This window comes from Pseudomonas sp. LBUM1661 (assembly GCF_059695925.1).
This window is the reverse complement of record NZ_CP166794.1, coordinates 6157764-6213461: the sequence shown is the minus strand read 5'-3', so window position 1 is coordinate 6213461 and position 55698 is coordinate 6157764. Positions and strand designations below refer to the sequence as shown.

General features: G+C 56.1%; 58 protein-coding genes, 6 tRNA genes and 3 rRNA genes (2 of these 67 running past the window's edge). 57 read left to right on the top strand and 10 right to left on the bottom strand.

Annotated elements, in window-relative coordinates; genetic code table 11:
• From rpe to trpE, 3 genes are all read left to right on the top strand, one after another.
• Positions 1-429: the 3' portion of a ribulose-phosphate 3-epimerase gene (rpe, locus tag ACA057_RS28635; protein ID WP_008035979.1), read on the top strand. The gene continues 246 nt to the left of window position 1, outside the view; only the last 429 of its 675 coding nucleotides appear in the window; the start codon falls outside the window, past its left edge; the stop codon is at positions 427-429.
• Entirely contained in the window at positions 426-1244 is an 819-nt protein-coding gene (locus ACA057_RS28630) for a phosphoglycolate phosphatase (protein ID WP_497344152.1), read from the top strand. The genes rpe and ACA057_RS28630 overlap by 4 nt, the downstream gene beginning before the upstream one ends.
• Before the next feature lie 71 nt (positions 1245-1315).
• The gene (trpE, locus tag ACA057_RS28625; RefSeq protein ID WP_401363567.1) at positions 1316-2797 is read left to right on the top strand and encodes an anthranilate synthase component I; all 1482 of its coding nucleotides are present in this window, start codon (positions 1316-1318) and stop codon (positions 2795-2797) included.
• A gap of 183 nt (positions 2798-2980) precedes the next feature.
• Here the strand turns inward: trpE and estP are convergent, their stop codons facing one another.
• Positions 2981-4888 carry an esterase EstP gene (gene estP, locus ACA057_RS28620; RefSeq protein WP_497344149.1) on the bottom strand — a complete coding sequence of 636 codons (1908 nt, stop codon included), beginning with the start codon at positions 4886-4888 and terminating at the stop codon, positions 2981-2983.
• Between the two features lie 406 nt (positions 4889-5294).
• Between estP and ACA057_RS28615 the strand changes: the two genes are divergently transcribed.
• The 4 genes from ACA057_RS28615 to ACA057_RS28600 all read left to right on the top strand — a co-directional run bounded on the left by ACA057_RS28615 (position 5295) and on the right by ACA057_RS28600 (position 8634).
• On the top strand, positions 5295-5888 hold the full coding sequence (locus ACA057_RS28615) for an aminodeoxychorismate/anthranilate synthase component II (protein WP_033056198.1): 594 nt from the start codon (positions 5295-5297) through the stop codon (positions 5886-5888).
• 9 nt (positions 5889-5897) lie between these two features.
• On the top strand, positions 5898-6947 hold the full coding sequence (trpD, locus tag ACA057_RS28610; protein WP_059407367.1) for an anthranilate phosphoribosyltransferase: 1050 nt from the start codon (positions 5898-5900) through the stop codon (positions 6945-6947).
• Complete coding sequence (gene trpC, locus ACA057_RS28605) at positions 6944-7780, top strand: indole-3-glycerol phosphate synthase TrpC (RefSeq protein WP_401363577.1); 837 nt, start codon at positions 6944-6946, stop codon at positions 7778-7780. The genes trpD and trpC overlap by 4 nt, the downstream gene beginning before the upstream one ends.
• A 155-nt stretch (positions 7781-7935) precedes the next feature.
• Complete coding sequence (locus tag ACA057_RS28600; protein WP_497344146.1) at positions 7936-8634, top strand: lipoate--protein ligase family protein; 699 nt, start codon at positions 7936-7938, stop codon at positions 8632-8634.
• Between the two features lie 10 nt (positions 8635-8644).
• On the opposite strand, the gene crp is transcribed toward ACA057_RS28600, so the two are convergent.
• Positions 8645-9289 (bottom strand): cAMP-activated global transcriptional regulator CRP, encoded by a 645-nt coding sequence (gene crp, locus ACA057_RS28595; protein ID WP_401363582.1) that lies wholly within the window; start codon positions 9287-9289, stop codon positions 8645-8647.
• Between the two features lie 246 nt (positions 9290-9535).
• Between crp and ACA057_RS28590 the strand changes: the two genes are divergently transcribed.
• A complete protein-coding gene (locus ACA057_RS28590) occupies positions 9536-9958 on the top strand; it encodes an OsmC family protein (protein ID WP_497344145.1) in 423 nt (140 codons plus the stop codon).
• A 93-nt stretch (positions 9959-10051) separates the two neighbouring features.
• On the opposite strand, the gene coq7 is transcribed toward ACA057_RS28590, so the two are convergent.
• From coq7 to hemJ, 6 genes are all read right to left on the bottom strand, one after another.
• Complete coding sequence (gene coq7 / locus ACA057_RS28585; RefSeq protein ID WP_497344143.1) at positions 10052-10699, bottom strand: 2-polyprenyl-3-methyl-6-methoxy-1,4-benzoquinone monooxygenase; 648 nt, start codon at positions 10697-10699, stop codon at positions 10052-10054.
• Positions 10700-10890: 191 nt separating this feature from the next.
• On the bottom strand, positions 10891-11229 hold the full coding sequence (locus ACA057_RS28580) for a histidine triad nucleotide-binding protein (protein WP_497344141.1): 339 nt from the start codon (positions 11227-11229) through the stop codon (positions 10891-10893).
• 81 nt (positions 11230-11310) lie between these two features.
• A complete protein-coding gene (locus ACA057_RS28575; RefSeq protein ID WP_497344139.1) occupies positions 11311-12099 on the bottom strand; it encodes an SDR family NAD(P)-dependent oxidoreductase in 789 nt (262 codons plus the stop codon).
• Between the two features lie 62 nt (positions 12100-12161).
• The gene (locus ACA057_RS28570) at positions 12162-13136 is read right to left on the bottom strand and encodes a DUF805 domain-containing protein (RefSeq protein WP_497350046.1); all 975 of its coding nucleotides are present in this window, start codon (positions 13134-13136) and stop codon (positions 12162-12164) included.
• Between the two features lie 90 nt (positions 13137-13226).
• Complete coding sequence (locus ACA057_RS28565; RefSeq protein WP_497344137.1) at positions 13227-14195, bottom strand: NAD(P)H-dependent flavin oxidoreductase; 969 nt, start codon at positions 14193-14195, stop codon at positions 13227-13229.
• 33 nt (positions 14196-14228) lie between these two features.
• On the bottom strand, positions 14229-14657 hold the full coding sequence (gene hemJ, locus ACA057_RS28560) for a protoporphyrinogen oxidase HemJ (protein WP_403025846.1): 429 nt from the start codon (positions 14655-14657) through the stop codon (positions 14229-14231).
• 135 nt (positions 14658-14792) lie between these two features.
• Here hemJ and argC point away from each other — a divergent pair, with 135 nt between their 5' ends.
• Positions 14793-15827: an N-acetyl-gamma-glutamyl-phosphate reductase gene (gene argC, locus ACA057_RS28555; RefSeq protein WP_497344135.1), complete on the top strand. Its 1035-nt coding sequence runs from the start codon at positions 14793-14795 to the stop codon at positions 15825-15827.
• Positions 15828-15995: 168 nt separating this feature from the next.
• The gene (gene erpA, locus ACA057_RS28550) at positions 15996-16346 is read left to right on the top strand and encodes an iron-sulfur cluster insertion protein ErpA (RefSeq protein WP_007947969.1); all 351 of its coding nucleotides are present in this window, start codon (positions 15996-15998) and stop codon (positions 16344-16346) included.
• Between the two features lie 73 nt (positions 16347-16419).
• Here erpA and ACA057_RS28545 read toward each other — a convergent pair whose 3' ends face one another.
• Both ACA057_RS28545 and ACA057_RS28540 read right to left on the bottom strand, forming a co-directional pair.
• Positions 16420-17511, bottom strand: a complete 1092-nt coding sequence (locus tag ACA057_RS28545; protein WP_497344133.1) for an anhydro-N-acetylmuramic acid kinase — start codon at positions 17509-17511, stop codon at positions 16420-16422.
• 3 nt (positions 17512-17514) lie between these two features.
• Complete coding sequence (locus tag ACA057_RS28540; RefSeq protein WP_497344131.1) at positions 17515-18951, bottom strand: peptidoglycan DD-metalloendopeptidase family protein; 1437 nt, start codon at positions 18949-18951, stop codon at positions 17515-17517.
• A 212-nt stretch (positions 18952-19163) separates the two neighbouring features.
• Between ACA057_RS28540 and tyrS the strand changes: the two genes are divergently transcribed.
• The 47 genes from tyrS to rplO form a co-directional block, all read left to right on the top strand.
• The gene (tyrS, locus tag ACA057_RS28535; RefSeq protein ID WP_497350044.1) at positions 19164-20363 is read left to right on the top strand and encodes a tyrosine--tRNA ligase; all 1200 of its coding nucleotides are present in this window, start codon (positions 19164-19166) and stop codon (positions 20361-20363) included.
• A gap of 550 nt (positions 20364-20913) precedes the next feature.
• Positions 20914-22450 (top strand): 16S ribosomal RNA (locus ACA057_RS28530).
• An 83-nt stretch (positions 22451-22533) separates the two neighbouring features.
• Positions 22534-22610: transfer RNA gene (locus tag ACA057_RS28525), tRNA-Ile, on the top strand.
• Between the two features lie 29 nt (positions 22611-22639).
• A tRNA-Ala gene (locus ACA057_RS28520) sits at positions 22640-22715 on the top strand.
• Between the two features lie 249 nt (positions 22716-22964).
• Positions 22965-25856 (top strand): 23S ribosomal RNA (locus ACA057_RS28515).
• Positions 25857-26028: 172 nt separating this feature from the next.
• A 5S ribosomal RNA gene (rrf, locus tag ACA057_RS28510) occupies positions 26029-26144 on the top strand.
• Together the 16S, 23S and 5S rRNA genes with 2 tRNA genes alongside form the textbook arrangement of a ribosomal RNA operon.
• 134 nt (positions 26145-26278) lie before the next feature.
• Positions 26279-27238 (top strand): bifunctional biotin--[acetyl-CoA-carboxylase] ligase/biotin operon repressor BirA, encoded by a 960-nt coding sequence (gene birA, locus ACA057_RS28505; protein WP_497344129.1) that lies wholly within the window; start codon positions 26279-26281, stop codon positions 27236-27238.
• Positions 27228-27977, top strand: coding sequence for a pantothenate kinase (locus tag ACA057_RS28500; protein ID WP_497344127.1), 750 nt, complete (start codon positions 27228-27230; stop codon positions 27975-27977). The genes birA and ACA057_RS28500 overlap by 11 nt, the downstream gene beginning before the upstream one ends.
• A gap of 7 nt (positions 27978-27984) precedes the next feature.
• The gene (locus tag ACA057_RS28495; protein WP_497344125.1) at positions 27985-28425 is read left to right on the top strand and encodes a hypothetical protein; all 441 of its coding nucleotides are present in this window, start codon (positions 27985-27987) and stop codon (positions 28423-28425) included.
• A gap of 142 nt (positions 28426-28567) precedes the next feature.
• Positions 28568-28652 (top strand) — tRNA-Tyr (locus ACA057_RS28490).
• Positions 28653-28675: 23 nt separating this feature from the next.
• Positions 28676-28749, top strand: a tRNA-Gly gene (locus tag ACA057_RS28485).
• A 26-nt stretch (positions 28750-28775) separates the two neighbouring features.
• A tRNA-Thr gene (locus ACA057_RS28480) sits at positions 28776-28851 on the top strand.
• 84 nt (positions 28852-28935) lie between these two features.
• Positions 28936-30129: an elongation factor Tu gene (gene tuf, locus ACA057_RS28475; RefSeq protein WP_007896619.1), complete on the top strand. Its 1194-nt coding sequence runs from the start codon at positions 28936-28938 to the stop codon at positions 30127-30129.
• A 53-nt stretch (positions 30130-30182) separates the two neighbouring features.
• Positions 30183-30258: transfer RNA gene (locus ACA057_RS28470), tRNA-Trp, on the top strand.
• 45 nt (positions 30259-30303) lie between these two features.
• Entirely contained in the window at positions 30304-30672 is a 369-nt protein-coding gene (gene secE / locus ACA057_RS28465; RefSeq protein ID WP_008145488.1) for a preprotein translocase subunit SecE, read from the top strand.
• A gap of 9 nt (positions 30673-30681) precedes the next feature.
• Positions 30682-31215, top strand: a complete 534-nt coding sequence (gene nusG, locus ACA057_RS28460) for a transcription termination/antitermination protein NusG (protein ID WP_007896622.1) — start codon at positions 30682-30684, stop codon at positions 31213-31215.
• Positions 31216-31332: 117 nt separating this feature from the next.
• Positions 31333-31764: a 50S ribosomal protein L11 gene (rplK, locus tag ACA057_RS28455; RefSeq protein ID WP_003210097.1), complete on the top strand. Its 432-nt coding sequence runs from the start codon at positions 31333-31335 to the stop codon at positions 31762-31764.
• A complete protein-coding gene (rplA, locus tag ACA057_RS28450) occupies positions 31764-32459 on the top strand; it encodes a 50S ribosomal protein L1 (RefSeq protein ID WP_007896626.1) in 696 nt (231 codons plus the stop codon). The genes rplK and rplA overlap by 1 nt, the downstream gene beginning before the upstream one ends.
• 198 nt (positions 32460-32657) lie before the next feature.
• Positions 32658-33158 carry a 50S ribosomal protein L10 gene (gene rplJ, locus ACA057_RS28445; protein WP_028621539.1) on the top strand — a complete coding sequence of 167 codons (501 nt, stop codon included), beginning with the start codon at positions 32658-32660 and terminating at the stop codon, positions 33156-33158.
• An 80-nt stretch (positions 33159-33238) separates the two neighbouring features.
• Complete coding sequence (gene rplL / locus ACA057_RS28440) at positions 33239-33604, top strand: 50S ribosomal protein L7/L12 (protein ID WP_010467258.1); 366 nt, start codon at positions 33239-33241, stop codon at positions 33602-33604.
• A gap of 220 nt (positions 33605-33824) precedes the next feature.
• Positions 33825-37898 carry a DNA-directed RNA polymerase subunit beta gene (gene rpoB, locus ACA057_RS28435; protein WP_219097508.1) on the top strand — a complete coding sequence of 1358 codons (4074 nt, stop codon included), beginning with the start codon at positions 33825-33827 and terminating at the stop codon, positions 37896-37898.
• A 64-nt stretch (positions 37899-37962) separates the two neighbouring features.
• Positions 37963-42162 (top strand): DNA-directed RNA polymerase subunit beta', encoded by a 4200-nt coding sequence (gene rpoC / locus ACA057_RS28430; RefSeq protein ID WP_007896632.1) that lies wholly within the window; start codon positions 37963-37965, stop codon positions 42160-42162.
• Between the two features lie 216 nt (positions 42163-42378).
• Positions 42379-42750: a 30S ribosomal protein S12 gene (gene rpsL / locus ACA057_RS28425; protein ID WP_002555494.1), complete on the top strand. Its 372-nt coding sequence runs from the start codon at positions 42379-42381 to the stop codon at positions 42748-42750.
• A 117-nt stretch (positions 42751-42867) separates the two neighbouring features.
• Entirely contained in the window at positions 42868-43338 is a 471-nt protein-coding gene (gene rpsG, locus ACA057_RS28420; protein ID WP_002555493.1) for a 30S ribosomal protein S7, read from the top strand.
• Between the two features lie 30 nt (positions 43339-43368).
• Entirely contained in the window at positions 43369-45474 is a 2106-nt protein-coding gene (fusA, locus tag ACA057_RS28415; protein ID WP_497344122.1) for an elongation factor G, read from the top strand.
• A 31-nt stretch (positions 45475-45505) separates the two neighbouring features.
• On the top strand, positions 45506-46699 hold the full coding sequence (gene tuf, locus ACA057_RS28410) for an elongation factor Tu (RefSeq protein WP_007896660.1): 1194 nt from the start codon (positions 45506-45508) through the stop codon (positions 46697-46699).
• Positions 46700-46856: 157 nt separating this feature from the next.
• Positions 46857-47168: a 30S ribosomal protein S10 gene (gene rpsJ, locus ACA057_RS28405; RefSeq protein ID WP_003186070.1), complete on the top strand. Its 312-nt coding sequence runs from the start codon at positions 46857-46859 to the stop codon at positions 47166-47168.
• An 80-nt stretch (positions 47169-47248) separates the two neighbouring features.
• Positions 47249-47884 (top strand): 50S ribosomal protein L3, encoded by a 636-nt coding sequence (rplC, locus tag ACA057_RS28400; RefSeq protein ID WP_003186059.1) that lies wholly within the window; start codon positions 47249-47251, stop codon positions 47882-47884.
• 12 nt (positions 47885-47896) lie between these two features.
• Positions 47897-48499 carry a 50S ribosomal protein L4 gene (gene rplD / locus ACA057_RS28395; protein WP_007896707.1) on the top strand — a complete coding sequence of 201 codons (603 nt, stop codon included), beginning with the start codon at positions 47897-47899 and terminating at the stop codon, positions 48497-48499.
• A complete protein-coding gene (gene rplW, locus ACA057_RS28390) occupies positions 48496-48795 on the top strand; it encodes a 50S ribosomal protein L23 (protein ID WP_002555488.1) in 300 nt (99 codons plus the stop codon). The genes rplD and rplW overlap by 4 nt, the downstream gene beginning before the upstream one ends.
• 14 nt (positions 48796-48809) lie before the next feature.
• On the top strand, positions 48810-49634 hold the full coding sequence (rplB, locus tag ACA057_RS28385) for a 50S ribosomal protein L2 (RefSeq protein ID WP_003176423.1): 825 nt from the start codon (positions 48810-48812) through the stop codon (positions 49632-49634).
• Positions 49635-49650: 16 nt separating this feature from the next.
• Positions 49651-49926: a 30S ribosomal protein S19 gene (rpsS, locus tag ACA057_RS28380; RefSeq protein ID WP_002555486.1), complete on the top strand. Its 276-nt coding sequence runs from the start codon at positions 49651-49653 to the stop codon at positions 49924-49926.
• Positions 49927-49939: 13 nt separating this feature from the next.
• Positions 49940-50272: a 50S ribosomal protein L22 gene (gene rplV / locus ACA057_RS28375; RefSeq protein WP_003103908.1), complete on the top strand. Its 333-nt coding sequence runs from the start codon at positions 49940-49942 to the stop codon at positions 50270-50272.
• A 13-nt stretch (positions 50273-50285) separates the two neighbouring features.
• A complete protein-coding gene (rpsC, locus tag ACA057_RS28370) occupies positions 50286-50972 on the top strand; it encodes a 30S ribosomal protein S3 (protein WP_003176422.1) in 687 nt (228 codons plus the stop codon).
• 12 nt (positions 50973-50984) lie between these two features.
• Positions 50985-51398: a 50S ribosomal protein L16 gene (gene rplP / locus ACA057_RS28365; RefSeq protein WP_008145497.1), complete on the top strand. Its 414-nt coding sequence runs from the start codon at positions 50985-50987 to the stop codon at positions 51396-51398.
• Complete coding sequence (rpmC, locus tag ACA057_RS28360; RefSeq protein WP_008030901.1) at positions 51398-51589, top strand: 50S ribosomal protein L29; 192 nt, start codon at positions 51398-51400, stop codon at positions 51587-51589. The genes rplP and rpmC overlap by 1 nt, the downstream gene beginning before the upstream one ends.
• A 2-nt stretch (positions 51590-51591) precedes the next feature.
• Entirely contained in the window at positions 51592-51858 is a 267-nt protein-coding gene (gene rpsQ, locus ACA057_RS28355) for a 30S ribosomal protein S17 (RefSeq protein ID WP_003176419.1), read from the top strand.
• A gap of 22 nt (positions 51859-51880) precedes the next feature.
• On the top strand, positions 51881-52249 hold the full coding sequence (rplN, locus tag ACA057_RS28350; RefSeq protein ID WP_002555479.1) for a 50S ribosomal protein L14: 369 nt from the start codon (positions 51881-51883) through the stop codon (positions 52247-52249).
• Positions 52250-52260: 11 nt separating this feature from the next.
• Entirely contained in the window at positions 52261-52575 is a 315-nt protein-coding gene (gene rplX / locus ACA057_RS28345; RefSeq protein WP_059402168.1) for a 50S ribosomal protein L24, read from the top strand.
• Between the two features lie 20 nt (positions 52576-52595).
• Complete coding sequence (rplE, locus tag ACA057_RS28340) at positions 52596-53135, top strand: 50S ribosomal protein L5 (RefSeq protein WP_003176415.1); 540 nt, start codon at positions 52596-52598, stop codon at positions 53133-53135.
• 13 nt (positions 53136-53148) lie between these two features.
• Entirely contained in the window at positions 53149-53454 is a 306-nt protein-coding gene (gene rpsN, locus ACA057_RS28335; RefSeq protein WP_003176414.1) for a 30S ribosomal protein S14, read from the top strand.
• 209 nt (positions 53455-53663) lie between these two features.
• Positions 53664-54056, top strand: coding sequence for a 30S ribosomal protein S8 (gene rpsH / locus ACA057_RS28330; RefSeq protein ID WP_003186040.1), 393 nt, complete (start codon positions 53664-53666; stop codon positions 54054-54056).
• Between the two features lie 12 nt (positions 54057-54068).
• The gene (gene rplF / locus ACA057_RS28325) at positions 54069-54602 is read left to right on the top strand and encodes a 50S ribosomal protein L6 (RefSeq protein ID WP_007896774.1); all 534 of its coding nucleotides are present in this window, start codon (positions 54069-54071) and stop codon (positions 54600-54602) included.
• 10 nt (positions 54603-54612) lie between these two features.
• Positions 54613-54963, top strand: coding sequence for a 50S ribosomal protein L18 (rplR, locus tag ACA057_RS28320; protein WP_003186037.1), 351 nt, complete (start codon positions 54613-54615; stop codon positions 54961-54963).
• 3 nt (positions 54964-54966) lie between these two features.
• Positions 54967-55467 (top strand): 30S ribosomal protein S5, encoded by a 501-nt coding sequence (gene rpsE, locus ACA057_RS28315; RefSeq protein ID WP_007943782.1) that lies wholly within the window; start codon positions 54967-54969, stop codon positions 55465-55467.
• Positions 55468-55469: 2 nt separating this feature from the next.
• The gene (rpmD, locus tag ACA057_RS28310) at positions 55470-55646 is read left to right on the top strand and encodes a 50S ribosomal protein L30 (protein ID WP_003186033.1); all 177 of its coding nucleotides are present in this window, start codon (positions 55470-55472) and stop codon (positions 55644-55646) included.
• Positions 55647-55649: 3 nt separating this feature from the next.
• A protein-coding gene (gene rplO, locus ACA057_RS28305) for a 50S ribosomal protein L15 (protein WP_007896782.1) crosses the window boundary here: on the top strand, positions 55650-55698 show its beginning. The gene runs 389 nt beyond the window's last position; only the first 49 of its 438 coding nucleotides appear in the window; it begins with the start codon at positions 55650-55652; its stop codon lies off the right edge, out of view.

Genomic DNA, 55698 nt, shown 5'->3' with positions numbered 1-55698 from the left:
GAAGCCGGCGCGACCTACATCACCTTCCACCCGGAAGCCACGCAACACGTCGATCGTTCCCTGCAACTGATCCGCGAAGGCGGCTGCAAGTCGGGCCTGGTGTTCAACCCGGCGACCCCGCTGGACGTGCTCAAGTACGTAATGGACAAGGTCGACATGATCCTGCTGATGAGCGTCAATCCGGGCTTCGGCGGGCAGAAGTTCATTCCCGGCACCCTCGATAAGCTGCGCGAAGCGCGAGCGCTGATCGATGCTTCCGGCCGTGACATTCGTCTGGAAATCGACGGCGGCGTGAACGTGAACAACATTCGCGAAATCGCGGCCGCTGGCGCCGACACGTTCGTCGCCGGCTCGGCGATCTTCAATGCACCGAACTACCAAGAGGTGATTGAAAAGATGCGTTCCGAACTGGCGTTGGCTCGTCCATGAGTGGCTTTGAGCAACTGTTCCCGGGGCGTCTGCCGCGGCTGGTGATGTTCGATCTGGATGGCACTCTGGTCGATTCGGTCCCCGACCTCGCGGCGGCTGTGGATAACATGCTGCTCAAACTCGGCCGCAAGCCTGCCGGCATCGAATCGGTGCGCGATTGGGTCGGTAATGGCGTGCAGATGCTGGTGCGCCGGGCGCTGGCCAACCATATCGACGCCAAGGATGTCGATGATGTCGAGGCCGAGTATGCCCTGGAATTGTTCAACGGCTTTTATGAGGATGGGCACGAACTGACCGTGGTCTATCCCGGCGTGCGTGACACCCTGAAATGGCTGCACAAACAGGGCGTCGAGATGGCGCTGATCACCAACAAGCCGGAACGCTTCGTCGCGCCGCTGCTGGATCAGATGAAGATCGGCCGTTACTTCAAATGGATCATCGGCGGCGACACCCTGCCACAGAAGAAACCGGACCCGGCCGCGCTGTTTTTCGTGATGAAAATGGCCAACATTCCGGCCTCGCAATCGTTGTTCGTCGGTGACTCGCGCAGCGATGTGCTGGCGGCGAAAGCGGCGGGGGTCAAGTGCGTGGCGCTCAGCTACGGCTATAACCACGGCCGACCGATTGCCGAAGAGTCGCCGGCGCTGGTGATCGACGATCTGCGCAAGCTAATTCGCGGTTGCCTGGATCCGGCCGCTGAGATAACGTTGGCCGACGCTGTTCAACCCCCTTCTGGAAACGCCATCGTGGTGGTCACTCGCAAACTCTGGATGAAAGTCATCAAGGCCCTGGCCCGTTGGCGTTGGCGCGCCTGACTTGTTCCTGGCCGGCGTACCGGCGCGTTTGCATACCTGACTGATAGACCCTCAAGCCACGAGGCTACCCCATGATCCGCGAAGAATTCCTGCGTTTGGCCGCTGCCGGCTACAACCGCATCCCGCTTGCCTGCGAAACCCTGGCCGACTTCGACACGCCGCTGTCGATCTACCTGAAACTGGCCGACGAGCCCAACTCCTACCTGCTGGAATCGGTGCAGGGCGGCGAGAAATGGGGCCGTTACTCGATCATCGGCCTGCCGTGCCGCACCGTGTTGCGCGTGCATGATCACCAGGTGAGCGTGACCCACGACGGCATCGAGATTGAAAGCCACGAAGCCGAAGATCCACTGGCCTTCGTCGAAGCATTCAAAGCCCGCTACAACGTGCCGACGATCCCCGGCCTGCCGCGTTTCAACGGTGGTCTGGTGGGTTACTTCGGTTACGACTGCGTGCGCTATGTGGAAAAACGCCTGGGCAAGTGCCCGAATCCCGATCCGCTGGGCGTGCCGGACATTCTGCTGATGGTTTCCGACGCGGTGGTGGTGTTCGACAACCTCGCTGGCAAGATGCACGCGATTGTCCTGGCTGATCCCTCGCAGGCCGATGCGTTCGAGCAAGGTCAGGCACGGCTGGAAGAGCTGCTGGAGAAACTCCGCCAGCCGATCACCCCGCGCCGTGGCCTGGACTTCAGCAAGCAGCAATCCGCTGATCCGGTGTTCCGCTCCAGTTTCACCCAGGGCGATTACGAAAAAGCCGTCGACACCATCAAGGAATACATCCTGGCCGGTGACTGCATGCAGGTCGTCCCGTCCCAGCGCATGTCGATCGACTTCAAGGCGGCACCGATCGATCTGTACCGGGCGCTGCGCTGCTTCAATCCGACGCCTTACATGTACTTCTTCAACTTCGGCGACTTCCATGTCGTCGGCAGTTCGCCGGAAGTGCTGGTGCGGGTCGAAGACAACTTGATCACCGTGCGCCCGATTGCCGGTACTCGCCCACGCGGGGCCAACGAAGAAGCTGACCTGGCACTGGAAAAAGACCTGCTGTCCGACGACAAGGAAATCGCCGAGCACTTGATGCTGATTGACCTGGGTCGTAACGACACGGGGCGTGTTTCGGAAATCGGTTCGGTAAAACTCACCGAGAAGATGGTCATCGAGCGTTATTCCAACGTGATGCACATCGTGTCCAACGTGACCGGCCAATTGAAAGCCGGGCTGACGGCGATGGACGCTCTGCGGGCGATCCTGCCGGCGGGCACCTTGTCGGGCGCACCGAAGATCCGCGCGATGGAAATCATCGACGAACTGGAGCCGGTCAAGCGGGGCGTCTACGGCGGCGCGGTCGGTTACTTCGCCTGGAACGGCAACATGGACACTGCCATCGCGATCCGCACCGCAGTGATCAAGAACGGCGAACTGCATGTGCAGGCCGGTGGCGGCATCGTTGCCGACTCGGTGCCGGCGCTGGAATGGGAAGAAACCCTGAACAAGCGCCGCGCCATGTTCCGCGCCGTAGCCCTGGCCGAACAAACCCCGGAAAGCTGAGTTCACCGCATCGCTTTTTGTAGGAGCAAGGCTTGCCCGCGAAGAGGCCGGTACAGCCAACATTGATGTTGTCTGATCCACCGCTTTCGCGAGCAGGCTCGCTCCCACAAGGATCTCACCAGCATAAAAAAAACGCGGCGCCGGTGAGGGCTCCGCGTTTTTTTGTGCCTGTGTTTTGCCGAATCAGAAGTCCAACGCAACCCCAACCGTCACCCCTTGCTGGGTAAAGTCATCGTCTTTACGAAACGTGTACCCGCCACGCAGCGCCAGGTCGGCCGTCAATTTGTGGCTGACCCCCAGGCTCACGCGATTCAGGTGGCTTTGCGGTGTATACCCATCAAGCGTGAAGTCGAGGGACGGCAGACTATTGAGGGCAATGTTCACCTTCTGCACGTCATCTTCATACTCACGCTCGTAGGCATATTCGCCAAACACTTGAGTCTGCGGGGTGATCTGGAATTTACCCTGGAGCCCGACCCCAAGACGTTTTGAATCGCGCTTCTGATCATCAAAAGTCAAGGCCGTGGAACGGTTGTCGTTTTCCGAGTAACCATCGACTTCCACCTTCGCGTAATCAGCACTGATGAACGGCGACAGGTGCCACTCGCTGCCCGGCTGCGCAATGTCGTAGCCGACCCGTGTGCTGAAGGCCCAGAGATAGCCATCGGTATCACCTTTTTCCGCACCTTCGCTGGCACCCAGGTCGAATTTGCGTTTGAGGTTGTCATAGTCCAGCTTGCCACCGGTCAACGCGGCATCAGCCCAAAAGCGGTTCTGCTGGAACTGGGCAAAGAGAGTCGCCAGGTAGCTGTTGAGTTTGTAGTCCGAATCGTTACTGCCGGCCTCTAGATTCTGACGATAGAAGCCTGCCGCCACACCGACACGCCAGGCCTCATTGAGGCGATAGCTGCCACCGATATTCAGGTTGTAGCCGCTGCCATCAGCGCTGGCGCCGCTGCTTTGGCTATCGACATCGAGGTGCTGACCGCCGCCGGCGACAATCGCGCGCCATTGGCCGACCGCTTGCCAGTTCTCCCAGTCCGATTGCCATTGGCTGCGCAATTCATCCTGATGCGCGCGTAACGTGGCGTGGGCCATTTCCGGCAACAACGTCAGTTCCCAAGGCGCCGCCAGCAGGGAATAGGCGTAGTCGGAAATCAGCTTTTGCCCGGTTTCCGTCGGGTGAACGCCATCGTTATAGATCAGCTTGGTCGGATCTGGAGTCGCACTGTTGATGCCATAAGTGGCGTTCTCGTTGCAGCCGTTACCGCTGAAGCACGTCGCGGTCAGATTCTGGCCGATGCCCAAGCCGAATCGCGCCGGGTCGGCGAAGGTTTCCTGCAACAGCAAAGGAATGTTCAGCGGGATGATTTCGGCTTCGATCCCTGCGAGACGGGTCACCAATTGCCGGTTGAACGCGCTGCTCAGTTGTGAGGTGGCATTTTGCAGGGGAGTGCCATTGATGGCCGGCGTCAGGCCCAGGTCGGGCAGCAGCCACACCATGATGTACCGGGCACCGGCGGTCTGCAGGACCTGGACGCTGTCCGCCAGGCGGTCCGCAGCGGCATTTGCCTGGGCACCACTTTGCACACGTCCCTGAAGAAAGTCGTTGCCGCCCCCGGAGAGGTAATACAGCGCGTTCGGGTCGGCACTGAAGTTGTTTGTCGGCAGATAACCCGCGCGTATACGTTCACCCGTGGCGGACACGGTGGTGATCGACGTGAGGATCTGGTCGGTGCGATAGCCGCCAACCGCCCAATTGTTGCCGTCCGGCAGGCCTTGGCCGGCGCGCGCTGCCGAGGTCGACGCGGCTGTCTCGTCCGCTGAAAATCCGAGTCGCCCGCCCAGCAATTGTGTCGAGTTGGCGGAATAGACTTCGCCGCTGCCATCCTGGTAAACAGGCCCGGTCCGGTTGGTGAAACGCAACGTCGACCCGGGCGGGCCGCCCGTATCGGTAAACTGCCCGGCATCGTTGAGGCTGTCGCCGAAGACAATGAAGTTCGAGTAGGGATTGGGCGCCGCGATCGCCTGGGCGCAGGCCATGGCGAGCAAGCAGCCGGCAAGCGGTACATACAACGTCTGTTTGATCATGAGCAAGTCCGTTTGATTATTGTTTTAGTGAACGAAACGACGGTGCCAGAAAATATAGAGCCAGTTGCCGTTCGGCGCGAACTTGTCGATTGTTTCACGCGCTTGTATCGCGCCATATTGCACGCCCTGCCCAGCTAAGCTACTGTGCCAAGACGTTTAAATGAGACCTTCCCCGTGTTGATCGTCAGCAAACTTCTGGATCAAGTCATCAAGGCACACGCCCGTTGGCGTTGGCGCGCCTGAATCCTTCTGCCGGCCCGGCCGGATCTTTACCGCTTTGCCTTCTTTACCCGTAATACCCACCGCTTTGCTGCGCGATCCCTGCGACTGACAAAGCGCAGGACGCTGCGGGTAAATCATTCGAAGGCTGTCTTAAAGTCAGTGAATTCAAGAGGTTCATAACGCCATGTTGCTGATGATCGATAACTACGACTCTTTTACCTACAACGTTGTGCAGTACCTGGGTGAGCTAGGCTCCCAGGTCAAAGTCGTGCGCAACGATGAACTCACCATTGCCGAAATCGAAGCCCTCAATCCTGAGCGCATCGTCGTTTCCCCGGGTCCTTGCACCCCGAATGAAGCCGGCGTCTCGATTGACGTGATCAAGCACTTTGGCGGCAAGCTGCCGATCCTGGGTGTCTGCCTAGGTCACCAGTCCATCGGCCAGGCCTTTGGCGGCGATGTGGTTCGCGCCCGTCAGGTCATGCATGGCAAGACCAGCCCGGTGTTCCACGAAGACAAGGGCGTTTTCGAAGGCTTGAATCATCCGCTCACGGTTACGCGCTACCACTCTTTGATCGTCAAGCGCGAAACTCTGCCCGACTGCCTGGAGCTGACCGCCTGGACCCAGCTCGAAGACGGCTCGGTCGACGAGATCATGGGCCTGCGCCACAAGACATTGAACATCGAGGGCGTACAGTTTCACCCTGAGTCGATCCTGACCGAACAGGGCCACGAACTGTTTGCCAACTTCCTCAAACAAACCGGCGGCACGCGCTAAGGACTTATCATGAACATCAAGACAGCCCTGAGCCGTATCGTCGACCACCTTGACCTCAGCACCGAAGAAATGCGCGATGTGATGCGCGAAATCATGACCGGGCAATGCACGGATGCGCAGATCGGCGCGTTCATGATGGCCATGCGCATGAAGAGCGAAAGCATCGACGAGATCGTCGGCGCCGTGTCGGTCATGCGCGAGCTGGCGGACAAGGTCGAACTCAAGACCCTCGACGGCGTTGTCGACGTGGTCGGCACCGGTGGTGACGGTGCCAATATCTTCAACGTGTCGACCGCTTCCTCGTTCGTGGTCGCAGCAGCGGGATGCACCGTCGCCAAGCACGGTAACCGTGCGGTCTCGGGCAAAAGCGGCAGCGCCGACTTGCTGGAGGCGGCGGGTATCTACCTGAACCTGACCCCGGTTCAAGTGGCTCGCTGCATCGACAATGTCGGCATTGGTTTCATGTTCGCCCAGACCCACCACAGTGCGATGAAGCATGCCGCCGGCCCGCGCAAGGAGCTTGGCCTGCGCACCTTGTTCAACATGCTCGGCCCGCTTACGAATCCGGCCGGTGTGAAGCATCAGGTGGTGGGTGTGTTCAGCCAGGCGTTGTGCCGGCCATTGGCCGAAGTCTTGCAGCGTCTGGGCAGCAAACACGTGCTGGTGGTGCATTCGAAGGATGGCCTGGACGAGTTCAGCCTGGCGGCACCGACCTTTGTCGCGGAACTGAAGAACGATCAGGTCACCGAGTATTGGGTCGAGCCGGAAGACCTGGGCATGAAGAGCCAGAGCCTGCACGGTCTGGCAGTGGACAGCCCGGCGGCCTCCCTTGAGCTGATCCGCGATGCCCTGGGCAAGCGCAAGACCGAGAACGGCCAGAAAGCTGCAGAAATGATCATGCTCAATGCCGGTGCCGCACTGTATGCCGCTGACCATGCAACAAGTTTGAAAGAGGGCGTTGCCCTGGCGCACGACGCGCTGCACACCGGCCTCGCTCGGGAGAAACTCGAGGAGCTGGGTGCATTTACCGCGGTATTTCGAGTGGAGAATGAGGGATGAGTGTACCGACGGTTCTGGAAAACATTCTGGCCCGCAAAGTCCAGGAAGTTGCCGAGCGCAGTGCTCGTGTGAGCCTCGCCGAGCTGGAAAGTCTGGCCAAGGCGGCCGATGCACCCCGTGGATTTGCCCAGGCACTGATCGCTCAGGCCAAGTTGAAGCAGCCGGCGGTCATTGCTGAAATCAAGAAAGCTTCGCCGAGCAAAGGCGTGATTCGCGAGAACTTCGTGCCGGCGGATATTGCCAGGAGTTACGAGAAGGGCGGTGCGACCTGCCTCTCGGTGCTCACCGATATCGATTACTTCCAGGGCGCCGATGCATATCTGCAGCAGGCTCGTGCGGCGTGCAACCTGCCGGTGATCCGCAAGGACTTCATGATCGATCCGTACCAGATCGTCGAAGCCCGCGCGTTGGGCGCCGATTGCGTGCTGTTGATCGTCTCCGCACTGGACGACGTGAAAATGGCCGAGCTGGCGGCCGTGGCCAAAAGCGTTGGTCTCGATGTGCTGGTGGAAGTCCACGACGGTGACGAACTGGAGCGGGCCTTGAAAACCCTCGACACCCCATTGGTGGGTGTCAACAACCGCAACCTGCACACCTTCGACGTCAGCCTGGAAACCACGCTTGACCTGTTGCCGCGCATTCCGCGTGATCGTTTGGTGATCACCGAAAGTGGCATCCTCAATCGTGCCGATGTCGAGCTGATGGAAATCAGCGACGTGTACGCATTCCTGGTCGGCGAAGCCTTCATGCGCGCCGAAAGCCCAGGCACCGAGTTGCAGCGTTTGTTCTTTCCGGAGCGTGGCACTGCGGTGAGCGGTTCTACACTCGACTGAGTTCAGCCAGGCGACCGAGGCGCGCCCTTCGCGAGCAAGCCCGCTCCCACATTTGATCGGCGTTGTGTGGGTGAGCGCGGACTAATGGGGGAGCGGGCTTGCTCGCGAAGGCGGCATAAGAAACACCACAGGCTGGAAACCTTACGGATTACTTTATGATCCCAACCTCTCTGACCGTCGAAGCCGGCCTGCTTGCCGAACAGGATCTGCTCGCCCATGTCTGCACCGGCGATTCCGAGTTCGGTCTGCTGTTCTGGCAGCCCAGCGATCGGGCACTGGTCATGCCTCGCCGTTTGAATCGATTGCCCGGTTTCGAACACGCCTGCGAAGTCTCCGCCGCTGCCGGTTGGCCGGTACTGCTGCGCGAAACCGGCGGTGAACCGGTGCCACAATCGGCCGCTACGATCAACATCGCCCTGGTCTACGCACCACCCCGCAGCGAAGGTGATCAGAACCGGATCGAAACCGGCTACCGCCGACTCTGCGACCCGATCTGTCAGCTGCTTGATGAATTGGGAGGCGTTTCATCGTTGGGCGAAATTGACGGTGCGTTCTGCGACGGTCGTTTCAACGTCAACCTCGACGGCCGCAAAATGGTAGGCACCGCTCAGCGCTGGCGCCAGAGCAAGGGTGGCTCGCGTCCGGTAGGCTTGGTGCACGGGGCGTTGTTGCTGGATAACGAACGTGAGTCGATGGTAGCGGCGGTCAACCGCTTCAATGAGGCCTGCGGTCTGGAGCAACGGGTGCGCGCCGAAAGCCACATTGCCCTGCATGAAAAATTCGCCGCGCCTGACGCGCTGCAACGTCTCGATGCACTCTACCGGCAAATGCTGGCGCAGATGTTCAGCAGCTAAGTTTGCGAACTTAGCGCGTACCGAAGACCACCATGGTCTTGCCTTTGACATCCACCAGGTTGCGTTCTTCCAGATCCTTGAGCACGCGACCGACCATCTCCCGTGAACAACCGACAATCCGCCCGATTTCCTGACGGGTCACTTTGATCTGCATGCCGTCGGGGTGGGTCATGGCGTCTGGCTGTTTGCACAGTTCCAGCAGGCAGCGGGCGACGCGACCGGTCACATCGAAGAACGCCAGATCGCCTACCTTGCGGGTGGTATTGCGCAGGCGCTGTGCGATTTGTCCGCTCAGCACGTAAAGAATGTCCGGATCTTGTTGGGACAGTTCGCGGAATTTCGCGTAGCTGATTTCCGCGACTTCGCATTCGATCTTCGCGCGAACCCAGGCGCTGCGCTCCTGTTCCAGGCCGGCCTGTTCAAACAGGCCCAACTCGCCGAAAAAGTCCCCGGTGTTCAGGTAGGCGATGATCATTTCGCGACCATCGTCATCCTCGATCAGGATCGTAACCGAGCCTTTGATGATGAAGAACAGCGTTTCCGAGCGGTCGCCGGCACAAATGATGTTGCTCTTGGCCGCGTAGCGACGGCGCTGGCAATGCATCAATAGTTTGTCGAGGTTCTTGATTTTGGGGGTGGGGGCAATAGCAACCATGGTTGTATCCCGAAAAGACTGCACGGTGTGTTTGGTTTTTTTGTAGGCGCTGACGAAGCCTGTGATCTTCTTATGGCTACAAAGCTGGCTATGCGCCAGCGAATTGGCGCCAGCTTAACAGACGCTTCCTGCAATATTCGAGAATTTACCTACAGCGCGGATGGTTATGTCCTAGGAAGGCGAGCGCTGTCAATCAAGGGGCCTGTGCTAAGCTGGCGACCCTTTTTTATACAGTGGAGTCTGGCGATGAAGGCACGCATCCAATGGGCTGGCGAAGCCATGTTCCTCGGCGAATCCGGCAGCGGTCATGTCGTGGTCATGGACGGTCCGCCCGAGGCCGGCGGTCGCAACCTGGGTGTCCGGCCGATGGAAATGCTCCTGCTGGGTGTCGGCGGTTGCAGCAATTTTGACGTGGTCAGCATCCTCAAGAAATCCCGCCAGGCCGTCGAGAGCTGCGAAGCTTTCCTTGAAGCCGAGCGTGCGACTGAAGACCCGAAAGTCTTCACCAAGATCCACATGCGCTTCGTGGTCAAGGGCCGAGGCTTGAAAGAAGCCCAGGTCAAACGCGCCATCGAGCTGTCCGCCGAGAAGTATTGCTCGGCCTCGATCATGCTCGGTGCGGCCGGTGTCGAGATCACCCACGACTACGAGATCATCGAACTGGGTTGAATCGACCACGAGCACAAAAAAAGGCGACTACCTCACGGCAGTCGCCTTTTTATTGGCCTTGTTGTAGGAGCAAGCTTGTTCCTACAGGTCAGATCAGATCCGATAAGTACTCTTGGTCATCACCTTGGCCATCAGGCTCATGCCGAACTTCACCGGAGCCGGGAAGCGGAAGCCGCCAGCCTCCAGCGCGCTTTCAGCGTGATGTTCTTCATCGATGCGCATCTGTTCAAGGATTGCCCGGGATTTTTCGTCCTCGGCCGGCAGTTGTTCAAGGTGTTCGTTCAAGTGTTTGCACACCTGATGCTCAGTGGCAGCAACGAAGCCCAGGCTGACTTTGTCGCTGATCAAGCCGGCGACTGCGCCAATCCCGAACGACATGCCATAGAACAGCGGATTGAGAATGCTGGTGTGGCTGCCCAGCTGATGGATGCGTTGTTCGCACCAGACCAAGTGGTCGATTTCTTCTTCGGCGGCGTGTTCCATGGCGGCGCGCACTTGCGGCAGCTTCGCGGTCAGGGCCTGGCCCTGATACAACGCCTGGGCGCAGACTTCACCGGTATGGTTGATGCGCATCAGACCGGCAACGTGCCGGGTGTCTTCGTCGCTCATTTGTGCATCCGGCTGCACGATCGCGGGGGACGGACGGTATGGCTGGCCACTGGAAGGCAGCAAAGTACGCATCGCGGCATCGGCTTGCAGCAGAAGACGGTCAATCGGCGAGTAGTGACGTTGGGTAGTCATGCTGACCTCCGGGAAGAATCTCGGCGGCCAGTTTAACCCAATCGGCCGGGGAAGGTTTGCGTTGGGTCACGGGATAACACCGCGATCTGTAGGAGCGAGGCTTGCCCGCGAAAGGGGCGACGCGGTCATTCGGAATGACCTCGTTATCGTTCTTCGCGGGCAAGCCTCGCTCCTACAGGGCTGCGTGATAATCAGCCCGGCGGCCAATGCATCTGACGCTGACCCAGCACGTGCATATGAATGTGATAAACGGTCTGCCCGCCCAGCTCATTGCAGTTCATGACCACGCGGAAACCTTCCTCGCAACCCAATTCCAAGGCCAGACGCTGGGCGGTGAACAGGATGTGCCCGGCCAATGCCTTGTCTTCCTCGGTGAGGTCGTTAAGGGTGCGCACCGCTTTTTTCGGGATGACCAGAAAATGCACCGGCGCCTGTGGGTTGATGTCGTGGAAGGCCAGTACCTGGTCGTCCTCGTAAATGATCTTCGCCGGGATTTCCCGACTGATGATCTTGGTGAACAGAGTATCCACAGCTGTTTTCTCCGTTGTTTGGGCTGGCCTGAGTGTAACCATGGGTTATGCCCGAGCCCAGCCTTTTACCTTGAGGTTCGATCAGCGCGGGCAGTAGGCCTTGTTGACCATGCCGGCGATTGTCCGGGTCAGCCACCGCGAGCCCAGCCGAGGCAAGAAGGCGCGCCAGCGGTTGCGACGGCCCGGAATAATGATGGCGCGATTTTTCTCCAGGGCCCGCACGGTGTAGAGCGCGACTTCTTCAGGGCTCATGAGCATTTTGCTGTCGATCAATTTGCCCGTGTCCAACTGGGCGGTGCGAAAAAACGCCGTATGGGTCGGGCCGGGGCAGAGCACCGAGACCTTGACCGCGCACTTCTTCAGCTCGACCCGCAGCCCTTCGGAAAAGTGCAGCACATAAGCTTTGCTGGCGTAGTACGTGCTCATCCAGGGGCCAGGATGGAACGCCGCAACCGAGGCGACGTTCAGAATCTGCCCGCCGCCCTGCAACGCCATGCTGTTGCCGATGGCGTGACACAGGCGAGTGAGCGCCAGAATGTTCACTTCGATCAGGTCCTGCTCGGTCATCCAGTCCAGAGCCAGGAAGGGACCGCAGGTGCCGATGCCGGCGCAGTTGACCAGCAGATCGATCTGTCGGTCACCCTCTTCCAGCTCCAGCAGAAACCCGGACAGCCGCAACGGCTCGCTGAGGTCGCAGGCACGGAACAACACTTCCACGCCAAAACGTTGAGTCAGTTCAATCGCAATACTTTCCAGCTGATCACGCTGTCGGGCCACCAGGATCAGGCTGCGGCCGCGCCGGGCCAGCGCTTCGGCCATCGCCAGGCCGATGCCGCTGGAAGCGCCAGTGATCAGAGCGTAACGGGTCATGCAATTCTCCATCGCAACAGCTCCGCGCCGGCGACGCAGGTGTCACGGGCGGGGAGCGCTGTTCATTCTTTCGCAGAGTCTACAGGGGGCTGGGCTTCTTCGGCTGCATCGTCAGCGGAATTTGGCGCCTCCTCTGCCTCGGCGGCGGGCTCTACTTCGACTTCATCGGTAATCACTGAGCCACTTTCATAGCTGGTTTCGGCAGCGCTTTCGTACTCTTCCTGAATGGCAGTGATGCCTCCGGCCAGTGCTCCAAGGACGACGATGGCGACAAACACAATCCACAGCGACGACAACACCTTGACCGCTGTGCTGTTGGGCGGAGGTGGCGCACCGTACCGATTGGCGGTGGCGTTGCCCGGCACCACCATGATGACAAACGGGAAGAAGCTGCCCACGAATGGCACAAGGTTCAGCACCCAGAGCCAGCCGGACCAACCGATATCGTGTAGACGCTGGACGAAGAACTGAATACTGACGAACGCGAGCGCCACCACGAGGATAAAGACCACCAGGCCACCGAGAATCAGGCCTGCGGTCGAATCCGTACCGATAAGCGCCAAGCCAAAAACGGCAAGCACCGAGCCAACGGCTAGCGTCACCAGCGTCAGGGCCATGGTCCAGGCGAGAAAACGCAAGCGGCCGATACGGCCCTCGAAGCTGAATGCCTTGAGCGGAGCGAACTCCGGCAGCACTTCACCGACAGCCGCGCGCGGCGGCGCGTACGGTGATTCCGGATCGGTCGTCAGTGGAGCACTGGGAGGAATGTGTTCGTGAGCATCGGCCAGGTTCAGTTCGATCGAGGGTTCATTCTCGATTCGCGCATCGATGCCGGTTTTCGTCAGCGCCTGAAGGTAAGTCTGCGCGTCTGCCTGTGACAGGTCGCGCTTGAGTGTAACCGTCTTGCCGCTGAACAGCCGTTCGACGGCAGCCACTTCGCTTTTGTACAGCGCGGCGAGATTGAGCTTGGCCGTGGTGACGTCAACACCTGGCAACAGAGCGCCGTCGAACACGATCTTGAAACGGTTTTCGCTCATTGCGAGGCATCCTTGTCGCGAGTGCTGAATGGAGAATGTGGGGCGCTCGCAGTGTAAGGCCAGCCAGGTGCGGCTGGCCAAGCTTTCTCGTCAGCGCGGCCAGCGTTTCGGCAGCTGCGCCGCCAGTTCCAAAGCCTTGCGGTATTCGGCGTCCAGGCGTGCGACCAACTGATCGACACTCGGCAGATCGTCGATTTCGCCGACACCCTGGCCCGCGGACCACACGGTTTTCCAGGCTTTGGCTTCATCGCTGATAGGTTTGAGCTTGGAACCGAAGTTCACTTCACCCTTGCCTTGCAACGCGGCCATGTCGAAACCCGCTGCCTCCAGGCTCTGGCGCATGAAGCTCGCCGGCACGCCCGACACCGCTGGAGTATGGACGATGTCCGCCGCTCTGGCGGTCAGTAGCATCTCCTTGTAGGCGTCAGGTGCATGACTTTCAGTGGTGCCGATAAATCGTGTACCGAAGTAGGCCAGGTCCGCACCGAGCAGTTGCGCGGCGAGAATCTCGTGGCCGTGGTTCAGGCAGCCGGCCAGCAACAGGGTTTTGTCGAAGAACTGGCGAATCTCGGCAATCAGCGAGAACGGGCTCCAGGTCCCGGCGTGCCCACCCGCGCCGGCAGCCACGGCGATCAAACCGTCCACACCGGCCTCGGCGGCTTTCTCGGCATGACGACGGGTCGTCACGTCATGAAATACCAGGCCGCCATAGCTGTGAACTGCATCGACCAGTTCTTTCACCGCGCCGAGGCTGGTGATCACGATCGGCACTTTGTGTTCGATGCAGATATCCAGGTCCGCTTGCAGCCGCGGGTTGCTGTTGTGGACGATCAGGTTCACCGCGTACGGCGCGGGGTTCTCCAGTGTCGCCAACCCAGCTTCGATCTCTTCCAGCCAGGCCTTGAAGCCGCTGCTCTCGCGCTGGTTCAGCGCGGGGAAGCTGCCCACCACGCCATTGCGGCAGCAGGCGAGCACCAATTGCGGGTTGGAAATCAGGAACATCGGCGCCGCCACCACAGGCAGACGCAAACGTTGTTCGAGCAAAGCGGGCAGCGACATTGGAAGTACCCCGGTGAGTTGTGCTGATTGAAATTAGAACGGCCGAACCACGACCAGAATGACGATAGCCAGCAATATCAGAACCGGCACTTCATTGAACCAGCGATAAAAGACATGGCTGCGGGTGTTTTCGCCACGGGCAAAACGTTTTACCTGTGCGCCGCACATATGGTGGTAGCCGATCAGGATCACGACCAGGGTCAACTTGGCGTGAATCCACGCGCCTTGGCTGAATATGCTCGGGTTGAGGTAGATCAGTGCGATACCGAAGATCAGGGTGGCGATCATCGCCGGCCCCATGATGCCCCGGTACAACTTGCGCTCCATGAGGCTGAAGCGTTCCTTGCTGACGGTGTCCTCGCTTTGCGCGTGATAAACGAACAGGCGCGGCAGGTAAAACAGGCCGGCAAACCAGCAGACCATGCTGACGATGTGAAGCGCTTTGAGCCACAGATAAAGCATTTTTAGTTATTCCCAGGTTCACGGTAGGCTGGATAGTAGAGGCTTGAGGCTCCGCACGTCACCTTGCCGGTTGTCGCAGAACGATACGGGCCCTATTATCGACGGCTTTCCAGTGGGTTCGTTGAGGGCAGGTTTATGGTCAAGGTCGGTATCGTCGGCGGCACGGGTTACACCGGTGTCGAACTGCTGCGTCTGTTGGCGCAGCATCCGCAAGCTGAAGTGGTAGTGATCACTTCCCGATCCGAGGCCGGTCTGGCCGTGGCTGATCTATACCCGAACCTGCGCGGTCATTACGACGGTTTGGCGTTCAGCGTTCCCGACATCAAGACCTTGGGTGCCTGCGATGTGGTGTTTTTCGCCACGCCGCACGGTGTTGCCCATGCGCTGGCGGGTGAATTGCTGGCAGCCGGGACCAAGGTCATCGACCTGTCGGCGGACTTCCGTCTGCAAGACGCCGATGAGTGGGCCAAGTGGTACGGCCAGCCGCACGGTGCGCCGGAATTGCTGGAGGAGGCGGTCTACGGCTTGCCGGAAGTCAATCGCGAGCAGATCAAGCAGGCGCGCCTGATCGCCGTACCGGGTTGCTACCCGACGGCGACGCAATTGGGTTTCCTGCCCTTGCTCGAAGCCGGTCTGGCTGACACCACTCGCCTGATCGCTGACTGCAAGTCCGGCGTCAGCGGTGCCGGTCGTGGTGCGTCTGTCGGTTCGCTGTACTCCGAGACGTCGGAAAGCATGAAGGCGTACGCCGTCAAAGGTCATCGTCACCTGCCGGAAATTCGCCAGGGGCTGCGTCGCGCAGCGGGCAAGGACGTCGGCCTGACCTTCGTGCCGCACCTGACGCCCATGATTCGCGGCATTCACTCGACGCTCTATGCGACCGTCGTGGATCGCTCGGTGGATCTGCAAGCGCTGTTTGAAAAACGCTATGCCAACGAACCGTTCGTCGATGTCATGCCAGCTGGCAGCCATCCGGAAACCCGTAGCGTGCGTGGCGCCAACGTTTGCCGCATCGCCGTGCATCGTCCGCAGGAGGGTGATCTGGTGGTGGTGTTATCGGTGATCGACAACCTGGTCAAAGGTGCGTCCGGGCAGGCGGTGCAGAACCTGAACATCCTGTTTGGCCTGGATGAGCGTCTGGGCCTGTCCCACGCGGGGATGCTGCCGTAAGGCTTTATCCCGCTCAGCAAAAAGGCCCTGTTAAAGGGCCTTTTTGCATTGGGAGCCGGCAATCGGGTTTATTGATATACCGTAACAATAGTTGACCAATTTTCTAGGAGAAGCGGATAATGCGCGTCATCACGCATTATGGCGGCGTAACGCCGGGAGATAGTCAGCATGAGCGTCGAATCCTTCACCCCCACCGCTTTGCAATTCACCCACGGTGCCGCGCACAAGGTGAAGAGCCTGGTCGATGAAGAGGGGAATGATCGCTTGAAGCTGCGCGTATTCGTTACGGGCGGCGGTTGTTCAGGTTTTCAGTACGGTTTCACCTTCGATGAAGAAGTGGCCGATGACGACACCATCGTTGAGCGCGAAGGCGTGAGCCTGGTCGTGGACCCGATGAGCTTCCAGTACCTGGCAGGAGCCGAGGTGGATTATCAGGAAGGTCTGGAAGGTTCGCGTTTCGTGATCAAGAACCCGAACGCCAGCACCACCTGTGGTTGCGGCTCTTCGTTCTCGATCTGATCGCACGTCAGCGCATCACCAAGCGCCGCATGGCTTCAGGGCTCTGCGGCGTTTTGCTGTCCGGGGTTCTGCTTCAGGCCGGATAGATGGCGCCGAGCACGCGCAGGCCTCGGGCGCCGGTGACGCTCGGGCGGTTGGCCGCAATGCCTTCCAGGCAGCAATGGGCCAGCCAGGCGAAGGCCATGGCTTCGACCCAATCCGGGTCAACACCGTAAGCCGCGGTGCTGCTGACCTTGGCGTTGGGTAGCAAAGCAGCCAAGCGGTTCATCAGCGCCGCGTTGTGCGCGCCGCCGCCACAGACCAGCAATTCCTGGGTGTCCGATTGGGCACTTTGCAACGACTCGATAATGGTCAGCGCGGTGAGTTCAAGCAGCGTTGCCTGGACATCTTCGGCAGCGAACGTCGGCAAGTGCGAAAGGTGTTGTGTCAGCCATGGCAGGTTGAACACTTCGCGACCGGTGCTCTTCGGGCCTTTGGTGACAAAGAACGGATCGCTGAGCAGCGCTTGCAACAGAACAGGTTCGACCTTGCCACTGGCCGCCCATTGGCCGTCACGATCAAAGTTGTCACCGTGTTGCTGGTGAATCCAGGCATCCATCAGGACATTCCCCGGCCCGCAATCGAAACCGGCGACAGGTTGGCCAGGTTCAATCAGGCTGAGATTGCTGAAGCCACCGACGTTCAGTACCGCACGGTGGCCTTTGCGCTCTTCAAACAGGGCCTCGTGAAAGGCTGGAACCAGTGGGGCGCCTTGCCCGCCAGCGGCGACGTCGCGGCTGCGGAAGTCGCTGACCACGGTGATGCCGGTCAGCTCGGTCAATAAGGCCGGGTTGCCAATCTGCACCGTAAACCCGCGCGCCGGTTCGTGGCGAATGGTCTGGCCGTGGCTGCCAATCGCTCGAATGTCTTCAGGCTTGAGGTTTTGTTGATCGAGAAGGGTGTGAATGCCCTGGGCCGCCAGTTTTACCCAGTTCTGCTGGGCGATGGCGGAGCGGGCAATCTCGTCCGGGCCACTGGCGCACAAGCCAAGCAGCTCGGCGCGCAGGGATTCAGGCATGGGGATGTAGTGCGTGGCGATCAGCTTGATCGCCGCGGTTTGCTCGATCAGCGCAATGTCCAGGCCATCAAGGCTGGTCCCGGACATCACGCCTATATAGAGCACCATGGCTTAGCGTTTGCTCGAGGCCAGCATGGTGGCCTTTTCTTGGTCCATGCGTGCCATCAGAGGCTGACTTTGCGCAAGGAAACGCGCGCGTTCGCCTTTGGAGATCGGATCGGCCATCGCCACCTTCTGACCCAGTGGGTCGACGTGTACGCCATTGACCTGGAACTCATAATGCAAATGCGGGCCGGTGGATAGACCGGTTGTACCGATATAACCAATCACCTGACCTTGCTTGACGCTGCCGCCAGTCTTGATGCCCTTGGCGAAGCCCTGCATGTGCCCGTACAGCGTGCGATAAGTGTTGCCGTGCTGGATGATCACGGTGTTGCCGTAGCCGCCACGGCGACCGGCCAACAACACTTTGCCGTCACCGGCAGCCTTGATCGGCGTACCGCGCGGCGCTGCGTAATCGACGCCTTTGTGGGCGCGTATCTTGTTCAGGATCGGATGCTTGCGGCCCATGGAGAACTTCGAGCTGATGCGGGCGAAGTCGACCGGCGTGCGGATGAACGCCTTGCGCATGCTGTTGCCATCAGCGGTGTAGTAGCTGCTGTTGCCTTGTTTGTTGGTGTAACGCACGGCGGTGTAGGTCTTGCCGCGGTTGGTGAAGCGCGCTGACAGGATCGGGCCATTGCCGACCGCTTTGCCATTGACGACTTTCTGCTCGTAGATCACGTCGAACTCGTCACCCTGGCGAATATCCTGGGCGAAGTCGACGTCGTAGCCAAACACGCTGGCCATGTCCATGGTCAGGCTGTGGGACAGGCCCGCACGTGCCGCGGACTGCGACAGCGAGCTGTTGATCACGCCGTGGACATAGGCGGAGCGAACGGTTGGTTTGGCGGTAATGCGGTTGAACGCGTAACCCTTGTCGTTCTTGGTCAGGCTAATGCTTTCGACGTCGCTGACCTTGCTGTGCAGGTTGGTCAGCTGGCCGTCCGGGCTCAGTTCGAATTCGAGTTTCTGGCCATGTTTGAGTTGGCTGAACTGCTTGGCTTGCTTGTCGCTGGCCAACACGTCATGCACTGAAGCGGCCGGAAGACCGACTTTCGCGAACAGTGTGGAGAGCGTATCGCCTTTGGTGACGATCACTTCCCGGTGATTGGGCGCCTTCTTTTCTTCGACGACAGGCGCAGGTGCTGGTGCCGGTGCCGGCTCGACCTGGGCGGTTTCCTGGGTGTCTTCGGCGCTGTTTTCGATCTGCGCGAAAGGGGAGGCTGCTGGCTCATTTGTGGCTTGGACAGCGTCAGCAGCGTCTTGATCTTGTGTCAGTTGTTCAGCAGGGCTTTCCAGTTCAAGACTCAGGGTCGTCTTTTTGGCTTCAACATCACTGGAAGGAAATACCAGAAGCGCCAGGCTCAGTAGAGCGGCGATGCCACTTGCTGCGAGCAGGTGAGTCTTCGGGTAAAGCGGTGGCGCTTTAGACGATTCTTTGGTCATAGGTAATTTTGACTTTGAAAAAAGATGAATTGGAAAAGATGAATGACATGATGAAGATGAAATAACTGTATAAAATATAACCAAATCATCTCTGAAGCAAGTCCGCGGACACTCTGCCCGTGGATTGGCGTCCGTGCGCTGGGCAGAACTTGTATTTGACGCGCGATCTTGTATGGTTGGTTCCCTTTGAATTCGAGCCTTGCGGGTCTGTTATGAAGTCGGTTGAAGAGCAGCTAGCGCTGATTAAACGTGGTGCGGAAGAACTGTTGGTCGAGTCCGAGCTGATCGAAAAGCTCAAGCGTGGCCAGCCGCTACGTATTAAGGCAGGCTTCGATCCGACTGCGCCGGATTTGCACCTGGGTCACACCGTGCTTATTAATAAGCTGCGCCAGTTCCAGGAGCTGGGGCATCAGGTGATCTTCCTGATAGGTGACTTCACCGGGATGATTGGTGATCCAAGCGGCAAGAGTGCAACACGCCCGCCGCTCACTCGCGAGCAGGTTCTCGAGAATGCCGAGACCTACAAGACCCAGGTCTTCAAGATCCTCGATCCGGCTAAAACCGAAGTTGCGTTCAACTCCACCTGGATGGATCAGATGGGGCCGGCCGATTTCATTCGCCTGACTTCGCAGTACACCGTTGCTCGCATGCTCGAGCGTGATGACTTCGATAAGCGCTACACCTCCAATCAGCCCATCGCCATTCACGAGTTCCTTTATCCGCTGGTTCAGGGTTATGACTCGGTTGCCTTGCGCGCGGATGTCGAGTTGGGGGGTACCGATCAGAAGTTCAACCTGTTGATGGGGCGTGAGCTGCAGCGCGGTTATGGTCAGGAGCCGCAATGCATTCTGACGATGCCGCTGCTCGAAGGTCTGGATGGCGTGAAGAAGATGTCCAAGTCATTGGGCAACTACGTCGGTATCCAGGAAGCACCGGGTGTCATGTACGGCAAGCTGGTTTCCATTCCAGATGTGCTGATGTGGCGCTACTTCGAATTGCTCAGCTTCCGCTCCATGGATGAGATCAATGCATTCCGTGCCGATGTCGAGGCGGGCGCAAACCCTCGCGACATCAAGATCAAGTTGGCCGAAGAGATCGTTGCCCGTTTCCATGGTGAAGAGGCTGCGGCCAATGCTCACCGTGCGGCGGGTAACCGTATGAAGGAAGGCGAGCTGCCAGACGACCTTCCAGAGATCGAATTGACTGCCGCCGAGGATATGCCGATCGCTGCCGTCCTTAATAAAGCAGGGCTGGTGAAGAACTCGGCCGTTGCGCGTGATCTGCTGGGATCGGGTGGTGTGCGTATCGATGGTGAGGTTGTCGATCGCACCTTTATATACGCACTGGGCTCGACCCATGTTTGCCAGGCCGGGAAGAAGGCATTTGCGCGTATTACGCTCAAATCCGAATAAGGCTGAAATTAGGGGTTGACGGCAGATTCTGGAAGTCTATAATTCGCCCACTTCCGGCGCAGTCGAAACGGAAAACTCCTTGGCAAACAAAGAGTTACGCAGTTTTCGGCAGCAGGTTGCTTCAGTTCATCGAAGCCTGGAAGGAGTTGTTAAGGCAGTGTGTTGTCGCCTTATCAACGATTCGATCTTCTCGGTCGAAAGCAGCGGAAAAGAGGGGTTGACAGCAGCGAGTAACGCTGTAGAATTCGCCTCCCGCTGACGAGAGATCGGAAGCGCAAGTGGTTGAAGTTGCAAAGGAAACTTTGAAAACTTCGGAAAATAACCGCTTGACAGTAACTGGCGCTGCTGTAGAATGCGCGCCTCGGTTGAGACGAAAGGCTCAACCCACCGCTCTTTAACAACTGAATCAAGCAATTCGTGTGGGTGCTTGTGGAGTCAGACTGATAGTCAACAAGATTATCAGCATCACAAGTTACTCCGCGAGAAATCAAAGATGTAACCAACGATTGCTGAGCCAAGTTTAGGGTTTCTTAAAAACCCAAAGATGTTTGAACTGAAGAGTTTGATCATGGCTCAGATTGAACGCTGGCGGCAGGCCTAACACATGCAAGTCGAGCGGTAGAGAGAAGCTTGCTTCTCTTGAGAGCGGCGGACGGGTGAGTAATGCCTAGGAATCTGCCTGGTAGTGGGGGATAACGCTCGGAAACGGACGCTAATACCGCATACGTCCTACGGGAGAAAGCAGGGGACCTTCGGGCCTTGCGCTATCAGATGAGCCTAGGTCGGATTAGCTAGTTGGTGAGGTAATGGCTCACCAAGGCGACGATCCGTAACTGGTCTGAGAGGATGATCAGTCACACTGGAACTGAGACACGGTCCAGACTCCTACGGGAGGCAGCAGTGGGGAATATTGGACAATGGGCGAAAGCCTGATCCAGCCATGCCGCGTGTGTGAAGAAGGTCTTCGGATTGTAAAGCACTTTAAGTTGGGAGGAAGGGCAGTTACCTAATACGTATCTGTTTTGACGTTACCGACAGAATAAGCACCGGCTAACTCTGTGCCAGCAGCCGCGGTAATACAGAGGGTGCAAGCGTTAATCGGAATTACTGGGCGTAAAGCGCGCGTAGGTGGTTCGTTAAGTTGGATGTGAAATCCCCGGGCTCAACCTGGGAACTGCATTCAAAACTGTCGAGCTAGAGTATGGTAGAGGGTGGTGGAATTTCCTGTGTAGCGGTGAAATGCGTAGATATAGGAAGGAACACCAGTGGCGAAGGCGACCACCTGGACTGATACTGACACTGAGGTGCGAAAGCGTGGGGAGCAAACAGGATTAGATACCCTGGTAGTCCACGCCGTAAACGATGTCAACTAGCCGTTGGGAGCCTTGAGCTCTTAGTGGCGCAGCTAACGCATTAAGTTGACCGCCTGGGGAGTACGGCCGCAAGGTTAAAACTCAAATGAATTGACGGGGGCCCGCACAAGCGGTGGAGCATGTGGTTTAATTCGAAGCAACGCGAAGAACCTTACCAGGCCTTGACATCCAATGAATCTGCTAGAGATAGCGGAGTGCCTTCGGGAGCATTGAGACAGGTGCTGCATGGCTGTCGTCAGCTCGTGTCGTGAGATGTTGGGTTAAGTCCCGTAACGAGCGCAACCCTTGTCCTTAGTTACCAGCACGTAATGGTGGGCACTCTAAGGAGACTGCCGGTGACAAACCGGAGGAAGGTGGGGATGACGTCAAGTCATCATGGCCCTTACGGCCTGGGCTACACACGTGCTACAATGGTCGGTACAGAGGGTTGCCAAGCCGCGAGGTGGAGCTAATCCCAGAAAACCGATCGTAGTCCGGATCGCAGTCTGCAACTCGACTGCGTGAAGTCGGAATCGCTAGTAATCGCGAATCAGAATGTCGCGGTGAATACGTTCCCGGGCCTTGTACACACCGCCCGTCACACCATGGGAGTGGGTTGCACCAGAAGTAGCTAGTCTAACCTTCGGGAGGACGGTTACCACGGTGTGATTCATGACTGGGGTGAAGTCGTAACAAGGTAGCCGTAGGGGAACCTGCGGCTGGATCACCTCCTTAATCGACGACATCAGCTGCTCCATAAGTTCCCACACGAATTGCTTGATTCATTGAAGAAGACGATAAAGAAGCAGCCCGAAATTGGGTCTGTAGCTCAGTTGGTTAGAGCGCACCCCTGATAAGGGTGAGGTCGGCAGTTCGAATCTGCCCAGACCCACCAATTTTTGTGTGGGAAACCTGTAGCAATACGGGGCCATAGCTCAGCTGGGAGAGCGCCTGCCTTGCACGCAGGAGGTCAACGGTTCGATCCCGTTTGGCTCCACCACTACTGCTTCTGTTTGTTGAAAGCTTAGAAATGAGCATTCCATCGTGATGATGGTGAATGTTGATTTCTAGTCTTTGATTAGATCGTTCTTTAAAAATTTGGGTATGTGATAGAAAGATAGACTGAACAACACTTTCACTGGTGTTGGATCAGGCTAAGGTAAAATTTGTGAGTTGCTCTTAATTGAGTATTATCGAATTTTCGGCGAATGTCGTCTTCACAGTATAACCAGATTGCTTGGGGTTATATGGTCAAGTGAAGAAGCGCATACGGTGGATGCCTTGGCAGTCAGAGGCGATGAAAGACGTGGTAGCCTGCGAAAAGCTTCGGGGAGTCGGCAAACAGACTGTGATCCGGAGATGTCTGAATGGGGGAACCCACCTAACATAAGTTAGGTATCTTAAGCTGAATACATAGGCTTAAGAAGCGAACCAGGGGAACTGAAACATCTAAGTACCCTGAGGAAAAGAAATCAACCGAGATTCCCTTAGTAGTGGCGAGCGAACGGGGACTAGCCCTTAAGTGGCTTTGAGATTAGCGGAACGTTCTGGAAAGTACGGCCATAGTGGGTGATAGCCCTGTACGCGAAAATCTCTTAGTCATGAAATCGAGTAGGACGGAGCACGAGAAACTTTGTCTGAATATGGGGGGACCATCCTCCAAGGCTAAATACTACTGACTGACCGATAGTGAACTAGTACCGTGAGGGAAAGGCGAAAAGAACCCCGGAGAGGGGAGTGAAATAGATCCTGAAACCGTATGCGTACAAGCAGTGGGAGCCCACTTTGTTGGGTGACTGCGTACCTTTTGTATAATGGGTCAGCGACTTATTTTCAGTGGCGAGCTTAACCGAATAGGGGAGGCGTAGCGAAAGCGAGTCTTAATAGGGCGTCTAGTCGCTGGGAATAGACCCGAAACCGGGCGATCTATCCATGGGCAGGTTGAAGGTTGGGTAACACTAACTGGAGGACCGAACCGACTACCGTTGAAAAGTTAGCGGATGACCTGTGGATCGGAGTGAAAGGCTAATCAAGCTCGGAGATAGCTGGTTCTCCTCGAAAGCTATTTAGGTAGCGCCTCATGTATCACTGTAGGGGGTAGAGCACTGTTTCGGCTAGGGGGTCATCCCGACTTACCAAACCGATGCAAACTCCGAATACCTACAAGTGCCGAGCATGGGAGACACACGGCGGGTGCTAACGTCCGTCGTGAAAAGGGAAACAACCCAGACCGTCAGCTAAGGTCCCAAAGTTATGGTTAAGTGGGAAACGATGTGGGAAGGCTTAGACAGCTAGGAGGTTGGCTTAGAAGCAGCCACCCTTTAAAGAAAGCGTAATAGCTCACTAGTCGAGTCGGCCTGCGCGGAAGATGTAACGGGGCTCAAACCATACACCGAAGCTACGGGTATCACTTAGGTGATGCGGTAGAGGAGCGTTCTGTAAGCCTGTGAAGGTGAGTTGAGAAGCTTGCTGGAGGTATCAGAAGTGCGAATGCTGACATGAGTAACGACAATGGGTGTGAAAAACACCCACGCCGAAAGACCAAGGTTTCCTGCGCAACGTTAATCGACGCAGGGTTAGTCGGTCCCTAAGGCGAGGCTGAAAAGCGTAGTCGATGGAAAACAGGTTAATATTCCTGTACTTCTGGTTATTGCGATGGAGGGACGGAGAAGGCTAGGCCAGCTTGGCGTTGGTTGTCCAAGTTTAAGGTGGTAGGCTGAGATCTTAGGTAAATCCGGGATCTTAAGGCCGAGAGCTGATGACGAGTTACCCTTTGGGTGACGAAGTGGTTGATGCCATGCTTCCAAGAAAAGCTTCTAAGCTTCAGGTAACCAGGAACCGTACCCCAAACCGACACAGGTGGTTGGGTAGAGAATACCAAGGCGCTTGAGAGAACTCGGGTGAAGGAACTAGGCAAAATGGCACCGTAACTTCGGGAGAAGGTGCGCCGGTGAGGGTGAAGCATTTACTGCGTAAGCCCATGCCGGTCGAAGATACCAGGCCGCTGCGACTGTTTATTAAAAACACAGCACTCTGCAAACACGAAAGTGGACGTATAGGGTGTGACGCCTGCCCGGTGCCGGAAGGTTAATTGATGGGGTTAGCTAACGCGAAGCTCTTGATCGAAGCCCCGGTAAACGGCGGCCGTAACTATAACGGTCCTAAGGTAGCGAAATTCCTTGTCGGGTAAGTTCCGACCTGCACGAATGGCGTAACGATGGCGGCGCTGTCTCCACCCGAGACTCAGTGAAATTGAAATCGCTGTGAAGATGCAGTGTATCCGCGGCTAGACGGAAAGACCCCGTGAACCTTTACTATAGCTTTGCACTGGACTTTGAATTTGCTTGTGTAGGATAGGTGGGAGGCTTTGAAGCGTGGACGCCAGTTCGCGTGGAGCCAACCTTGAAATACCACCCTGGCAACTTTGAGGTTCTAACTCAGGTCCGTTATCCGGATCGAGGACAGTGTATGGTGGGTAGTTTGACTGGGGCGGTCTCCTCCTAAAGAGTAACGGAGGAGTACGAAGGTGCGCTCAGACCGGTCGGAAATCGGTCGTAGAGTATAAAGGCAAAAGCGCGCTTGACTGCGAGACAGACACGTCGAGCAGGTACGAAAGTAGGTCTTAGTGATCCGGTGGTTCTGTATGGAAGGGCCATCGCTCAACGGATAAAAGGTACTCCGGGGATAACAGGCTGATACCGCCCAAGAGTTCATATCGACGGCGGTGTTTGGCACCTCGATGTCGGCTCATCACATCCTGGGGCTGAAGCCGGTCCCAAGGGTATGGCTGTTCGCCATTTAAAGTGGTACGCGAGCTGGGTTTAGAACGTCGTGAGACAGTTCGGTCCCTATCTGCCGTGGACGTTTGAGATTTGAGAGGGGCTGCTCCTAGTACGAGAGGACCGGAGTGGACGAACCTCTGGTGTTCCGGTTGTCACGCCAGTGGCATTGCCGGGTAGCTATGTTCGGAATAGATAACCGCTGAAAGCATCTAAGCGGGAAACTAGCCTCAAGATGAGATCTCACTGGGACCTTGAGTCCCCTGAAGGGCCGTCGAAGACTACGACGTTGATAGGTTGGGTGTGTAAGCGCTGTGAGGCGTTGAGCTAACCAATACTAATTGCCCGTGAGGCTTGACCATATAACACCCAAGCAATTTGCTGACCCTTCTTTATAAATGAAAAGGGACACCAGATTGCGGTGTGTGAAGACGAAACGAACCGAAAGTTCGAGATCTTGCAAAACACCGAAAGCTATCACTTACCCAATTTGCTGAAGCGCGGCCAGCCGGCCACGACTCGGTACCCGAATTTCTTGACGACCATAGAGCATTGGAACCACCTGATCCCATCCCGAACTCAGCAGTGAAACGATGCATCGCCGATGGTAGTGTGGGGTTTCCCCATGTGAGAGTAGGTCATCGTCAAGATTAAATTCCGAAACCCCTATCTGCGTATGCAGGTAGGGGTTTTGTTTTGTCCGCAGGAAAGTGGCCTGTACGGTTTCTATGCAACGGCTCGGGGCATAGCTATCATGCGGGCCTCATTGTGAGGCGAGACTTGCATGCTGACGTTGTTAAAGCTTCTTAAAGATGGCCGATTCCATTCAGGTCAGGCTCTGGGCGTTGCCTTGGGCGTCAGTCGTAGTGCCGTATGGAAGCAGCTTCAGCATTTGGAGGCTGAGCTGGGCTTGTCCATCCATAAGGTGCGTGGGCGTGGCTATCAATTGGCAGCACCGCTGACACTGCTTGATCCTGCCGAGATAAGAGGCCGGACGCCTTCTTGTGATTGGCCCGTTCTGGTTTTCGATTCAATTGACTCCACTAATGCTGAAGCGTTGCGCGCCGTAGAGCGGGGCCAGGCCGCGCCATTTCTGGTGCTCGCCGAGCGGCAGACCGCCGGCCGCGGCCGGCGTGGGCGGAAATGGGTGAGTCCGTTTGCGGAAAACATCTATTACAGCCTGGTATTGCGTATTGAAGGTGGGATGCGTCAGCTTGAAGGCTTGAGTCTTGTTGTTGGGCTCGCCGTCATGCAGGCATTGCGCAAGCTTGGGGTTTCGGGTGCGGGATTAAAATGGCCAAACGATGTTCTGGTTGGTCAGAAGAAGATCGCCGGAATATTGCTCGAGCTGGTGGGGGATCCTGCCGATGTGTGTCATGTGGTGCTGGGTGTTGGCATCAATGTGAACATGCAGATGACTGATGAGGTTGATCAGCAGTGGACGTCCATGCGGCTGGAGTCTGGCAAGGTGTTTGATCGCAATCATCTGGTCGCGGAGTTGGACATCATGCTTCAGGCTTACTTGAGTCGTCATCAAGTCGGCGGATTTTCAGCCATCCAGGCAGAGTGGGAGCAAAATCATCTATGGCAAGGGCGGCCTGTGTCGTTGATTGCCGGTGTTAACCAGATAGATGGCGAAGTGCTCGGTATCGATAATCAGGGGGCTCTGCGCTTGAAGGTGGATGGTGTGGAAAAAGTCTTTAGTGGCGGTGAGCTTAGTCTGAGGTTGCGTGATGATTCTTGAGCTCGACTGCGGAAACAGTTTCATTAAGTGGCGCGTGCTCGACGCGGATGCTCGGCGGGTGGCTGGCGAGGGTGTCGTTGATTCCGATCTTGCGCTGCTGGAGAGCTTGAAGGCCCTCGAGGGGCTGGCTCTCAAGTTTTGTCGGTTGGTCAGTGTCAGGACTGCCGAGGAAACCGCTGCATTGATTGCTCTGCTTAAAGAAGCTTTCAGTGTGTCGGTCATGTGTGCGGTTCCGGCTCGCGAAATGTCGGGGGTTCGTAATGGCTATGAAGAATTCGAACGGCTTGGACTTGATCGCTGGTTGGCGATGCTCGGAGGTTTTCATCTCGCGGCGGGTGCGTGCCTTGTGCTCGATTTTGGTACTGCAGTGACTGCTGACTTCATCTCCCGGGATGGGGGGCATCTCGGAGGCTTCATATGCCCGGGAATGCCGTTGATGCGAAACCAGTTACGTACCCATACCCGCAAAATTCGATATGGAGACCTCGCGGCGGAGCGCGCCCTTGAAAGTCTTGTTCCCGGTCGTACAACCGTTGAGGCGGTCGAGCGGGGGTGCTTGCTGATGTTGAGGGGCTTTGTCTTGACTCAATTAGAGTTGGCGCGCAGTTACTGGGGGGAGGAATTTGATGTGTTTCTCACTGGTGGTGATGCGGACCTGGTATCGGAGATCGTCCCCGAGGCTCGTGTGGTCCCGGATCTGGTCTTTGTAGGTTTGGCTATGGCATGTCCCTTGTCCTGAGGTTTTTATGCGTTGGTTGTTCCTGCTGCTGCTTGTTCTCAATGTGTTCTATTACATCTGGCACCAACAAGAGGCTCCTCTTCGTGCGAAAGACGTAACGCCGTTGAGTTTGTATCGGGGATCGCAGCAGGATATTCGCTTGTTGAGCGAGACGACTGACGCGACTCGCGATAAAGGGAAATCTGCCCCGGCCGACAGTGGTTGCCTCTACCTGGGCGGTTTTACGCGTCAGGAAGCCGCTCAGGCGGTTGAGCGGCGGCTGAGTGGTATGGATATCAAGTACCAATCCTTGCCGAAGGATCCCTCGGAGTCTGCGGGCTATTGGGTGCGTGTAGCACCAGAAAGCCGACGCTGGCTGGATGACTCGCAGCTGAAAAACCTTTCCAGAGAATTCAATGAGTTAAAACATAAAATAATGCCGTGCGAGGGGGTTGCACCCACGGAATAGTTTGCATAGAATGGCGCCCGCTTCGCAGTGAACACCTTTAACGGTTAGCACTTCGAAGCGACGTCAACGCAGCTAACCTCAGGTTTTTAATGAGAAAATGCTTGACAGAAGGCTGGCATGATATAGAATGCCGGCTCGCTTAGGAGGGGTTCCCGAGCGGCCAAAGGGATCAGACTGTAAATCTGACGTCTACGACTTCGAAGGTTCGAATCCTTCCCCCTCCACCATTTTTAGCGAGAGCTGCAAGCTCGCGGGTATAGTTTAGTGGTAGAACCTCAGCCTTCCAAGCTGATGATGCGGGTTCGATTCCCGCTACCCGCTCCATGTTTGCAGATCCTGCGCAGTGTTACGCTCTTGTAGCTCAGTTGGTAGAGCACACCCTTGGTAAGGGTGAGGTCAGCGGTTCAAATCCGCTCAAGAGCTCCATATAACAAGGCAGATATGAAAATATCTGCCTTTGTTTTAATGGCTTGTTTGACTTGCTCAATTCTTCTCCTCGGGGTGATTTTGATGGCTAAGGAAAAGTTCGAACGCAATAAGCCGCATGTCAACGTCGGCACCATTGGTCACGTAGACCATGGCAAGACCACCCTGACAGCTGCTTTGACTCGCGTCTGTTCCGAAGTTTTCGGTTCGGCAAAGGTTGACTTCGACAAGATCGATAGCGCCCCTGAAGAAAAAGCTCGTGGTATTACCATCAACACCGCTCACGTTGAGTACGATTCGGCCGTGCGTCACTACGCACACGTTGACTGTCCTGGTCACGCCGACTATGTAAAAAACATGATCACCGGTGCTGCTCAGATGGATGGTGCGATTCTGGTTTGCTCGGCCGCTGATGGTCCGATGCCGCAAACCCGTGAGCACATCCTGCTGTCCCGCCAGGTTGGCGTTCCGTACATCGTGGTCTTCCTGAACAAGGCTGACATGGTTGACGACGCTGAGCTGCTGGAGCTGGTAGAGATGGAAGTGCGCGATCTGCTGAGCACTTATGATTTCCCAGGCGATGACACTCCGATCATCATTGGTTCGGCGCTGATGGCTCTGAACGGTCAAGACGACAACGAGATGGGCACTACCGCCGTCAAGAAGTTGGTCGAGACTCTGGATAGCTACATTCCGCAGCCTGAGCGCGCTATTGATAAGCCGTTCCTGATGCCGATCGAGGATGTGTTCTCGATCTCCGGTCGCGGCACTGTTGTGACTGGTCGTGTTGAGCGTGGCATTGTCCGCATTCAGGAAGAGGTTGAGATTGTTGGTCTTCGTGACACTGTCAAAACTACTTGCACTGGTGTTGAGATGTTCCGCAAGCTGCTCGACGAAGGTCGTGCTGGCGAGAACTGCGGCGTTTTGCTGCGCGGTACCAAGCGTGATGATGTTGAGCGTGGCCAGGTTCTGGTTAAGCCGGGCACCGTCAAGCCGCATACCAAGTTCACTGCTGAGGTTTACGTTCTGAGCAAGGAAGAGGGTGGTCGTCATACGCCATTCTTTAAAGGCTACCGTCCACAGTTCTACTTCCGTACGACTGATGTGACTGGTAACTGCGAATTGCCGGAAGGTGTTGAGATGGTGATGCCAGGTGACAACGTCCAAATGACAGTCACTCTGATCAAAACCATCGCAATGGAAGATGGTCTGCGTTTCGCTATCCGTGAGGGCGGTCGTACCGTCGGCGCTGGTGTCGTAGCGAAGGTTATCGAGTAAATTGTTGTAATGTCTTTTTCGGGCCGGCATAATGGTCGGCCTGATTTTGTTTTAGGTCAGTAGCTCAATTGGCAGAGCGACGGTCTCCAAAACCGTAGGTTGGGGGTTCGATTCCCTCCTGACCTGCCAGATTCACTTGGTGTGTCTGGCTTTCTTTTCACAGGATCTTCATAGATGACTCCTAAAGCTGAAGCTCAAGGCTCTCGCTTCGATCTGCTCAAGTGGCTAGTAGTAGTCGCTTTGGTGGTTGTTGGCGTTGTTGGCAATCAGTATTACTCTGCTTCGCCGATCCTGTACCGTGTACTAGCTTTGCTCGCCATTGCTGCTGTAGCTGCCTTTGTAGGCCTGCAGACAGTCAAGGGCAAGTCTTTCTTTGTACTGGTTAAGGAAGCTCGCACCGAGATTCGTAAAGTCGTGTGGCCAACTCGCCAAGAAACCACGCAGACCACACTGATTGTTGTGGCTGTTGTTCTGGTTATGGCGTTGCTGTTGTGGGGGCTTGATTCCCTGCTCGGCTGGCTTGTTTCCTTGATTGTCGGCTAAGGGTGTCCCGTGGCTAAGCGTTGGTACGTTGTGCATGCTTACTCCGGTTACGAGAAGCATGTCATGCGCTCGTTGGTAGAGCGCGTAAAGCTGGCTGGCATGGAAGATGGCTTTGGCGAAATTCTGGTTCCCACTGAAGAAGTGGTTGAAATGCGTAATGGCCAGAAACGCAAAAGCGAGCGCAAATTCTTCCCAGGTTATGTGCTGGTTCAGATGGACATGAATGAGGGTACTTGGCACTTGGTCAAGGACACTCCTCGGGTGATGGGTTTTATCGGCGGTACCGCTGATAAGCCAGCACCAATCACAGATAAAGAGGCAGAAGCGATTCTGCGTCGCGTTGCTGATGGTAGCGACAAGCCGAAGCCGAAGACGTTGTTCGAGCCAGGCGAATCGGTACGTGTCAACGACGGTCCGTTTGCCGACTTTACCGGCACGGTCGAAGAAGTTAACTACGAAAAGAGCCGAATCCAAGTGGCAGTGCTCATTTTCGGTCGCTCTACTCCGGTAGAGCTAGAGTTCAGCCAGGTCGAAAAGGTCTAGCTGAGCAAGCATCCCAACCCCGCAGCCCTAGGCTGTGGGGTTTTGTCGTCACTGGGATAAACGCGCAAGTAACCGGGGAGCCTTTCGAGGCGTTCGAACCCGTAATTGGAGTGCCTCATGGCCAAGAAGATTACCGCTTACATCAAGCTGCAAGTGAAGGCCGCTCAGGCTAACCCAAGCCCACCTGTTGGTCCTGCTCTGGGTCAGCACGGCGTGAACATCATGGAATTCTGCAAGGCTTTCAACGCCCGTACTCAGGGTATTGAACCAGGTCTGCCGACTCCAGTGATCATCACTGTCTACAGCGACCGTAGCTTCACTTTCGAAACCAAATCCACACCTGCTTCGGTTCTGCTGAAGAAGGCTGCTGGTCTGACTAGCGGTTCCGCTCGTCCGAACACCGTTAAGGTTGGCACCGTGACTCGTGCTCAGCTGGAAGAAATCGCGAAAACCAAAAACGCGGATCTGACTGCAGCTGATATGGATGCGGCCGTGCGTACTATCGCCGGTTCTGCTCGTAGCATGGGCCTTAACGTGGAGGGTGTGTAATGGCTAAGTTGACCAAACGTCAAAAGGCTATCGCCGGCAAAATCGAAGCAGGCAAGTCCTACAACTTTGTAGACGCTGCTGCTTTGCTGGCTGAGCTGTCGACTGTCAAGTTCAGCGAGTCCTTCGACGTTGCTGTAAACCTGGGTGTTGACCCGCGTAAATCCGACCAGGTCGTTCGTAGCGCTACTGTGCTGCCACACGGCACTGGCAAGACTGTTCGCGTTGCTGTGTTCACCCAGGGTCCAGCTGCTGAGGCCGCTTTGGCTGCCGGCGCTGACCGTGTAGGTATGGACGATCTGGCTGCCGAAATGAAAGGCGGCGACCTGAACTATGACGTCGTTATCGCATCCCCGGATGCAATGCGCGTTGTTGGTCAGTTGGGTCAGATCCTCGGCCCACGTGGCCTGATGCCTAACCCTAAAGTCGGCACCGTAACGCCAGACGTAGCTACCGCGGTTAAAAACGCCAAGGCTGGTCAGGTTCGTTATCGCACCGACAAAAACGGCATCATCCACACCTCCGTTGGCAAAGTCGGCTTCGACGCCGTCAAGCTGAAGGAAAACGTTGAAGCCCTGATCGCTGATCTGAAGCGTATCAAGCCAGCTTCCTCGAAAGGTATTTACGTCAAGCGCGTTACCCTGAGCACCACCATGGGTCCAGGTCTGGTCATCGACCAAGGCTCGCTCGACGCGTAAGACACAGGTTGGCGCAAGCGATTGCGCCAATTGAAAGATTGGGGTCCCTGCCTGGCGGGGGCTATCCAAGACCGTAGGCGACGCAAGTCTTAAACCTCAAGCCTACGCAGATGGTGCTCCCGGTTCCTTACCGAATCAGACACCAAAACGACATCCGGCTCCGGTTGGATGAAACGGTAACAAGCAGGAGTTAAACCCGTGGCAATTAAACTCGAAGACAAGAAGGCCATCGTCGCTGAAGTCAACGAGGCTGCCAATGTTGCCCTGTCTGCTGTTGTGGCTGATGCCCGCGGTGTGACAGTAAGCGCTATGACCGGACTCCGTAAAGAGGCTCGTGAAGCTGGCGTTTACGTACGTGTTGTACGTAACACCCTGCTCAAGCGCGCCGTTGCTGGCACTCAGTATGACGTGCTCAACGACGTGTTCACTGGCCCGACCTTGATTGCATTCTCCAAAGAACATCCGGGCGCTGCTGCTCGCATCTTCAAAGAGTTCGCAAAAGGTCAGGATAAGTTCGAGATCAAGGCAGCTGCGTTCGAGGGCAAGTTCCTCGCAGCTAATCAGATCGACGTACTGGCAAGTCTGCCGACCCGTGACGAAGCAATTTCTCAGCTGATGAGCGTGATTCAAGGCGCAACCAGCAAATTGGCTCGTACTCTGGCGGCCCTTCGCGACCAGAAAGAAGCTGCCGCAGCCTAAGGCTGAGCGACTCCTTTCAGCGTTTATTGTTTATTTCGATGGCCGCGTAGGCTGTCACCCCAATACAGGAATTTATAGTCATGTCTCTGACTAACGACCAAATCATCGAAGCAATCGGCGAAAAATCCGTTCTGGAAATCGTTGAGCTGATCAAGGCCATGGAAGAGAAGTTCGGCGTTTCCGCTGCCGCTGCTTCCGCTGGTCCAGCTGCTGTCGCTGCCGTTGTTGAAGAACAAACTGAATTCAACGTCATGCTGCTGGAAGCTGGCGAGAAGAAAGTTAACGTGATCAAGGCAGTACGTGAACTGACCGGTCTGGGCTTGAAAGAAGCCAAGGCAGTAGTTGACGGCGCTCCTGGCATGGTTCTGGAAGCTGTTTCGAAAGACGCAGCTGACAAAGCCAAAGCCACTCTGGAAGAAGCAGGCGCTAAAGTCGAGCTGAAGTAAGCATCGACTTTGCGTCTCCAGCCCGAGCGTTAAGCGAAAGGCTGATGGCTGGTGGCTCTTGCCACCGGCCTTTTTCCGTTATTGGCAGCCGACTGGGTCGGTGCTGGTAACGAGCTGTAACCACCCGATGCGGTGGCGCAAACCATGGGGTTTGCACGATTTTCTGGCTGCTCCCGTCGGGAGGGGCCAAACAAGCAGGTGACCAAGCTGGGGAACGCTGATGGCTTACTCATATACTGAGAAAAAACGTATCCGCAAGGACTTTAGCAAGTTGCCGGACGTCATGGATGTGCCTTACCTCCTGGCCATCCAGCTGGATTCGTATCGTGAATTCTTGCAAGCGGGAGCGACTAAAGATCAGTTCCGCGACGTGGGCCTGCATGCGGCCTTCAAATCCGTTTTCCCGATCATCAGCTACTCCGGCAATGCTGCGCTGGAGTACGTCGGTTATCGCCTGGGCGAACCGGCATTTGATGTCAAAGAATGCGTATTGCGCGGTGTAACTTACGCCGTACCTTTGCGGGTAAAAGTGCGCCTGATCATTTTCGACAAAGAATCGTCGAACAAAGCGATCAAGGACATTAAAGAGCAAGAAGTCTACATGGGTGAAATCCCCCTGATGACTGAGAACGGTACCTTCGTAATCAACGGTACCGAGCGTGTAATCGTTTCCCAGCTGCACCGTTCCCCGGGCGTGTTCTTCGACCACGACCGTGGCAAGACGCACAGCTCCGGCAAACTGCTTTACTCCGCGCGCATCATTCCTTACCGCGGTTCGTGGTTGGACTTCGAGTTCGATCCGAAAGACTGCGTGTTCGTGCGTATCGACCGTCGTCGCAAGCTGCCTGCATCGGTACTGCTGCGCGCGCTCGGATATACCACTGAAGAAGTGCTCGACGCGTTCTACACCACCAACGTTTTCCACCTGAGCGGCGAAACCCTCAGTCTGGAACTGATTGCTTCGCGTCTGCGTGGTGAAATCGCTGTTCTTGATATTCAGGACGAGAAGGGCAAGGTCATCGTTGAGGCTGGTCGCCGTATTACTGCGCGCCACATCAACCAGATCGAAAAAGCCGGTCTCAAGACCCTGGAAGTGCCTCTAGACTACGTCCTGGGTCGCACTACCGCCAAGGCCATCGTGCATCCGGCAACCGGCGAAATCCTGGCAGAGTGCAACACCGAGCTGAACACCGAGATCCTGGCAAAAATCGCCAAGGCTCAGGTTGTTCGCATCGAAACTCTGTACACCAACGACATCGACTGCGGTCCGTTCGTCTCCGACACGCTGAAGATCGACTCCACCAGCAACCAATTGGAAGCGCTGGTCGAGATCTATCGCATGATGCGTCCAGGCGAGCCGCCAACCAAAGACGCTGCCGAGACGCTGTTCAACAACCTGTTCTTCAGCCCTGAGCGCTATGACCTGTCTGCGGTCGGCCGGATGAAGTTCAACCGTCGTATCGGTCGTACCGAGATCGAAGGTTCGGGCGTGTTGTGCAAGGAAGACATCGTCGCGGTACTGAAGACTCTGGTCGACATCCGTAACGGTAAAGGCATCGTCGATGACATCGACCACCTGGGTAACCGTCGTGTTCGCTGCGTAGGCGAAATGGCCGAGAACCAGTTCCGCGTTGGCCTGGTACGTGTAGAGCGTGCGGTCAAAGAGCGTCTGTCGATGGCTGAAAGCGAAGGCCTGATGCCGCAAGACCTGATCAACGCCAAGCCAGTGGCTGCGGCGGTGAAAGAGTTCTTCGGTTCCAGCCAGCTGTCCCAGTTCATGGACCAGAACAACCCGCTGTCCGAGATCACCCACAAGCGTCGTGTGTCTGCACTCGGCCCTGGCGGTTTGACTCGTGAGCGTGCTGGCTTTGAAGTGCGTGACGTACACCCGACTCACTACGGTCGTGTATGCCCGATTGAAACGCCGGAAGGTCCGAACATCGGTCTGATCAACTCCCTGGCCGCTTATGCGCGCACCAACCAGTACGGCTTCCTCGAGAGCCCGTACCGTGTGGTGAAAGACGCTCTGGTCACCGACGAGATCGTGTTCCTGTCCGCCATCGAAGAAGCTGATCACGTGATCGCTCAGGCTTCGGCCACGATGAACGACAAGAAAATGCTGATCGACGAGCTGGTAGCTGTTCGTCACTTGAACGAGTTCACCGTCAAGGCGCCGGAAGACGTCACCTTGATGGACGTATCGCCGAAGCAGGTAGTTTCGGTTGCAGCGTCGCTGATCCCGTTCCTCGAGCACGATGACGCCAACCGTGCGTTGATGGGTTCGAACATGCAGCGTCAAGCTGTACCTACCCTGCGCGCTGACAAGCCGCTGGTCGGTACCGGCATGGAGCGTAACGTAGCCCGTGACTCCGGCGTTTGCGTCGTGGCTCGTCGTGGTGGCGTGATCGACTCCGTTGATGCCAGCCGTATCGTGGTTCGTGTTGCTGATGATGAAGTTGAAACCGGTGAAGCTGGTGTCGACATCTACAACCTGACCAAGTACACCCGCTCCAACCAGAACACCTGCATCAACCAGCGTCCGCTGGTGCGTAAAGGTGATCGGGTTCAGCGCAGCGACATCATGGCTGACGGCCCGTCCACCGATATGGGTGAGCTGGCGCTGGGTCAGAACATGCGCATCGCGTTCATGGCCTGGAACGGTTACAACTTCGAAGACTCCATCTGCCTGTCGGAACGAGTCGTTCAAGAAGATCGCTTTACCACGATCCACATTCAGGAACTGACCTGTGTGGCACGTGACACCAAGCTTGGGCCAGAGGAAATCACTGCAGACATCCCGAACGTGGGTGAAGCTGCACTGAACAAGCTGGACGAAGCCGGTATCGTTTACGTAGGTGCTGAAGTAGGCGCAGGCGACATCCTGGTTGGTAAGGTCACTCCGAAAGGCGAGACTCAGCTGACTCCGGAAGAAAAACTGCTGCGTGCCATCTTCGGCGAAAAAGCCAGCGACGTTAAAGACACCTCCCTGCGTGTGCCTACCGGCACCAAGGGTACCGTCATCGATGTACAGGTCTTCACCCGCGACGGCGTTGAGCGTGATGCTCGTGCACTGTCGATCGAGAAGACTCAGCTCGACGAGATCCGCAAGGATCTGAACGAAGAGTTCCGTATCGTTGAAGGCGCGACTTTCGAACGTCTGCGTTCCGCTCTGGTCGGCCACAAAGCCGAAGGCGGCGCCGGCCTGAAGAAAGGTCAGGACATCACCGACGAAGTTCTCGACGGTCTTGAGCATGGTCAGTGGTTCAAACTGCGCATGGCTGAAGATGCTCTGAACGAGCAGCTGGAGAAGGCCCAGGCCTACATCGTTGATCGTCGCCGTCTGCTGGACGACAAGTTCGAAGACAAGAAGCGCAAACTGCAGCAGGGCGATGACCTGGCTCCAGGCGTGCTGAAAATCGTCAAGGTTTACCTGGCAATCCGTCGCCGCATCCAGCCGGGCGACAAGATGGCCGGTCGTCACGGTAACAAAGGTGTGGTCTCCGTGATCATGCCGGTTGAAGACATGCCGCACGATGCCAATGGCACCCCGGTCGACGTCGTCCTCAACCCGTTGGGCGTACCTTCGCGTATGAACGTTGGTCAGATCCTTGAAACCCACCTCGGCCTCGCGGCCAAAGGTCTGGGCGAGAAGATCAACCGGATGATCGAAGAGCAGCGCAAAGTCGCTGAGCTTCGTAAATTCCTCGACGAGATCTACAACCAGATCGGCGGTCGTAACGAAGATCTGGATAGCTTCTCCGACCAGGAAATCCTGGATCTGGCGAAGAACCTGCGTGGCGGCGTTCCAATGGCCACTCCAGTGTTCGACGGCGCCAAGGAAAGCGAAATCAAGGCCATGCTGAAACTGGCGGACCTGCCAGAAAGCGGCCAGATGCAGCTGACCGACGGCCGTACCGGCAACAAGTTCGAGCGCCCGGTTACTGTTGGCTACATGTACATGCTGAAGCTGAACCACTTGGTAGACGACAAGATGCACGCTCGTTCTACCGGTTCGTACAGCCTGGTTACTCAGCAGCCGCTGGGTGGTAAGGCGCAGTTCGGTGGTCAGCGTTTCGGGGAGATGGAGGTCTGGGCACTGGAAGCATACGGTGCTGCTTACACTCTGCAAGAAATGCTCACAGTGAAGTCGGACGATGTGAACGGCCGTACCAAGATGTACAAAAACATCGTGGATGGCGATCACCGTATGGAGCCGGGCATGCCCGAGTCTTTCAACGTGTTGATCAAGGAAATTCGTTCCCTCGGCATCGATATCGATCTGGAAACCGAATAACACGTGACGCGAATCGAGAGCGGGGCAGGATTGCCCGCTCTCTGCTCCGCCAGGAGGAAAGGCCTTGAAAGACCTACTGAATTTGCTGAAAAACCAGGGTCAAGTCGAAGAGTTCGACGCCATCCGTATTGGATTGGCATCGCCTGAGATGATCCGTTCGTGGTCGTTCGGTGAAGTTAAAAAGCCGGAAACCATCAACTACCGTACGTTCAAACCTGAGCGTGACGGCTTGTTCTGCGCCAAGATCTTTGGCCCGGTAAAGGATTACGAGTGCCTGTGCGGTAAGTACAAGCGCTTGAAGCACCGTGGTGTGATCTGCGAGAAGTGCGGCGTTGAAGTCGCGCTGGCCAAAGTTCGTCGTGAGCGCATGGCGCACATCGAACTGGCTTCGCCGGTTGCCCACATCTGGTTCCTGAAATCGCTGCCGTCGCGTATCGGCTTGCTGATGGACATGACCCTGCGTGATATCGAACGCGTTCTCTACTTCGAGAGCTACGTCGTTATCGATCCAGGCATGACCACCCTTGAAAAAGGTCAGCTGCTCAACGACGAGCAGTACTTCGAAGCGCTGGAAGAGTTCGGCGACGATTTCGATGCCCGCATGGGTGCCGAAGCTGTCCGTGAACTGCTGCACGCTATCGACCTGGAGCACGAGATTGGCCGTCTGCGTGAAGAAATTCCGCAAACCAACTCCGAAACCAAAATCAAGAAGCTGTCCAAGCGTCTGAAGTTGATGGAAGCCTTCCAGGGTTCCGGCAACCTTCCAGAATGGATGGTGCTGACCGTTCTGCCGGTTCTGCCGCCAGATCTGCGTCCACTGGTCCCGCTGGATGGCGGTCGCTTCGCGACTTCCGACCTCAACGATCTGTATCGTCGAGTGATCAACCGTAACAACCGCTTGAAGCGTCTGCTCGATCTGTCCGCTCCGGACATCATCGTGCGCAACGAAAAGCGTATGTTGCAGGAAGCTGTCGATGCACTGCTTGACAACGGTCGTCGTGGCCGCGCTATCACCGGTTCGAACAAGCGTCCTCTGAAATCCCTGGCTGACATGATCAAGGGTAAACAAGGTCGTTTCCGTCAGAACTTGCTCGGTAAGCGTGTTGACTACTCCGGTCGTTCGGTAATTACCGTAGGTCCAACCCTGCGTCTGCACCAGTGCGGTCTGCCGAAGAAAATGGCTCTCGAGCTGTTCAAGCCGTTCATTTTCGGCAAGCTGGAAATGCGTGGTCTCGCGACCACCATCAAAGCTGCCAAGAAAATGGTTGAGCGCGAGCTGCCAGAGGTTTGGGACGTTCTCGCTGAAGTGATCCGTGAACACCCGGTTCTCCTCAACCGTGCACCGACCCTTCACCGTCTGGGTATCCAGGCGTTTGAACCAGTTCTGATCGAAGGTAAGGCTATCCAGCTGCACCCTCTGGTCTGTGCTGCGTACAACGCCGACTTCGACGGCGACCAAATGGCCGTGCACGTACCGCTGACACTGGAAGCCCAGTTGGAAGCGCGTGCGTTGATGATGTCGACCAACAACATTCTGTCGCCAGCCAACGGTGAGCCAATCATCGTTCCGTCGCAGGACGTTGTATTGGGTCTGTACTACATGACGCGTGAAGCGATCAACGCCAAGGGCGAAGGTCGTGTGTTCGCGGATCTGCAAGAAGTTGACCGTGTGTTCCGTGCCGGCGAAGCCGCACTGCACGCTAAAGTCAAAGTGCGGATCAACGAAACTGTCAACGATCGTGATGGTGGCAGCGTCAAGAACACTCGTATCGTCGACACCACTGTCGGCCGTGCGCTGTTGTTCCAGGTTGTTCCACCTGGCCTGTCGTACGACGTCGTCAACCAGCCGATGAAGAAAAAGGCGATCTCCAAGCTGATCAACCAGTGCTACCGCGTGGTTGGTTTGAAAGAGACCGTGATCTTCGCTGACCAGTTGATGTACACCGGTTTTGCCTATTCGACCATTTCCGGCGTTTCCATCGGTGTTAACGACTTCGTTATCCCGGATGAAAAGGCCCGCATCATCGGTGCTGCTACCGACGAAGTGAAAGAGATCGAAAGTCAGTACGCCTCCGGCCTGGTAACCCAGGGCGAGAAGTACAACAAAGTGATCGACCTTTGGTCCAAGGCGAACGACGAAGTTTCCAAGGCGATGATGGCCAACCTCTCGAAAGAGAAAGTCATCGACCGTCATGGCGTCGAAGTCGACCAAGAGTCCTTCAACTCGATGTACATGATGGCCGACTCGGGCGCACGGGGTTCTGCTGCGCAGATCCGTCAGCTCGCCGGTATGCGTGGCCTGATGGCCAAGCCGGACGGCTCCATCATCGAAACGCCGATTACTGCGAACTTCCGTGAAGGTTTGAGCGTACTTCAGTACTTCATCTCCACTCACGGTGCTCGTAAAGGTTTGGCGGATACCGCGTTGAAAACTGCGAACTCCGGTTACCTGACTCGTCGTCTGGTAGACGTAGCGCAGGATCTGGTTGTGACCGAGATCGATTGCGGCACCGAGCATGGCCTGGTAATGACGCCGCACATTGAAGGCGGTGACGTTGTTGAGCCATTGGGCGAGCGCGTATTGGGTCGAGTCATTGCCCGTGACGTGTTCAAGCCAGGTACCGAAGAAATCATCGTTCCTGCCGGCACGCTGGTAGACGAGAAGTGGGTCGAGTTCATCGAGCTGAACAGCATCGACGAAGTGATCGTGCGTTCGCCGATCAGCTGCGAAACCCGCTACGGCATTTGCGCCAAGTGCTACGGCCGTGACTTGGCTCGTGGTCACCAGGTGAACATCGGTGAAGCGGTCGGCGTTATCGCTGCCCAGTCCATCGGTGAGCCGGGTACCCAGCTGACCATGCGTACGTTCCACATCGGTGGTGCGGCAAGCCGGACCTCCGCAGCCGACAGCGTTCAGGTGAAGAATGGCGGTACCGTCCGTCTGCACAACCTGAAGCACGTTGAGCGAGTGGATGGTTGCCTGGTTGCTGTGTCCCGTTCCGGTGAGCTGGCAATCGCTGATGACTTCGGTCGTGAGCGTGAGCGTTACAAGCTGCCGTACGGTGCTGTGATTTCGGTTAAAGAAGGTGACAAGGTCGACGCTGGCGCAATCGTGGCCAAGTGGGATCCGCACACTCACCCAATCGTTACCGAAATGAAAGGTACCGTGACCTACGTGGGCATGGAAGAAGGCATCACGATCAAGCGTCAGACTGACGAATTGACCGGTATGACCAACATTGAAGTACTCGATGCCAAAGACCGTCCAGCTGCCGGTAAAGATATCCGTCCTGCTGTGAAGATGGTTGATGACAACGGCAAGGATCTGTTGCTGCCAGGCACTGACGTTATCGCTCAGTACTTCCTGCCAGCCAACGCCCTGGTCGGTGTTGCGGACGGTGCGAAGATCGCGATCGGTGATGTTATCGCTCGTATCCCGCAAGAAACTTCGAAGACCCGTGACATCACCGGTGGTCTGCCGCGTGTTGCCGACTTGTTCGAAGCCCGTCGTCCGAAAGAAGCCTCGATTCTGGCTGAAGTCAGCGGCACCATCGCGTTCGGTAAAGAGACCAAGGGCAAGCGCCGTCTGGTCATTACCCCGAACGACGGTAGCGATCCGTACGAAGAGCTGATTCCGAAGTGGCGTCACCTGAACGTCTTCGAAGGCGAACAGGTCAACCGCGGCGAAGTTATCTCCGACGGCCCGAGCGATCCACACGACATCCTGCGTCTGCTGGGTGTGAGTGCGCTGGCCAAGTACATCGTGAACGAGATCCAGGACGTTTACCGTCTGCAAGGCGTGAAGATCAACGACAAGCACATCGAGACCATCCTGCGTCAGATGCTGCGTAAAGTTGAAATCGCTGAATCCGGCGATTCCAGTTTCATCAAGGGCGACCAGATGGAATTGACTCACGTTCTGGTAGAGAACGAGCGTCTGGCTGGCGACGAGAAATTCGTTTCCAAGTTCACTCGCGTGCTGTTGGGTATCACCAAGGCGTCGTTGTCCACCGAATCGTTCATCTCGGCGGCTTCCTTCCAGGAAACCACTCGCGTACTGACCGAAGCGGCGGTAACCGGCAAGCGCGATTACCTACGCGGCCTGAAAGAAAACGTAGTCGTGGGTCGTCTGATCCCGGCCGGTACCGGTCTGGCTTATCACAGCGAGCGTAAGCGCCGCCGTGATGCTGACAAACCGTTGCGCGTAAGCGCCAGTGAAGTGGAAGCTGCACTGACCGAAGCACTGAACTCAAGCGGTAACTGAGTTCTGCGGTAAATGAGCGTGGGGCCCCGGTCGTTCCGTTCATCGAATCGAGACATTTTGTCGAGGTTGGATGAGCGGGGAGATCGGGGCCTTGCCTTGACTGGGGACAAGATCCTCTTTAGACTCTTGTACCCCTAAATTTGGCGGGAATTCGTTCCTGCCATTTTGCTTTTCTTGCAAGACAATAGCGTCGCAAGACAACAGTGGAGCTAGTAGATGGCAACTATCAACCAGCTGGTACGTCAGCCGCGTAAGCGTATCGTCGAGAAATCCGACGTGCCTGCGCTGCAGAACTGCCCGCAACGTCGTGGCGTATGCACTCGTGTGTATACCACCACGCCGAAAAAACCTAACTCGGCACTGCGTAAAGTATGCCGTGTGCGTCTGACCAACGGTTTCGAGGTTTCCTCGTACATCGGCGGTGAAGGCCACAACCTGCAAGAGCACAGCGTGGTACTGATCCGCGGCGGTCGTGTAAAAGACTTGCCAGGTGTTCGTTACCACACCGTACGCGGTTCTTTGGATACTTCCGGCGTTAAAGGTCGTAACCAGGGTCGTTCGAAGTACGGTACCAAGAAGCCTAAGTAGTAGCGGCTTTTTGTAAAACTGATTTTCTATTTTTCTGAGTCGATAAGAGTAAGGTCGGAGGCGTCCCGAAAGGGCACCGATTCCGAGCGAACCTGAAGACCGTTTGAGGGCTTATCCATGCCAAGAAGACGCGTAGCAGCCAAGCGCGAAGTGCTTGACGATCCAAAATACGGCAGCCAGATACTGGCCAAGTTCATGAACCACGTTATGGAAAGCGGCAAGAAAGCCGTTGCCGAGCGTATCGTTTATGGCGCGCTGGAAAAGGTTAAAGAACGCAAGAACAGCGATCCCCTGGAAATCTTCGAGAAAGCTCTCGACGCCATCGCTCCGCTGGTCGAAGTAAAGTCGCGCCGTGTAGGCGGTGCTACTTACCAGGTTCCGGTCGAAGTTCGTCCGTCCCGTCGTAACGCCCTGGCAATGCGCTGGTTGGTAGACTTCGCCCGCAAGCGCGGCGAGAAGTCTATGGCTCTGCGTTTGGCTGGCGAACTGTTGGACGCCGCTGAAGGTAAAGGTGCTGCAGTTAAGAAGCGTGAAGACGTGCACCGTATGGCTGAAGCCAACAAGGCTTTCTCGCACTACCGCTTCTAATTTTAGCGTCACTAATTTTGCGAGGGCTTTATGGCTCGTACTACACCGATTAATCGCTACCGTAACATCGGTATCGTTGCTCACGTGGATGCTGGTAAAACCACCACCACCGAGCGCGTCCTTTTTTACACTGGCAAAAGTCACAAGATGGGCGAGGTGCATGACGGCGCCGCGACCACAGACTGGATGGTGCAGGAGCAGGAGCGTGGTATTACCATTACTTCTGCTGCTATTACCGCCTTCTGGCAGGGTTCCGAGAAGCAGCACAAGGACCAATACCGCTTTAACGTCATCGACACCCCGGGCCACGTTGACTTCACTATTGAAGTTGAACGTTCCCTGCGTGTTCTCGACGGCGCGGTCGTTGTGTTCTGCGGCACCTCGGGTGTTGAGCCTCAGTCGGAAACCGTATGGCGTCAAGCCAACAAATACGGCGTTCCACGTCTTGTTTACGTAAACAAGATGGACCGTGCTGGTGCGAACTTCCTGCGCGTGATCGGTCAGATCAAACAGCGTCTGGGTCACACCCCGGTGCCAATCCAGTTGGCTATCGGTTCCGAAGACAACTTCCAGGGTCAGATCGACCTGATCGCCATGGAAGCTGTTTACTGGAACGACGCTGACAAAGGCATGGTTCCACGTCGCGAGCCTATCCCTGCTGAACTGCAGGCATTGGCTGACGAGTGGCGCGGTAACATGGTTGAGGCTGCGGCCGAAGCCAGCGAAGAGCTGATGAACAAGTACCTCGAAGGTGAAGAACTCACCAACGCGGAAATCAAGGCCGCTCTGCGTCAGCGTACTATCGCTGGTGAGATCGTTCTGGCTGTTTGCGGTTCTTCCTTCAAGAACAAGGGTGTTCCCCTGGTTCTCGACGCCGTTATCGACTACCTGCCTGCTCCTACCGACATTCCTGCCATCAAGGGTACCGACCCGGATGACGAGACCAAGGAAATGGAGCGTCACGCAGACGACAGCGAGCCGTTCTCGGCTCTGGCGTTCAAGATCGCTACCGACCCATTCGTGGGTACCTTGACCTTCGTCCGCGTTTACTCGGGCGTGTTGGCCTCCGGCGACGGCGTGATCAACTCGGTTAAAGGCAAGAAAGAGCGCGTGGGTCGTATGGTGCAAATGCACGCAAACGCCCGTGAAGAAATCAAGGAAGTACGCGCTGGTGACATCGCGGCCTTGATCGGCATGAAGGACGTCACCACTGGTGAAACTTTGTGCAACGCTGACAAGCCAATCATCCTGGTTCGCATGGACTTCCCGGAGCCGGTTATTTCGGTTGCCGTAGAGCCTAAGACCAAGGACGACCAGGAAAAAATGGGTATCGCTCTGGGCAAACTTGCTCAGGAAGACCCGTCTTTCCGCGTCAAAACTGATGAAGAGACTGGTCAAACGATCATCTCTGGCATGGGCGAGTTGCACCTGGACATCCTGGTTGACCGGATGCGCCGTGAGTTCAACGTCGAAGCCAACATCGGTAAGCCTCAAGTTTCGTACCGTGAGCGCATCACGAAGAGCTGCGAAATCGAAGGCAAGTTCGTTCGTCAATCCGGTGGTCGTGGCCAGTTCGGTCATTGCTGGATTCGTTTTGCTCCTGCTGACGAAGGTCAGGAAGGTCTGCAATTCCTGAACGAAGTAGTGGGTGGTGTGGTTCCTAAGGAATACATCCCGGCTATCCAGAAGGGTATCGAAGAGCAGATGAAGAACGGCGTTGTCGCCGGCTATCCGCTGATCGGCCTGAAGGCTACCGTGTTTGATGGTTCCTACCACGACGTCGACTCGAACGAGATGGCGTTTAAGGTGGCTGCTTCCATGGCGACCAAGCAACTGGCCCAGAAGGGCGGTGGTGAGTTGCTCGAGCCGATCATGGCAGTAGAGGTTGTTACGCCTGAAGACTATATGGGTGACGTGATGGGCGACCTTAACCGTCGTCGCGGCATGATCCTGGGTATGGAAGACACGGTTTCCGGCAAAGTGATTCGCGCCGAGGTTCCGCTGGGTGAGATGTTCGGTTACGCAACCGACGTCCGTTCCATGTCCCAAGGTCGCGCAAGCTACTCTATGGAATTCAAAAAATACAATACGGCTCCGTCGCACATCGTCGAAACCGTTACCAAAAAACAAGGCTGATTCAGCCCCTTTAGGCTAGGAGTTAATTGTCGTGGCTAAAGAAAAATTTGACCGTACCCTCCCGCACGTCAACGTTGGCACCATCGGTCACGTCGACCACGGTAAAACCACGCTGACCGCTGCTCTGACTCGCGTCTGCTCCGAAGTTTTCGGTTCGGCCGTTGTTGCTTTCGACAAGATCGACAGCGCTCCGGAAGAAAAGGCTCGTGGTATCACCATCAACACCGCGCACGTTGAATACAACTCGCTGATCCGTCACTACGCTCACGTTGACTGCCCAGGTCACGCTGACTATGTGAAGAACATGATCACCGGTGCTGCTCAGATGGACGGCGCTATCCTGGTTTGCTCGGCCGCTGATGGTCCGATGCCACAAACCCGTGAGCACATCCTGCTGTCCCGTCAGGTTGGCGTTCCGTACATCGTTGTCTTCCTGAACAAGGCTGACATGGTTGACGACGCTGAGCTGCTGGAACTGGTTGAGATGGAAGTGCGCGATCTGCTGAGCACTTACGACTTCCCAGGTGACGACACTCCGATCATCATCGGTTCGGCTCTGATGGCTCTGAACGGCCAAGACGACAACGAAATGGGCACCACTGCCGTTCGTAAACTGGTTGAGACTCTGGACAGCTACATCCCGGATCCGGTCCGTGTTATCGACAAGCCGTTCCTGATGCCAATCGAAGACGTATTCTCGATCTCCGGTCGCGGTACTGTTGTAACTGGCCGTATCGAGCGCGGTATCGTCAAGGTTCAGGATCCACTGGAAATCGTTGGTCTGCGTGACACTACCGTCACCACCTGCACCGGTGTTGAAATGTTCCGTAAGCTGCTCGACGAAGGTCGTGCTGGCGAGAACTGCGGCGTTCTGCTGCGTGGTACCAAGCGTGACGACGTTGAGCGTGGCCAGGTTCTGGTTAAGCCAGGTTCGGTTAAGCCGCACACCAAGTTCGAAGCTGAAGTCTACGTTCTGAGCAAAGAAGAAGGCGGTCGTCACACTCCGTTCTTCAAAGGCTACCGTCCACAGTTCTACTTCCGTACAACTGACGTGACTGGTAACTGCGAACTGCCGGAAGGCGTTGAAATGGTAATGCCAGGCGACAACATCAAAATGGTTGTCACCCTGATCAAGACCATCGCAATGGAAGACGGTCTGCGTTTCGCTATCCGTGAAGGCGGTCGTACCGTCGGCGCTGGCGTCGTAGCCAAAATCATCGAGTAAGCTCTTTTTTGAGTAAGCTTTGATGATTTGAAAGAGCCCCCGCTTAGCGGGGGCTTTTTTATTGGGTTGACACCTATCTGGGGCGTCTATAGAATTGCGCCTCCTTTTAACGGGCGTATTGCGCTCGGTGGGAATAGCAGCCGGAGTCTGAAATCCAATGCAAAATCAGCAAATCCGTATCAGGTTGAAGGCTTTTGACCATCGCCTGATCGACCAATCCACCCAGGAAATCGTGGAAACCGCGAAACGTACTGGTGCTCAAGTGCGTGGTCCAATTCCACTGCCTACCCGTAAAGAGCGGTTCACCGTTCTGGTCTCCCCGCACGTCAACAAAGACGCGCGTGACCAGTACGAGATCCGTACTCATAAGCGCGTTCTGGACATCGTCCAGCCAACGGATAAAACCGTTGATGCTCTTATGAAGCTTGATCTTGCGGCCGGTGTGGAAGTACAGATCAGCCTCGGCTAAGACTCGGTCTTAGTCGTGTAACGCTCTGAAATGGGCGGCCATAGCGGGTGAAAGCCCCGTACACTCATGAGGTTTACAACATGACTATTGGTGTAGTCGGTCGTAAATGCGGTATGACCCGTATTTTCACCGAAGAAGGTGTCTCCATTCCGGTCACGGTCATTGAGATCGAGCCGAATCGCGTCACCCAGTTCAAAACTGAAGAGACCGATGGCTATCGTGCAGTGCAAGTCACTGTAGGCGAGCGTCGTGCTTCGCGTGTTACAGCTGCTCAGGCTGGCCACTTCGCTAAAGCGAACGTTGCCGCTGGTCGTACCGTAATGGAATTCCGCCTTGAAGAAGGCGAGTACCAGGCCGGCGATCTGATCAACGCTGAAATCTTCGCCGCTGGTCAACTGGTTGATGTAACCGGTCAGTCCAAAGGTAAAGGCTTCCAGGGTACGATCAAGCGTTGGAACTTCCGCGGGCAAGATAATACCCACGGTAACTCCGTGTCCCACCGCGTTCCAGGCTCTATCGGCCAGTGCCAGACTCCTGGTCGTGTATTCAAGGGCAAAAAAATGTCCGGTCATATGGGCGCTGAGCGCGTGACCGTGCAGTCCCTCGAAGTAGTGCGCGTGGACGCTGAACGCAATCTGTTGTTGGTCAAGGGCGCTGTTCCTGGCGCTACTGGCGGCAACTTGGTTGTACGTCCAGCAGCCAAGGCTCGCGGTTAAGGGGAAGCTGACATGCAATTAAATGTAAATGACGCTCAAGCGATCGAAGTTTCCGAACTGACATTTGGCGGCGAATTCAACGAGACGCTGGTTCACCAAGCAGTCGTGGCCTACATGGCCGGCGGCCGTCAAGGTAGCAAGCAGCAAAAGACCCGTTCCGACGTTCGTGGTGGCGGTAAGCGCCCATGGCGTCAGAAAGGTACTGGCCGTGCTCGTGCCGGTACTATCCGTAGCCCAATCTGGCGTGGCGGCGGTACCACTTTCGCAGCTCGTCCTCAGGATCACACCCAGAAGCTGAACAAGAAGATGTATCGCGCAGCAATGCGTTCCATCCTTGCTGAGCTGGTGCGTACTGATCGTCTGGTTGTGGTTCAGGACTTCGCTGTTGATGCACCGAAGACCAAAGATCTGCTGAACAAACTGACCGGCATGGGCCTGACTGACGTCTTGATCGTGTCTGAAGTAGTTGATCAGAACCTGTACCTGGCTGCTCGTAACCTGCCACACGTTGATGTGCGTGACGTGCAAGGTTCCGATCCAGTTAGTCTGATCGCATACGACAAGGTGTTGATCACCGTGTCGGCCGTGAAGAAATTCGAGGAGCTGCTGGGATGAACCAGGAACGCGTATTTAAAGTTCTGCTTGGCCCGCACGTTTCCGAGAAGGCTACGGTTCTGGCTGACAAGAAAGGCCAGTTCGTTTTCAAGGTTGCAACTGACGCAACCAAGCTGGAAATCAAGAAGGCCGTCGAAAGCCTGTTCAGCGTGAAAGTAGAGCGTGTTACTACCCTGAATGTTCTGGGTAAGAGCAAGCGCACTGCTCGCGGTCTGGGCAAGCGTAATGACTGGAAGAAGGCAGTTATCTCCCTTCAGCCAGGCCAAGATCTCGATTTCAGCAGCAGTGCTGAGTAAGGAAGGGGTGCATCATGGCAATCGTTAAATGCAAACCGACTTCCCCTGGCCGCCGTTTTGTGGTCAAGGTGGTCAACCAGGAGCTGCATAAAGGCGCTCCTCACGCACCGCTGCTCGAGAAAAAATCGAAGACTGGTGGTCGTAACAACAATGGTCGTATTACCACTCGTCACATCGGTGGTGGCCATAAGCAGCATTATCGTCTGGTCGATTTCCGTCGCAACGACAAAGATGGCATCTCTGCCACTGTCGAGCGTATTGAATACGATCCAAACCGTACTGCTCACATCGCTCTGCTGCTGTACGCAGATGGCGAGCGTCGCTACATCATCGCCCCTAAAGGCGTGAGTGCTGGCGACCAGCTGATCGCAGGTGCTCTGGCACCGATCAAGCCGGGCAACGCTCTGCAACTGCGTAACATTCCAGTTGGTAGCACCGTACACGGCATCGAATTGAAGCCAGGTAAAGGCGCGCAAATCGCTCGTTCCGCTGGTGCTTCGGCTCAGCTGATCGCTCGTGAAGGTGTCTACGTGACCCTGCGTCTGCGTTCTGGTGAGATGCGTAAAGTGCTGGCTGAATGCCGCGCGACCCTGGGTGAAGTCTCGAACTCCGAGCACAGCCTGCGTTCGCTGGGTAAAGCTGGTGCCAAACGCTGGCGTGGCGTTCGCCCAACCGTTCGTGGTGTTGCCATGAACCCGGTTGACCACCCACATGGTGGTGGTGAAGGTCGTACCTCTGGTGGTCGTCATCCGGTATCGCCATGGGGCTTCCCGACTAAGGGCGCGAAGACTCGTGGTAATAAGCGTACCGACAAAATGATCGTCCGTCGTCGCAAGTAAATAGAGGGATACGACAGTGCCACGTTCTCTGAAAAAAGGTCCTTTTATTGATCTTCACCTACTGAAGAAGATCGAAGTGGCGGCGGAAAAGAACGATCGCAAACCAGTTAAAACCTGGTCGCGTCGTTCGATGATCCTGCCACAAATGGTCGGTTTGACCATTGCAGTTCATAACGGTCGTCAACATGTTCCAGTTCTCGTGAACGAAGACATGGTCGGCCACAAACTAGGCGAGTTTGCCGGTACCCGCACATATCGTGGGCACGTGGCAGACAAGAAAGCCAAGCGTTAAGGGGTAAGGAACGATGGAAGTAGCCGCTAAGTTGTCGGGCGCTCGAATCTCCGCCCAGAAAGCCCGCTTGGTCGCCGACCAGATCCGCGGGAAGAAGGTGGGCGAAGCGCTCAACCTGTTGGCTTTCAGCAGTAAGAAAGCCGCCGAGATCATGAAGAAAGTGCTGGAGTCGGCCGTAGCCAACGCCGAGCATAACGAAGGCGCAGACGTTGATGACCTTAAAGTCAGCACCGTTTTCGTCAACGAAGGGCGTTCGCTGAAGCGAATCATGCCACGTGCCAAAGGCCGTGCTGATCGCATCGTCAAGCGGTCTTGCCATATCACTGTCAAGGTTGCTGACAAGTAACGGAGTCGAAGAGATGGGTCAGAAAGTACATCCCATTGGCATTCGCCTGGGAATCGTCAAGGAGCACACCTCCGTCTGGTACGCAGACGGTCGGACTTATGCGGACTATTTGTTCGCTGATCTGAAGGTGCGCGAGTATCTCCAAGACAAACTAAAAAGCGCGTCCGTAAGCCGTATCGATATCCATCGTCCGGCCCAAACTGCACGTATCACCATCCACACCGCTCGTCCAGGTATCGTTATCGGGAAGAAAGGTGAAGATGTTGAGAAACTGCGTCAGGACCTGACCAAACAAATGGGTGTGCCTGTGCACATCAATATCGAAGAAATCCGCAAGCCGGAACTCGACGGTATGTTGGTTGCGCAGAGCGTAGCTCAGCAGCTGGAGCGTCGCGTAATGTTCCGTCGCGCTATGAAGCGCGCTGTACAGAACGCCATGCGCATTGGTGCCAAAGGCATCAAAATCCAAGTGAGCGGTCGTCTCGGCGGTGCTGAAATCGCACGTACTGAATGGTATCGCGAAGGTCGTGTGCCACTGCACACCCTGCGTGCCGACATCGACTATGCCAACTACGAAGCTCACACCACTTACGGTGTGATCGGTGTAAAGGTTTGGATCTTCAAAGGCGAAGTAATTGGTGGTCGCCAAGAAGAACTGAAACCACAAGCACCAGCGCCTCGTAAAAAAGCTGCTAAGTAAGGGGTACGCCAAATGTTGCAACCAAAGCGTACGAAGTTCCGCAAGCAGATGACAGGCCACAACCGTGGTCTGGCTCAGCGCGGTAGCAAAGTCAGCTTCGGCGAGTTCGCGCTGAAGTCTGTAGCTCGTGGTCGTCTCACCGCTCGTCAGATCGAGTCAGCGCGTCGTGCTCTGACCCGTCACGTTAAACGTGGCGGCAAGATCTGGATCCGTGTATTCCCGGACAAGCCTATTTCCAAAAAGCCACTCGAAGTTCGGATGGGTAAAGGTAAGGGTAGTGTGGAGTACTGGGTTGCCCAGATTCAGCCAGGCAAAGTCCTGTATGAAATCGAGGGCGTTACTGAAGAGCTGGCGCGTGAGGCTTTTGCCCTGGCTGCTGCAAAGCTGCCGCTCGCCACCGCCTTTGTTAAACGGACGGTGATGTGATGAAAGCGAACGAACTTCGTGAAAAAGACGCGCCGCAGCTTAACGAGCAACTGCTCGGCCTGCTGCGCGACCAGTTCAATCTGCGTATGCAGAAAGCAACTGGCCAGTTGGGGCAGTCTCACCTGCTCCGGCAAGTTAAGCGTGACATCGCTCGCGTGAAGACTGTGCTCAAACAGCAGGCAGGTAAGTAATCATGGCTGAAGCCGAAAAAACCGTCCGTACGCTGACTGGCCGTGTTGTCAGCGACAAAATGGACAAGACCATCACCGTTCTGATCGAGCGTCGCGTTAAGCACCCGATCTACGGTAAATACGTTAAGCGTTCGACTAAGCTGCACGCGCACGACGAAACCAATCAGTGCCACATCGGCGACAAAGTCACTATTCGTGAAACTCGTCCGCTGGCCAAGACCAAGTCTTGGGCATTGGTTGATGTTCTCGAACGCGCTGTGGAAGTCTAAGGACTAGGGGTCGGAGAAATATATGATTCAGACTCAATCCATGCTCGATGTGGCCGATAACAGCGGCGCTCGCCGTGTTATGTGCATCAAGGTGCTGGGTGGCTCCCATCGTCGTTACGCTGGTATCGGTGACATCATCAAAGTTACCGTGAAGGAAGCAATTCCTCGCGGTAAAGTGAAAAAAGGCCAAGTGATGACTGCTGTTGTAGTCCGCACTCGTCACGGCGTACGTCGTGCTGATGGCTCCATTATCCGCTTTGATGGCAACGCTGCTGTTCTTCTGAACAACAAGCAAGAGCCGATCGGCACCCGTATCTTTGGGCCAGTGACCCGTGAACTTCGTACTGAGAAGTTCATGAAGATCGTCTCGCTCGCCCCAGAAGTGCTGTAAGGAGATCCGACATGCAAAAGATTCGTCGTGACGACGAGATCATCGTGATCGCCGGCAAAGACAAAGGTAAGCGCGGTAAGGTGCTTAAGGTTCTCGCTGACGACCGTCTGGTCGTTGGTGGTCTGAACCTGGTTAAGCGTCATACCAAGCCTAACCCTGCAGCGGGCGTACAAGGCGGTATCGTCGAGAAAGAAGCGCCATTGCACGCTTCCAACGTTGCCATTTTCAACGGCGAAACCAACAAGGCTGATCGCGTTGGTTTCAAAGTAGAAGACGGCAAGAAAATTCGTGTCTTCAAGTCGACCCAAAAAGCGGTTGATGCTTGAACACTGCTAGGTAGAAGACCATGGCACGACTAAAAGAGATTTACTGGAAGGAAATCGCACCGAAGCTTAAGGAAGAACTTAAGCTTTCGAACGTGATGGAAGTTCCACGCGTTACAAAGATCACCCTGAACATGGGTCTGGGCGAAGCGGTCGGTGACAAAAAAGTCATCGAGCACGCTGTTGCTGACCTGGAAAAGATCACCGGTCAGAAAGTCGTTGTGACTTACGCTCGGAAATCCATCGCTGGCTTTAAAGTCCGTGAAGGTTGGCCGATCGGCGTCAAAGTGACCCTGCGCCGTGAGCGTATGTACGAATTCCTGGATCGTCTGCTGTCGATCTCCCTGCCTCGGGTCCGCGACTTCCGCGGCCTGAATGCCAAGTCCTTCGATGGTCGTGGTAACTACAGCATGGGCGTTAAAGAGCAGATCATCTTCCCGGAAATCGACTACGACAAGATCGATGCTCTCCGCGGTCTGGACATTACCCTGACCACCACTGCCAAGAACGATGATGAAGGTCGCGCCCTGTTGCGTGCTTTCAAATTCCCGTTCCGCAACTGATTGGAGTAGGAAAATGGCCAAGATGAGCATGAAAAACCGCGAGCTGAAGCGTCAGCTCACGGTTGCCAAGTACGCCAAAAAGCGTGCAGCACTGAAAGCTATCATCGTTGATCTGAACGCAAGTCCAGAAGCGCGTTGGGAAGCTACAGTAGCTCTGCAGAAGCAGCCACGTGACGCAAGCGCTTCGCGCATGCGTAACCGCTGCCGCCTGACCGGTCGTCCACACGGCGTTTACCGCAAGTTCGGCCTCGGCCGTAACAAACTGCGTGAAGCTGCAATGCGTGGTGACGTACCTGGTCTGGTTAAAGCCAGCTGGTAAGCACTGTCAAAGTCTCGGTGTTCGGGATCGCAAGATCCTGACCGCCGGTGACCTTGAACTTGAATCAAGCCCCTATTGGGGCTTGATTCATTTGTGGGGTGTGTCTAGAATACCCGGCTCGCCTGAGCCCGTACTTTTTTCGTGCGGATGTACTCGGCGACACGTAGTAGCCGCAAGGCTAATTTTTTTGTATTAGGAGCGTCTAGCCCATGAGTATGCAGGACCCGTTAGCGGACATGCTAACTCGAATCCGTAATGCCCAGATGGCTGAAAAGTCCGTCGTAAGCATGCCATCTTCTACTTTGAAGGTAGCTGTTGCCAAAGTCCTGAAGGACGAAGGTTACATTGCGGGTTATCAGATCAGCAGCGAAATCAAACCACTGCTGTCTATCGAGCTGAAATACTTCGAAGGCCGTCCGGTCATCGAGGAAGTGAAGCGCGTTAGCCGTCCAGGCCTGCGTCAGTACAAGTCCGTCGATGATCTGCCAAAAGTTCGTGGCGGTCTCGGTGTGTCTATCGTCTCCACCAACAAAGGTGTGATGACGGATCGTGCTGCGCGCGCTGCCGGTGTCGGCGGCGAAGTTCTTTGCACTGTGTTCTAAGGGGGGATAAGCATGTCACGCGTCGCTAAGAACCCCGTTAAGCTGCCAGCCGGTGTCGAAGTCAAATTCGCAGGCCAACAGCTTTCGGTGAAGGGTGCCAAGGGCACTCTCGAACTGAACATCCATTCGTCCGTTGAGATTGTTGAAGAAGCTGGTGAGCTGCGTTTCGCTGCTCGCAATGGCGATCAACAAACTCGCGCAATGGCTGGTACCACTCGTGCGTTGGTAAACAACATGGTCCAAGGCGTAAGCCAAGGCTTCGAGCGCAAGCTCCAGCTGGTCGGTGTTGGTTACAAAGCGCAAGCAAAAGGCACAGTGCTGAACCTGGCTCTTGGCTTCTCGCACCCAGTGGATTATGAACTGCCGGAAGGCATCACCGCTGAGACTCCTAGCCAAACCGACATCCTGATCCGGGGTATCGATAAGCAGCTGGTAGGTCAAGTGGCCGCCGAGATCCGCGACTTCCGTCCACCAGAGCCGTACAAAGGCAAAGGTGTGCGCTACGCGGACGAAGTCGTCCGTCGTAAAGAAGCCAAGAAGAAGTAGGGCATAGCAAATGACCGACAAAAAAGTTACTCGACTGCGTCGCGCTCGCAAAGCACGCCTGAAAATGCACGAACTCGAAGTCGTGCGTCTCTGCGTGTTCCGCTCGTCGCAGCACATCTACGCCCAGGTCATTTCGGCCGACGGCAACAAAGTCCTGGCATCTGCCTCGACTTTGGATAAAGAACTGCGTGATGGCGCCACTGGCAACATCGACGCGGCCACTAAGGTTGGCCAGCTGGTCGCTACGCGTGCTAAAGCCGCTGGCGTCTCGCAGGTGGCTTTCGACCGCTCTGGCTTCAAGTACCACGGTCGCGTCAAGGCGCTGGCTGATGCTGCTCGTGAAGCTGGGCTGGAGTTCTAAGTTATGTCAAATAACGACCAAAAGCGCGACGAAGGCTACATTGAGAAGCTGGTTCAAGTTAACCGCGTAGCCAAAACCGTTAAAGGCGGCCGTATCTTCACTTTCACCGCGTTGACCGTGGTGGGTGATGGTAAAGGGCGTGTTGGCTTCGGCCGTGGCAAGTCACGTGAAGTGCCTGCTGCGATCCAGAAGGCAATGGAAGCTGCTCGCCGCAACATGATCCAAGTTGATCTGAACGGCACCACTCTGCAGTACGCAATGAAGTCCGGTCACGGCGCTTCGAAGGTGTACATGCAGCCTGCTTCTGAAGGTACCGGTATCATCGCTGGCGGCGCTATGCGTGCTGTCCTCGAAGTTGCTGGCGTTCAGAACGTTCTGGCCAAGTGCTACGGCTCGACTAACCCGGTAAACGTGGTTCACGCCACTTTCAAAGGTTTGAAAGCTATGCAGTCTCCTGAGTCCATTGCCGCCAAGCGTGGCAAAAGCGTCAAGGAGATCTTCTGATCATGGCTACCGTTAAAGTTACGCTGATCAAAAGCATGACCGGCCGCATCCCTAACCACAAACTGTGCGTTAAGGGTCTGGGTCTGCGTCGCATCGGTCACACTGTAGAAGTACTTGATACTCCCGAGAATCGCGGGATGATCAACAAGGCTTACTACATGCTGCGTGTCGAGGGTTAATCGATGAAACTCAATGATCTGAGTCCAGCGCCGGGTTCCCGTCGCGAAAAGC

Excerpts from the sequence above, each read along its gene's own strand:
- rplC (WP_003186059.1), top strand. The coding sequence starts at position 47,249 with ATGACTATTGGTGTAGTCGGTCGTAAATGCGGTATGACCCGTATTTTC.
- secE (WP_008145488.1), top strand. The coding sequence starts at position 30,304 with ATGACTCCTAAAGCTGAAGCTCAAGGCTCTCGCTTCGATCTGCTCAAG.
- estP (WP_497344149.1), bottom strand. The coding sequence starts at position 4,888 with ATGATCAAACAGACGTTGTATGTACCGCTTGCCGGCTGCTTGCTCGCC.
- rplF (WP_007896774.1), top strand. The coding sequence starts at position 54,069 with ATGTCACGCGTCGCTAAGAACCCCGTTAAGCTGCCAGCCGGTGTCGAA.
- erpA (WP_007947969.1), top strand. The coding sequence starts at position 15,996 with ATGAGCGTCGAATCCTTCACCCCCACCGCTTTGCAATTCACCCACGGT.
- ACA057_RS28575 (WP_497344139.1), bottom strand. The coding sequence starts at position 12,099 with ATGACCCGTTACGCTCTGATCACTGGCGCTTCCAGCGGCATCGGCCTG.
- rplX (WP_059402168.1), top strand. The coding sequence starts at position 52,261 with ATGCAAAAGATTCGTCGTGACGACGAGATCATCGTGATCGCCGGCAAA.
- rplN (WP_002555479.1), top strand. The coding sequence starts at position 51,881 with ATGATTCAGACTCAATCCATGCTCGATGTGGCCGATAACAGCGGCGCT.
- rpmD (WP_003186033.1), top strand. The coding sequence starts at position 55,470 with ATGGCTACCGTTAAAGTTACGCTGATCAAAAGCATGACCGGCCGCATC.
- rplV (WP_003103908.1), top strand. The coding sequence starts at position 49,940 with ATGGAAGTAGCCGCTAAGTTGTCGGGCGCTCGAATCTCCGCCCAGAAA.
- rpsC (WP_003176422.1), top strand. The coding sequence starts at position 50,286 with ATGGGTCAGAAAGTACATCCCATTGGCATTCGCCTGGGAATCGTCAAG.
- ACA057_RS28630 (WP_497344152.1), top strand. The coding sequence starts at position 426 with ATGAGTGGCTTTGAGCAACTGTTCCCGGGGCGTCTGCCGCGGCTGGTG.
- trpD (WP_059407367.1), top strand. The coding sequence starts at position 5,898 with ATGAACATCAAGACAGCCCTGAGCCGTATCGTCGACCACCTTGACCTC.
- tuf (WP_007896619.1), top strand. The coding sequence starts at position 28,936 with ATGGCTAAGGAAAAGTTCGAACGCAATAAGCCGCATGTCAACGTCGGC.
- ACA057_RS28495 (WP_497344125.1), top strand. The coding sequence starts at position 27,985 with ATGCGTTGGTTGTTCCTGCTGCTGCTTGTTCTCAATGTGTTCTATTAC.
- ACA057_RS28500 (WP_497344127.1), top strand. The coding sequence starts at position 27,228 with ATGATTCTTGAGCTCGACTGCGGAAACAGTTTCATTAAGTGGCGCGTG.
- argC (WP_497344135.1), top strand. The coding sequence starts at position 14,793 with ATGGTCAAGGTCGGTATCGTCGGCGGCACGGGTTACACCGGTGTCGAA.
- trpE (WP_401363567.1), top strand. The coding sequence starts at position 1,316 with ATGATCCGCGAAGAATTCCTGCGTTTGGCCGCTGCCGGCTACAACCGC.
- rplW (WP_002555488.1), top strand. The coding sequence starts at position 48,496 with ATGAACCAGGAACGCGTATTTAAAGTTCTGCTTGGCCCGCACGTTTCC.
- rpsG (WP_002555493.1), top strand. The coding sequence starts at position 42,868 with ATGCCAAGAAGACGCGTAGCAGCCAAGCGCGAAGTGCTTGACGATCCA.
- ACA057_RS28590 (WP_497344145.1), top strand. The coding sequence starts at position 9,536 with ATGAAGGCACGCATCCAATGGGCTGGCGAAGCCATGTTCCTCGGCGAA.
- rpsQ (WP_003176419.1), top strand. The coding sequence starts at position 51,592 with ATGGCTGAAGCCGAAAAAACCGTCCGTACGCTGACTGGCCGTGTTGTC.
- rplB (WP_003176423.1), top strand. The coding sequence starts at position 48,810 with ATGGCAATCGTTAAATGCAAACCGACTTCCCCTGGCCGCCGTTTTGTG.
- ACA057_RS28615 (WP_033056198.1), top strand. The coding sequence starts at position 5,295 with ATGTTGCTGATGATCGATAACTACGACTCTTTTACCTACAACGTTGTG.
- ACA057_RS28545 (WP_497344133.1), bottom strand. The coding sequence starts at position 17,511 with ATGGTGCTCTATATAGGCGTGATGTCCGGGACCAGCCTTGATGGCCTG.
- birA (WP_497344129.1), top strand. The coding sequence starts at position 26,279 with ATGCTGACGTTGTTAAAGCTTCTTAAAGATGGCCGATTCCATTCAGGT.
- rplL (WP_010467258.1), top strand. The coding sequence starts at position 33,239 with ATGTCTCTGACTAACGACCAAATCATCGAAGCAATCGGCGAAAAATCC.
- rpsL (WP_002555494.1), top strand. The coding sequence starts at position 42,379 with ATGGCAACTATCAACCAGCTGGTACGTCAGCCGCGTAAGCGTATCGTC.
- rpoB (WP_219097508.1), top strand. The coding sequence starts at position 33,825 with ATGGCTTACTCATATACTGAGAAAAAACGTATCCGCAAGGACTTTAGC.
- rpmC (WP_008030901.1), top strand. The coding sequence starts at position 51,398 with ATGAAAGCGAACGAACTTCGTGAAAAAGACGCGCCGCAGCTTAACGAG.
- ACA057_RS28570 (WP_497350046.1), bottom strand. The coding sequence starts at position 13,136 with ATGAGCGAAAACCGTTTCAAGATCGTGTTCGACGGCGCTCTGTTGCCA.
- ACA057_RS28540 (WP_497344131.1), bottom strand. The coding sequence starts at position 18,951 with ATGACCAAAGAATCGTCTAAAGCGCCACCGCTTTACCCGAAGACTCAC.
- rplD (WP_007896707.1), top strand. The coding sequence starts at position 47,897 with ATGCAATTAAATGTAAATGACGCTCAAGCGATCGAAGTTTCCGAACTG.
- rplP (WP_008145497.1), top strand. The coding sequence starts at position 50,985 with ATGTTGCAACCAAAGCGTACGAAGTTCCGCAAGCAGATGACAGGCCAC.
- rplK (WP_003210097.1), top strand. The coding sequence starts at position 31,333 with ATGGCCAAGAAGATTACCGCTTACATCAAGCTGCAAGTGAAGGCCGCT.
- rpsN (WP_003176414.1), top strand. The coding sequence starts at position 53,149 with ATGGCCAAGATGAGCATGAAAAACCGCGAGCTGAAGCGTCAGCTCACG.
- rplE (WP_003176415.1), top strand. The coding sequence starts at position 52,596 with ATGGCACGACTAAAAGAGATTTACTGGAAGGAAATCGCACCGAAGCTT.
- crp (WP_401363582.1), bottom strand. The coding sequence starts at position 9,289 with ATGGTTGCTATTGCCCCCACCCCCAAAATCAAGAACCTCGACAAACTA.
- hemJ (WP_403025846.1), bottom strand. The coding sequence starts at position 14,657 with ATGCTTTATCTGTGGCTCAAAGCGCTTCACATCGTCAGCATGGTCTGC.
- rplA (WP_007896626.1), top strand. The coding sequence starts at position 31,764 with ATGGCTAAGTTGACCAAACGTCAAAAGGCTATCGCCGGCAAAATCGAA.
- ACA057_RS28600 (WP_497344146.1), top strand. The coding sequence starts at position 7,936 with ATGATCCCAACCTCTCTGACCGTCGAAGCCGGCCTGCTTGCCGAACAG.
- rpsJ (WP_003186070.1), top strand. The coding sequence starts at position 46,857 with ATGCAAAATCAGCAAATCCGTATCAGGTTGAAGGCTTTTGACCATCGC.
- coq7 (WP_497344143.1), bottom strand. The coding sequence starts at position 10,699 with ATGACTACCCAACGTCACTACTCGCCGATTGACCGTCTTCTGCTGCAA.
- tyrS (WP_497350044.1), top strand. The coding sequence starts at position 19,164 with ATGAAGTCGGTTGAAGAGCAGCTAGCGCTGATTAAACGTGGTGCGGAA.
- trpC (WP_401363577.1), top strand. The coding sequence starts at position 6,944 with ATGAGTGTACCGACGGTTCTGGAAAACATTCTGGCCCGCAAAGTCCAG.
- ACA057_RS28565 (WP_497344137.1), bottom strand. The coding sequence starts at position 14,195 with ATGTCGCTGCCCGCTTTGCTCGAACAACGTTTGCGTCTGCCTGTGGTG.
- rpsH (WP_003186040.1), top strand. The coding sequence starts at position 53,664 with ATGAGTATGCAGGACCCGTTAGCGGACATGCTAACTCGAATCCGTAAT.
- fusA (WP_497344122.1), top strand. The coding sequence starts at position 43,369 with ATGGCTCGTACTACACCGATTAATCGCTACCGTAACATCGGTATCGTT.
- rpsE (WP_007943782.1), top strand. The coding sequence starts at position 54,967 with ATGTCAAATAACGACCAAAAGCGCGACGAAGGCTACATTGAGAAGCTG.
- rplR (WP_003186037.1), top strand. The coding sequence starts at position 54,613 with ATGACCGACAAAAAAGTTACTCGACTGCGTCGCGCTCGCAAAGCACGC.